Source organism: Undibacterium sp. GrIS 1.8, from assembly GCF_040544445.1.
Classification (GTDB): Bacteria; Pseudomonadota; Gammaproteobacteria; order Burkholderiales; family Burkholderiaceae_D; genus Undibacterium.
The window spans coordinates 1-57671 of sequence record NZ_JBEONQ010000020.1 but is presented as its reverse complement, the minus strand read 5'-3'; the positions used below and the strand labels follow the sequence as shown (position 1 = coordinate 57671).

Annotated in this window: 48 protein-coding genes and 4 tRNA genes (1 of these 52 running past the window's edge); 25 read left to right on the top strand and 27 right to left on the bottom strand. The window is 47.1% G+C overall.

Features of this window, described 5'->3' with window-relative positions; translation table 11 throughout:
• The 5 genes from AAKU64_RS11375 to AAKU64_RS11355 all read right to left on the bottom strand — a co-directional run.
• Positions 1-403: the 5' portion of a glutaminase gene (locus AAKU64_RS11375; RefSeq protein ID WP_354331810.1), read on the bottom strand. It extends 530 nt beyond the left edge of the window; the window shows 403 of its 933 coding nt (coding positions 1-403); the start codon lies at positions 401-403; the stop codon falls past the left edge of the window.
• A 237-nt stretch (positions 404-640) separates the two neighbouring features.
• Positions 641-1207 carry a dCTP deaminase gene (gene dcd, locus AAKU64_RS11370; protein WP_322119386.1) on the bottom strand — a complete coding sequence of 189 codons (567 nt, stop codon included), beginning with the start codon at positions 1205-1207 and terminating at the stop codon, positions 641-643.
• A gap of 130 nt (positions 1208-1337) precedes the next feature.
• Positions 1338-2357: an XdhC family protein gene (locus tag AAKU64_RS11365; protein WP_354331808.1), complete on the bottom strand. Its 1020-nt coding sequence runs from the start codon at positions 2355-2357 to the stop codon at positions 1338-1340.
• A gap of 164 nt (positions 2358-2521) precedes the next feature.
• The gene (locus AAKU64_RS11360) at positions 2522-4660 is read right to left on the bottom strand and encodes a xanthine dehydrogenase family protein molybdopterin-binding subunit (RefSeq protein ID WP_354362152.1); all 2139 of its coding nucleotides are present in this window, start codon (positions 4658-4660) and stop codon (positions 2522-2524) included.
• Between the two features lie 10 nt (positions 4661-4670).
• The gene (locus AAKU64_RS11355; RefSeq protein ID WP_354331804.1) at positions 4671-5138 is read right to left on the bottom strand and encodes a (2Fe-2S)-binding protein; all 468 of its coding nucleotides are present in this window, start codon (positions 5136-5138) and stop codon (positions 4671-4673) included.
• A gap of 539 nt (positions 5139-5677) precedes the next feature.
• Between AAKU64_RS11355 and AAKU64_RS11350 the strand changes: the two genes are divergently transcribed.
• On the top strand, positions 5678-7771 hold the full coding sequence (locus AAKU64_RS11350; RefSeq protein WP_354331802.1) for a sigma-54-dependent Fis family transcriptional regulator: 2094 nt from the start codon (positions 5678-5680) through the stop codon (positions 7769-7771).
• 39 nt (positions 7772-7810) lie between these two features.
• Here AAKU64_RS11350 and AAKU64_RS11345 read toward each other — a convergent pair whose 3' ends face one another.
• The gene (locus AAKU64_RS11345) at positions 7811-8674 is read right to left on the bottom strand and encodes a DUF1653 domain-containing protein (RefSeq protein ID WP_354331800.1); all 864 of its coding nucleotides are present in this window, start codon (positions 8672-8674) and stop codon (positions 7811-7813) included.
• A gap of 304 nt (positions 8675-8978) precedes the next feature.
• Between AAKU64_RS11345 and AAKU64_RS11340 the strand changes: the two genes are divergently transcribed.
• The 11 genes from AAKU64_RS11340 (at position 8979) to AAKU64_RS11290 (ending at position 19412) form a co-directional block, all read left to right on the top strand.
• On the top strand, positions 8979-10256 hold the full coding sequence (locus AAKU64_RS11340; protein WP_354331798.1) for an MFS transporter: 1278 nt from the start codon (positions 8979-8981) through the stop codon (positions 10254-10256).
• Positions 10257-10492: 236 nt separating this feature from the next.
• A complete protein-coding gene (locus AAKU64_RS11335; protein ID WP_354362151.1) occupies positions 10493-12748 on the top strand; it encodes an OPT family oligopeptide transporter in 2256 nt (751 codons plus the stop codon).
• 136 nt (positions 12749-12884) lie between these two features.
• Positions 12885-13166, top strand: a complete 282-nt coding sequence (locus AAKU64_RS11330) for a putative signal transducing protein (RefSeq protein WP_354331794.1) — start codon at positions 12885-12887, stop codon at positions 13164-13166.
• A gap of 122 nt (positions 13167-13288) precedes the next feature.
• Complete coding sequence (gene pcp / locus AAKU64_RS11325; RefSeq protein ID WP_354331871.1) at positions 13289-14020, top strand: pyroglutamyl-peptidase I; 732 nt, start codon at positions 13289-13291, stop codon at positions 14018-14020.
• A 280-nt stretch (positions 14021-14300) separates the two neighbouring features.
• Positions 14301-14579 (top strand): DnaJ domain-containing protein, encoded by a 279-nt coding sequence (locus tag AAKU64_RS11320; RefSeq protein WP_322119397.1) that lies wholly within the window; start codon positions 14301-14303, stop codon positions 14577-14579.
• A complete protein-coding gene (locus AAKU64_RS11315) occupies positions 14576-15157 on the top strand; it encodes a hypothetical protein (RefSeq protein WP_354331792.1) in 582 nt (193 codons plus the stop codon). Before AAKU64_RS11320 ends, AAKU64_RS11315 begins: the two co-directional genes overlap by 4 nt.
• A 5-nt stretch (positions 15158-15162) precedes the next feature.
• On the top strand, positions 15163-15930 hold the full coding sequence (locus AAKU64_RS11310) for a hypothetical protein (protein ID WP_354331790.1): 768 nt from the start codon (positions 15163-15165) through the stop codon (positions 15928-15930).
• 127 nt (positions 15931-16057) lie between these two features.
• Positions 16058-17269, top strand: coding sequence for a hypothetical protein (locus AAKU64_RS11305; RefSeq protein WP_354362150.1), 1212 nt, complete (start codon positions 16058-16060; stop codon positions 17267-17269).
• A gap of 397 nt (positions 17270-17666) precedes the next feature.
• On the top strand, positions 17667-18032 hold the full coding sequence (locus tag AAKU64_RS11300; protein ID WP_354331787.1) for a VOC family protein: 366 nt from the start codon (positions 17667-17669) through the stop codon (positions 18030-18032).
• Positions 18033-18105: 73 nt separating this feature from the next.
• Entirely contained in the window at positions 18106-18489 is a 384-nt protein-coding gene (gene gloA2, locus AAKU64_RS11295) for an SMU1112c/YaeR family gloxylase I-like metalloprotein (protein WP_354331785.1), read from the top strand.
• Positions 18490-18605: 116 nt separating this feature from the next.
• Positions 18606-19412 carry a hypothetical protein gene (locus AAKU64_RS11290; protein ID WP_354331783.1) on the top strand — a complete coding sequence of 269 codons (807 nt, stop codon included), beginning with the start codon at positions 18606-18608 and terminating at the stop codon, positions 19410-19412.
• A 90-nt stretch (positions 19413-19502) separates the two neighbouring features.
• Here AAKU64_RS11290 and AAKU64_RS11285 read toward each other — a convergent pair whose 3' ends face one another.
• From AAKU64_RS11285 to gltX, 5 genes are all read right to left on the bottom strand, one after another.
• The gene (locus tag AAKU64_RS11285) at positions 19503-21068 is read right to left on the bottom strand and encodes a thioredoxin family protein (protein WP_354331782.1); all 1566 of its coding nucleotides are present in this window, start codon (positions 21066-21068) and stop codon (positions 19503-19505) included.
• A 202-nt stretch (positions 21069-21270) separates the two neighbouring features.
• Positions 21271-21606, bottom strand: a complete 336-nt coding sequence (locus AAKU64_RS11280) for an energy transducer TonB (RefSeq protein ID WP_354331780.1) — start codon at positions 21604-21606, stop codon at positions 21271-21273.
• 370 nt (positions 21607-21976) lie between these two features.
• Positions 21977-22052 (bottom strand) — tRNA-Glu (locus AAKU64_RS11275).
• Positions 22053-22224: 172 nt separating this feature from the next.
• A tRNA-Ala gene (locus tag AAKU64_RS11270) sits at positions 22225-22300 on the bottom strand.
• An 83-nt stretch (positions 22301-22383) separates the two neighbouring features.
• A complete protein-coding gene (gene gltX, locus AAKU64_RS11265) occupies positions 22384-23808 on the bottom strand; it encodes a glutamate--tRNA ligase (RefSeq protein ID WP_354331779.1) in 1425 nt (474 codons plus the stop codon).
• A gap of 111 nt (positions 23809-23919) precedes the next feature.
• Between gltX and AAKU64_RS11260 the strand changes: the two genes are divergently transcribed.
• The 3 genes from AAKU64_RS11260 (at position 23920) to AAKU64_RS11250 (ending at position 25235) form a co-directional block, all read left to right on the top strand.
• Positions 23920-24825: a pseudouridine synthase gene (locus AAKU64_RS11260; protein WP_354331777.1), complete on the top strand. Its 906-nt coding sequence runs from the start codon at positions 23920-23922 to the stop codon at positions 24823-24825.
• 134 nt (positions 24826-24959) lie between these two features.
• A tRNA-Pro gene (locus tag AAKU64_RS11255) sits at positions 24960-25036 on the top strand.
• Between the two features lie 122 nt (positions 25037-25158).
• A tRNA-Pro gene (locus tag AAKU64_RS11250) sits at positions 25159-25235 on the top strand.
• A 97-nt stretch (positions 25236-25332) separates the two neighbouring features.
• Here AAKU64_RS11250 and ribD read toward each other — a convergent pair.
• Positions 25333-26469, bottom strand: coding sequence for a bifunctional diaminohydroxyphosphoribosylaminopyrimidine deaminase/5-amino-6-(5-phosphoribosylamino)uracil reductase RibD (gene ribD, locus AAKU64_RS11245; protein ID WP_354331775.1), 1137 nt, complete (start codon positions 26467-26469; stop codon positions 25333-25335).
• 22 nt (positions 26470-26491) lie between these two features.
• Positions 26492-27580, bottom strand: coding sequence for an iron-sulfur cluster carrier protein ApbC (apbC, locus tag AAKU64_RS11240; protein WP_354331773.1), 1089 nt, complete (start codon positions 27578-27580; stop codon positions 26492-26494).
• Positions 27581-27737: 157 nt separating this feature from the next.
• Between apbC and metG the strand changes: the two genes are divergently transcribed.
• The 3 genes from metG to AAKU64_RS11225 all read left to right on the top strand — a co-directional run bounded on the left by metG (position 27738) and on the right by AAKU64_RS11225 (position 33395).
• Entirely contained in the window at positions 27738-29846 is a 2109-nt protein-coding gene (gene metG, locus AAKU64_RS11235) for a methionine--tRNA ligase (RefSeq protein WP_354331771.1), read from the top strand.
• A gap of 683 nt (positions 29847-30529) precedes the next feature.
• On the top strand, positions 30530-32353 hold the full coding sequence (locus AAKU64_RS11230) for an aminopeptidase P family protein (RefSeq protein ID WP_354362149.1): 1824 nt from the start codon (positions 30530-30532) through the stop codon (positions 32351-32353).
• Positions 32354-32702: 349 nt separating this feature from the next.
• The gene (locus tag AAKU64_RS11225; protein ID WP_354331767.1) at positions 32703-33395 is read left to right on the top strand and encodes a PEP-CTERM sorting domain-containing protein; all 693 of its coding nucleotides are present in this window, start codon (positions 32703-32705) and stop codon (positions 33393-33395) included.
• Between the two features lie 162 nt (positions 33396-33557).
• On the opposite strand, the gene AAKU64_RS11220 is transcribed toward AAKU64_RS11225, so the two are convergent.
• Positions 33558-34721, bottom strand: a complete 1164-nt coding sequence (locus AAKU64_RS11220) for a GGDEF domain-containing protein (RefSeq protein ID WP_354331766.1) — start codon at positions 34719-34721, stop codon at positions 33558-33560.
• Between the two features lie 363 nt (positions 34722-35084).
• On the opposite strand from AAKU64_RS11220, the gene AAKU64_RS11215 reads away from it, so the two are divergent.
• Both AAKU64_RS11215 and AAKU64_RS11210 read left to right on the top strand, forming a co-directional pair.
• Positions 35085-35861, top strand: coding sequence for a PadR family transcriptional regulator (locus AAKU64_RS11215; protein ID WP_354331764.1), 777 nt, complete (start codon positions 35085-35087; stop codon positions 35859-35861).
• Position 35862: 1 nt separating this feature from the next.
• Positions 35863-36672 carry a siderophore-interacting protein gene (locus AAKU64_RS11210; protein WP_354331762.1) on the top strand — a complete coding sequence of 270 codons (810 nt, stop codon included), beginning with the start codon at positions 35863-35865 and terminating at the stop codon, positions 36670-36672.
• Between the two features lie 29 nt (positions 36673-36701).
• Here the strand turns inward: AAKU64_RS11210 and AAKU64_RS11205 are convergent, their stop codons facing one another.
• The 3 genes from AAKU64_RS11205 to AAKU64_RS11195 all read right to left on the bottom strand — a co-directional run bounded on the left by AAKU64_RS11205 (position 36702) and on the right by AAKU64_RS11195 (position 40218).
• Positions 36702-37118: a VOC family protein gene (locus AAKU64_RS11205; protein ID WP_354331761.1), complete on the bottom strand. Its 417-nt coding sequence runs from the start codon at positions 37116-37118 to the stop codon at positions 36702-36704.
• 308 nt (positions 37119-37426) lie between these two features.
• Complete coding sequence (locus tag AAKU64_RS11200) at positions 37427-39514, bottom strand: sensor histidine kinase (RefSeq protein WP_354331759.1); 2088 nt, start codon at positions 39512-39514, stop codon at positions 37427-37429.
• Positions 39514-40218: a response regulator transcription factor gene (locus tag AAKU64_RS11195; RefSeq protein ID WP_354331757.1), complete on the bottom strand. Its 705-nt coding sequence runs from the start codon at positions 40216-40218 to the stop codon at positions 39514-39516. The genes AAKU64_RS11200 and AAKU64_RS11195 overlap by 1 nt, the downstream gene beginning before the upstream one ends.
• A 79-nt stretch (positions 40219-40297) precedes the next feature.
• On the opposite strand from AAKU64_RS11195, the gene AAKU64_RS11190 reads away from it, so the two are divergent.
• The 3 genes from AAKU64_RS11190 to AAKU64_RS11180 all read left to right on the top strand — a co-directional run bounded on the left by AAKU64_RS11190 (position 40298) and on the right by AAKU64_RS11180 (position 43314).
• Entirely contained in the window at positions 40298-40447 is a 150-nt protein-coding gene (locus AAKU64_RS11190; RefSeq protein ID WP_354362148.1) for a hypothetical protein, read from the top strand.
• Positions 40448-40567: 120 nt separating this feature from the next.
• Positions 40568-41869 (top strand): prohibitin family protein, encoded by a 1302-nt coding sequence (locus AAKU64_RS11185; RefSeq protein ID WP_354331755.1) that lies wholly within the window; start codon positions 40568-40570, stop codon positions 41867-41869.
• Between the two features lie 2 nt (positions 41870-41871).
• Entirely contained in the window at positions 41872-43314 is a 1443-nt protein-coding gene (locus AAKU64_RS11180) for a hypothetical protein (protein WP_354331753.1), read from the top strand.
• Positions 43315-43376: 62 nt separating this feature from the next.
• Here the strand turns inward: AAKU64_RS11180 and phoR are convergent, their stop codons facing one another.
• The 7 genes from phoR to pstS form a co-directional block, all read right to left on the bottom strand.
• A complete protein-coding gene (gene phoR / locus AAKU64_RS11175; protein WP_354331751.1) occupies positions 43377-44696 on the bottom strand; it encodes a phosphate regulon sensor histidine kinase PhoR in 1320 nt (439 codons plus the stop codon).
• Between the two features lie 303 nt (positions 44697-44999).
• On the bottom strand, positions 45000-45689 hold the full coding sequence (gene phoB / locus AAKU64_RS11170) for a phosphate regulon transcriptional regulator PhoB (RefSeq protein WP_322118148.1): 690 nt from the start codon (positions 45687-45689) through the stop codon (positions 45000-45002).
• Positions 45690-45697: 8 nt separating this feature from the next.
• Entirely contained in the window at positions 45698-46408 is a 711-nt protein-coding gene (gene phoU, locus AAKU64_RS11165; RefSeq protein WP_322118147.1) for a phosphate signaling complex protein PhoU, read from the bottom strand.
• Between the two features lie 72 nt (positions 46409-46480).
• Complete coding sequence (pstB, locus tag AAKU64_RS11160; RefSeq protein WP_416200146.1) at positions 46481-47236, bottom strand: phosphate ABC transporter ATP-binding protein PstB; 756 nt, start codon at positions 47234-47236, stop codon at positions 46481-46483.
• A 126-nt stretch (positions 47237-47362) separates the two neighbouring features.
• Positions 47363-48268, bottom strand: coding sequence for a phosphate ABC transporter permease PstA (gene pstA / locus AAKU64_RS11155; protein ID WP_503012598.1), 906 nt, complete (start codon positions 48266-48268; stop codon positions 47363-47365).
• The gene (gene pstC, locus AAKU64_RS11150; protein WP_416200145.1) at positions 48265-49293 is read right to left on the bottom strand and encodes a phosphate ABC transporter permease subunit PstC; all 1029 of its coding nucleotides are present in this window, start codon (positions 49291-49293) and stop codon (positions 48265-48267) included. The genes pstA and pstC overlap by 4 nt, the downstream gene beginning before the upstream one ends.
• Before the next feature lie 264 nt (positions 49294-49557).
• On the bottom strand, positions 49558-50610 hold the full coding sequence (pstS, locus tag AAKU64_RS11145; protein WP_354331865.1) for a phosphate ABC transporter substrate-binding protein PstS: 1053 nt from the start codon (positions 50608-50610) through the stop codon (positions 49558-49560).
• 211 nt (positions 50611-50821) lie between these two features.
• Here pstS and ppk1 point away from each other — a divergent pair, with 211 nt between their 5' ends.
• Entirely contained in the window at positions 50822-53059 is a 2238-nt protein-coding gene (gene ppk1 / locus AAKU64_RS11140) for a polyphosphate kinase 1 (RefSeq protein ID WP_354331749.1), read from the top strand.
• A 1-nt stretch (position 53060) separates the two neighbouring features.
• The gene (locus AAKU64_RS11135) at positions 53061-53543 is read left to right on the top strand and encodes a SixA phosphatase family protein (RefSeq protein WP_322118145.1); all 483 of its coding nucleotides are present in this window, start codon (positions 53061-53063) and stop codon (positions 53541-53543) included.
• Between the two features lie 117 nt (positions 53544-53660).
• Here AAKU64_RS11135 and AAKU64_RS11130 read toward each other — a convergent pair whose 3' ends face one another.
• From AAKU64_RS11130 to AAKU64_RS11120, 3 genes are all read right to left on the bottom strand, one after another.
• On the bottom strand, positions 53661-55916 hold the full coding sequence (locus tag AAKU64_RS11130) for a RelA/SpoT family protein (protein WP_354331747.1): 2256 nt from the start codon (positions 55914-55916) through the stop codon (positions 53661-53663).
• Between the two features lie 19 nt (positions 55917-55935).
• A complete protein-coding gene (locus AAKU64_RS11125; RefSeq protein WP_354331745.1) occupies positions 55936-56286 on the bottom strand; it encodes a RidA family protein in 351 nt (116 codons plus the stop codon).
• A gap of 63 nt (positions 56287-56349) precedes the next feature.
• Positions 56350-57159, bottom strand: a complete 810-nt coding sequence (locus AAKU64_RS11120) for an alpha/beta fold hydrolase (RefSeq protein ID WP_354331743.1) — start codon at positions 57157-57159, stop codon at positions 56350-56352.
• Positions 57160-57671: the final 512 nt, after the last annotated feature.

Below are 57671 nucleotides of genomic sequence, written 5' to 3'. Positions count from 1 at the left end.
GTACAAATCGAGTCGATAAAATATCGTTAATTACCAGAGCACCCGCATTGATGAACGGATTACGTGGCTTACCTCGCTCATACTCCAGCTGCACCAAAGAATTGAACGGATTACCGGAAGGTTCGCGCCCGACCCGCGCCCAGATCGCATCCCCTTCACGCGAAAACGCCAGCGCCAAAGCAAATAATTTAGTTACACTCTGCAATGAGAATTTTTCTTGCGCAGCACCGATAGAAAACCTGCGCCCATCCAGACCATAAATCGCCATACCAAATTGATACGGAGATACTTGAGAAAGTTGCGGAATATAACTGGCAACCTTACCTTGCGAAAGCAAAGGCTGCACCTCAGCATAAATCGTTTCAAGAATAGACTGGTAGTCAAGTGAGTCAGGTATCAACATAATGCGCTCAAACGTAATCGGGCTAACAGCTTAGCACGCAGCATCCTGATATATTAGGCGACAGCCAACACAGCTGGGGCAGCAACATAGAGATCGGCCTTGGGACTGAGTTAAGAGCTAAGTGAAGGACTGAAAGAGAAGACGTATTAGGTGTATTAGGTACGACATTAGCGCGCCGATTCTGGCGCACTAATGTGTTTGATGAAGTGTATTTTGAATACGAGTACAGTAAAAGAATTAAGCCCTTGGCAAAGTAACGCCCTGCTGACCTTGGTATTTTCCGCCACGATCTTTGTACGATGTTTCGCAAATTTCATCGCTCTCAAAAAACAAGACCTGAGCACAACCCTCACCCGCATAAATCTTGGCTGGCAATGGCGTCGTGTTAGAGAATTCCAAAGTCACATAACCTTCCCACTCTGGCTCAAACGGCGTCACATTCACGATGATGCCGCAACGTGCATAGGTTGACTTACCAAGGCAGATCGTCAATACGCTACGCGGAATGCGGAAGTACTCCATGGTTCTGGCAAGTGCAAATGAATTGGGCGGAATGATGCAGACATCGCCTTTAAAGTCGACAAACGACTTCTCATCAAAATTCTTAGGATCGACGATTGTGCTGTTGATATTAGTAAAAATCTTAAACTCGTCAGCGCAACGAATATCGTAACCATAAGAAGAAGTACCGTAACTAACAATCTTCTCCTCACCACGCAAACGCACCTGCCCCGGCTCAAACGGCTCAATCATGGCATGCTCTTGCGCCATACGGCGTATCCATTTATCGGCTTTAATACTCATGTGTTTTCTACCCAGGTTGGTTTGATTTTGGATAGGATTTTACGCGAAATTGACACAAAAAAAACTACATATGCAGATTGCACACCGCTTTCAACACAATGAAGACATCAAAATAGAGATTTACAAGTTTTCATAAGCCACAACTTGGCTCTGTTTCCATTTGCGCCGCAGCATGCTTGGCATACTCAACCTGCACTTCTACCGGCAAATGAATATTGTTCTTCACCGCGGTCATTTCAGCCAAGATGGAAATCGCAATTTCTGCCGGGGTTTTACTACCGATGTATAGGCCAATCGGGCCATGCAGTTTGGCGAGTTGTGCATCGCTAACGTCGAATTCTTTGAGTCTTTCTCGCCGTTTGCTGTTGTTGGCGCGGGAGCCGATGGCACCGACATAGAAAGCATCGGATTTTAAAGCTTCCATCAGCGCTAAATCGTCCAGCTTGGGATCATGAGTTAAGGCGACTACTGCGCTGCGGCTATCTAATTGCATCTCCTGCACCAGATCATCTGGCATGGCGTGCACGACTTGTACGCCTTCTACTTGCCATCCTGCGCGGTATTCTTCTCTGGGGTCGCAAACGGTGACGTGGTAATCCATGCCGACCGCAATGCTGGCGAGGAAGCGGGACAGTTGCCCGGCACCGATAATCAGCAAACGCCAGCGTGGGCCATGTATCGTCGTAAGTGCTGTTTCTGAAATCTGTAAGCTCATCGCCGACTTCGCCAGATCGAGTCTGACCTCACCAGTATGCAAATCTAATCTGCGAGCCACCAACTCATGTTGCGCTAATCTTTGTAGTAATTCTGAAATCCGGCTGTGCGCGGATAAAGGTTCTAATGCCAGTTGTATCGTGCCGCCACAGGGCAAGCCAAAACGATGCGCCTCATCGGCGGTGATGCCGTAAGTGACGATCTCTGGCAAGGTACGTTGTATGCCTTCTTGCCTGACACGTTCAATCAAATCGTCTTCGATACAACCGCCAGAAACGGAGCCGACTACTTGTCCGTCATCACAAATCGCCAGCATGGCACCTTCTGGTCTGGGACTAGAACCCCAGGTTTTGATGACGGTAACCAACTCGCATTTGCGTCCGGCCTGTAGCCATAAGGCGCAGACTTTTAGCACTTCCAGATCAATACTGTCCATGGCAATCCAAAATGAGGGTGCAGTACTTATGCGGCTTCCAGGCCATTTTTGCCTTGGAAGCCGCATAACGTATGCAGGATGAAATCGCTGAAATAGTGGATGAGATACGACTAAGTGAATTATTCTACGCTGAATCCACTTAGTCGCCCTTTAGCGCACAATTGCTATGCGGCAGCGATTTTCTCTGGTGTCAAAGGCAAACTACGCAAGCGTTTGCCAGTAGCAGCGAATAAGGCATTCGCTACGGCAGGCCCGATCAATGCAGTTGCCGGTTCACCGATACCGCCTGGTTTTTCGGTGCTTTGTACTAAGGTCACATTGATCTTAGGCATTTCATACATGCGTAAGACAGGATAGTTATGGAAGTTGGTTTGCTGCACGCGTCCATTTTCTAAGGTGATGTCACCATACAAGGCGGCAGTCAGTCCGAAGGCAATGCTGGACTGGATTTGTGCCTCGACCGTATCGGGGTTGACCATGTGCCCGAGATCAGCGACTACCGTAACTTTGTGCACTTTGATTTCATGCGCTTTATTGACAGATATCTCGGCAATTTGCGCCATGTAAGTATCGTAACCCTCCATCAACGCAATACCTAGCTTATGGCCTGCGGGCAAGGGCTTGCCCCAGCCTGCTTTAGTTGCTGCCTGTTTTAAGATGTTGGCAAAACGGGGTTGCTTGTCCAGCAGCGACATACGGAAAGCATAGGGATCTTTACCTGCAGCTTTCGCCATTTCATCGACAAAACTCTCGTTCGGAAATGCATTCAGTGCATGGCTGACTGAGCGCCAGTAACCGACACGCAAACCCGCATCATGGATGTACAAGTCTTGCGTCATGTTTGGAATGTCATACGGCACGACTGAGGCTTCTGCCATAAACGGATCGAGCGTATCTTTTGGCAAGCCAAATGCACGTTGGGTCACAGACTGTGAGGTCAGTTCAAACGTCAGTGCAACCGGTTTACCTTTCGCATCCAGCCCTGCTGCCATCCGGTTGAGCGCCATAGGACGATAGAAATCGTGCGTCGTATCATCCTCACGCGTCCATAACAGTTTGACAGGCTTGCCAACTGCTTTAGAAATCTGCGCCGCCTGCACGATAAAATCTAACTCCAGGCGACGACCAAAACCACCGCCGAGGAAGGTCGTTTTAAGCGTGATGTCTTCTGGCTTGATCGCCAATGCGGCAGCGACGGCACCTTGCGCGCCTTGCTGGAACTGAGTAGGTCCGATCAACAAACATTTACCGTCTTTGAAGTCGGCCGTAAAGTTCATCGGCTCCAAGGTTGCATGCGCTAATAAAGGCGAGCTGTATTCTGCCTTCAGTGTTTTGGCTGCGCCTTTCATGGCGACATCAACATCACCACCGGTTTTTTTGATGCTGATTTTTTTACCAGTCGCGGCAGCAGCACGGATGCCAGCCATCATGTTGGCATTGTTCAATTTTGCAACACTACCTTCATCCCACTGAACAACTAAAGTCTCACGTGCTTTTTTCGCACGCCAGTAGCTGTTCGCTACCACGGCGACGCCATCGGGTATCTGCACCACATCAATCACGCCGGGCATGCTACGTGCTTTGGTCGCATCATAGCTCTTGACCGTACCACCAATCACCGGGCATTGCTCTAAGGATGCGTACACCATATCAGGCAAGACAACATCAATCCCGTACTGGATTTTGCCGTTCACTTTATTCGGTGTATCTAAGCGTTTAGTCGCTTTGCCGATGATCTTGAAATCTTTAGGATCACGCAACACGACATCTTTAGGAACCGGTAATTTGGATGCCGCCTCAGCCAGTTCGCCATAGCTGGCTTGCTTACCGTCAGGACCTTTGACCATACCATTGCTGGTGCTTAACTTGGCGGCATCAACACCCCATTTATTCGCTGCGGCAGATACCAGCATCATGCGGACCTGGGCCCCGCCTATACGCAATTTTTCCCATGCGTCGCGTACTGAGGTAGAGCCACCGGTGATTTGTGCACCGAGCAAACTATTGGTGTAAGCAGCGTTGGGAGGAGCGATTTCTACCTTGATATTTTTTAGCTCAACATCCAGCTCTTCTGCAATCAACATCGGCATGGAGGTGTACACGCCCTGCCCCATTTCAGAACGGGCGGAGATCAGGGTAATCGTATTGTCGTCAGCGATGTGCACCCATGCATTTGGAGTATATAAAGTACCCGCGGCCTGCGCGTCACTCACACCCACGACGCTTGGTAAGCTGATGCCAAGCATCAAGCCACCACCAGCTAAAGCGGAAGTTTTAAGGAAACTGCGTCTAGTAGTTGTCATGGCGCGCCCCTCAAGCTGTTTTACGCATTTCGGCAGCGGCAGACTTAATCGCAGCACGAATACGGTTATAGGTTCCACAGCGGCAGATGTTACCGCTCATGGCGTTGTCGATATCGGTATCGCTGGGGTTTTTATTCGAGGCCAGCAAAGCGGCGGCGCTCATCAGTTGACCCGATTGGCAGTAACCACATTGCGGTACGTCATGCGCGATCCAGGCTTTTTGTAATACGTGGGAATTGTCCGCAGAGAGTGATTCGATGGTCGCAATTTTTTTACCTTCGACCGACGATACCGGCGTCTGGCAAGAACGGACGGGCACGCCATCCAGATGCACAGTGCAAGCGCCGCAAAGCGCCATGCCACAGCCAAATTTCGTCCCGGTCAAACCAAGTTCATCACGGATTACCCATAGCAACGGGGTATCCACTTCCGAACTGGACGACACTGCTTTGCCATTTATATTGAAACCGATAGCCATCTTTATCTCCTGATTTTATTGTGACAATTTGGAACACCTTGGTACACACTAAGTGCTGCTGGATGATGTTAGGCAAAAGTTATGCCATTCAAGTAATGTTTTGGCGGTGCTTATAAAATGTGGCTGTATCCGTACAAGTTGATGGCAGCACTATTTTAGTAACAAATTATTTAGTCTTTACACATAAAAAATCAGATACTCCCCCCAATTTTTATAAAAAACGCCCTATAGACCAAATAATATATGGACAACTAAATATACTTACCCACAGTATAAATAAATATGAAATATTTTAAAAGTTTGCCAAAGTGTGCTGACCGACAGACCAGCAAGCGGATGCGAAAATAAATCAGTAGTGTTACATTAGGAAGCTTGTAAAAACCCCTTAATCGAGATGCAGCGCTAGGCGTAAACGTAGCAATACGTCGGTATTGCGAGGCTTTACAACAACGCGATGCGCTCGATTAAGGGGTTTTTAGAAGTTTCCATTACAACGATTAAAAAAGCATACAGACCCATCCTCTATACGGAGTCCAGAAATGCGCCAGATCATGGAGCGAGGCAACGACGGTGCGCAAGCGACACCGCTATCACCCAGCCAATCCAACAGATTTATCTCTGCCGGAACCCATCCCGAATTATTAGCCGCGTCGCATTTGCGTTCTGCCGCTTATGGTTTAGAGCGTAAAGCCGCACCTGACTTCAGCAGTTTGAGCAATAAAGAACTGGCGCTGCTGATGGAACAAAATCATGCTTTGCACACCTATGCGCTACCAGTGATGGAAACGCTATATGAGCAGATTATTGATACCCACAGCATGGTGTTGCTGACAGATGCCAACGGCCACATCTTGCATGCGTTTGGCGACAAAGATTTTTTGCAAAAAGCAGATCAGGTAGCGATACGCCCAGGAGTGATGTGGGCAGAGCATAGCAAAGGTACCAACGCAATCGGCACCGCATTGGCTGAGGCCGCGCCTACTTTAATCCACGGCAGCGATCATTATCTGCAAGCCAATCATTTTCTGACATGTTCTGCCGCGCCGATTTTTGACTACCAAGACAAAGTGTTAGGAGTACTTGACGTCACTGGCGACTACCGCAGCTTTCACAAACATACGATGGCATTAGTCCGTATGTCGGCTCAGATGATAGAGAACCAGTTGTTCTCCGCCACATTTGAAGACGCTATCACCCTGCACTTCCATGCACGACCTGAGTTTATCGGCACCTTGATGGAGGGTATCGCCTGCTTTACACCAGACGGACGTTTTTTATCGGCAAATCGTAGTGCCTTATTCCAGCTTGGATTGCCATTAGCGTCCTTGACTTCAAATGGAAGCGCGCATAGTTTTAGCTCGCTGTTTGGGGTCGCCTTGTCATCGCTGCTGGATCATTATCGCAACGCGACTGCACAATTTTTATCGCTCTCATTACCGGGCGGAGTGCGGGTATCAGCACGCGCGGAACTTAAGCTGAAAAATAGCTTCTCACAATACGCGCAAGGACAAGAACAAGAACGACAAGACTACCAAAAGGCTTCAGAAAACCATCATCCAGCAGCGAATTACAGTTCACAAAATAGCCCCTCAAATAGCTCAAAACTACAAGCCCTAAACACGGGCGATCCGCTGATCGCTAATTTAATCAATAAAATAAGCAAAGTCGCCGAGCACGATATCAGCTTGCTGATCACGGGCGAAACAGGTACGGGCAAAGAGCTGTTGGCTCAGGCAATACATCAAGATTCATCCCGACGACAAGCTGCATTCATCGCAGTTAATTGCGCCTCGATTCCAGAGACCTTAATTGAATCAGAATTATTTGGTTATGAAGATGGCGCATTCACCGGCGCACGAAAAAAAGGTAGCATCGGCAAAATCCAGCAAGCGCATGGCGGCACTTTATTTTTAGATGAAATCGGTGATATGCCCTTAAGTATGCAAGCTCGATTACTCCGGGTATTGCAAGAGCGCAGCGTGATGCCGCTAGGTGGAAATAAATCTATTCATGTCGATGTAAAACTGATCTGTGCAACCCACCGTAATCTGCGCGAGCTGATTGCCAAAGGTGAATTCCGCGAGGACCTGTACTACCGGCTGAATGGGCTGGTCTTAAAACTGCCCGCTTTGCGCGAACGTTCTGATATGGCGGTGCTAGCTCAAAAAATGCTGACCGAAGAAAATCGGTCGCGCCATAAAAACGGCAGACCCTACCAAATTTCTAGCGATGTCATGCAGTTATTTAAGCACCACCGCTGGCCCGGCAATTTACGCCAACTCAACAACCTTTTACGCACGGCGATGTTGATGGCTGGCGACAATCATCAAATTTGTCGTGAACATTTACCGGAGGATTTTTTAGAGGAAATCACGACGCTGACCGAGTATCAACCGACGCTAGATCAGCCCGTCACCCATGTAAGCCATGTCACAGCTGACATCAAGCAAGCAGTCTTTAACGATTTATCCTCGGGTCAGGCCATCCAATCAGTGCAGACCATCAGTGAGGGTAAGTTACAGGATTTAGAAATTCAGGCCATACAAACTGCGTTGCAAAATCATGGCGGTAATGTCTCTGCTGCTGCCCGTGCTTTGGGCGTGTCGCGCAATACGATTTACCGAAAGCGCTAAAGCAGAGGATAGTCTGATTTGTGCTTCGCTAGGATCTGACTAATCTTCAATCAAAGCGAAGCGCGGCGTCTTAATACCATCCACTTCTATGGTTTCAAAAAACACGTCTTTAGCACGAGTCCAGACGCTACCATTATGTGAGCGGTACACAATCACTGGTGTCAAATCCGACTCTTGCGTTGCCTCATACAATAATTCGTACACGCCACCTTTGTAATGGCGGTAGCGCTGTACTGGTTTGTCTTGTATTTTATCCAGCACAAGCATGCTGGATTTTGGCGCTGGTACTGCGGTCTGTTTTTTTAAAAAGGCACCGACTTTAGCCGCACTGAGTTTATTGATTTCTTGTAGCAAGCGGGGATCAACGCTGCGCATGTCGTACTGTTTACCCAAATGGGCAGCAATGCGCAACAGCAAAGCCGAGGCGACTTCGGCATCAGCTTCTGCTCTATGCGCCGCGCCAGCAAAGCGGATACCCAAAGATGATGCCAGACGACCGAGTGAATAACTATCCAATCCAGGGAAAACCCGGCGCGCTAATTTGACCGAACACACGACCCCATCGTAACTAGGCCATAGACCTAAACGATCACTTTCTGCCTGCAAAAATTTCTCATCAAAACTAGCGTTATGGGCGGCTAAAGTATCGTTACCAATAAACTCGACCAGCTCAGGAATCACCTCTGATGCCGGTGGTGCTTTGTTGACCATCGCCTGGGTAATGCCAGTCAGTTCAGTAATAAAAGAGGAGATGCGGACATTACAATTGATCAGCGATACATAACGATCCACCACCTGATCGCCAACGATCCGCAGCGCCGCAACTTCGGTCACGCGACCGCCTTGTTCCGGGCTCATGCCTGAGGTTTCAAAGTCAATCATGACGATAGGTTTTTCAAACATGTTTGTGTTCTCTAATCTTTGTAATCTGTGTAATATAAGTGAACCGAGCGTGAACTGAGTGTTAACTTAAGCGTGAACATCTTAGTGAACGAATACACGCACTAAGGCAGCTATTGTAAACGCTAGCAGAGGCGAAATATCAGTCAGCACATATCCGCTCTACAGCTTGGAATTAACTAATAACAATCTGAAATTGTCTAAAATATTTTTAAGCGTCATCCCTCTTTTTTGTCCGGCTTTTTTTAACCGAGAATTTCTATTGGAACAGCGACAATAGAAATTCTCGGTTTAATACTATAAAAATATGAAAAAGCGTCTGCTACAAAGATTCACCTTAGCTCCTACTGACTTACTACGCGATCTGGTGTATCGCCGCTTGTGGACGTCGATACTGATCAGCTCGCTTGGTGCACAAGTGACGATGCTGGCGCTGCCTTTGACGGCTGCGATTTTATTGCATGCCACGCCGACTCAAATGGGTATTTTGACTTTTATGGAAACCTTGCCATTTGTGTTTTTATCGCTGCCATCAGGGGTGTGGCTAGACAGAGTGCGCAAATTACCCGTGTACGTCGTCGGTGAAATCTTGGTAGCGATTGCGGTCGCCAGTGTCCCGCTGGTCTGGTGGTTAGGTTCCATCAATATGATGTGGTTGTATGTGGTCGGCTTTATTATTGGCGCAGTTAATACAACATCAGGTACTGCCGCGCAAATCGTTTTAACCCAGATCGTCCCCAGAGAACGGCTGGTAGAAGCGTTTGCAAAAAATGCACTGGCAAACTCTGGTGCAGAGATCGCGGGGCCAGCCGCTGCCGGTAGCTTGATTAATCTAATGGGGGCACCACTGGCACTGATGACCGATGCATTATTACTACTCAGTTCCGCCACCATTTTACGTGGGATTAAAGTCAATGAAGTCAGACCTGATATTGAGGGCGCGCATTTTTGGAATGACCTTAAAGCAGGTATTCAGTTTGTCTGGAATAAACCTTTATTAGTCTCCCTCGCAGCGACCGTCGGAGGCTGGCAGCTTTGCTACAACGCGGCGCTGGTCGTACAAATTTTATTTGCTACCCGCACTTTGGGCTTATCAGAACAAGCAGTTGGTCTCAGTTATATGGGCATGGGGATCGGTACTGTTATCGCCAGTATCTATGGTCATCGCATTAGCCGTAGCATAGGCCCCGGCCCTTGCATGGTGCTCGGTATCAGTATCTGTGGGTTTGGCTGGTCTTTGCTGGCAATAGCACCAATTGATTACTGGGGCGTAATTGCTTTCACGATCATGCTGGTGTGCTTCTCTATTGGTGGCGTGCTGATTTTTATTAATTTTTTGGCGTTGCGGCAAGCAGTTACTCCAGAACCGCTGCTCGGCAGAATGACGTCCACGATGCGCTGGCTGATTTTGCTACCTGCCGGCCCCGGTGCATTAATCGGCGGCTGGATGGGCGAGCACCTTGGCTTACGCTACTCACTCGGTTTTGCGGGCGTCGCCGCCCTGCTACTGGCCTTGGTGGCATGGCGCAATCCAGTCATCCGTGGCATCACAGTGTTGCCAAATTTAAACAAGCATGAAATTTGAGCGAAATTACCGGGATGTCGCCATATAATGCCCGATTAGCACTTCTGCCCCAATCGGGCTGGAATAGGTAAGTTCTAAAAATTCTCTGACAGAGACAGCGCAAGCCACAAAACTCGCTGCACATCTATCGGATTTTTGAATTTCCCAATAACCGAGCTAGGACACACAATGTCTTCCAGTTCATGTTGCGTAATTTTTTTGCGTAGTTTTTATTAGATTGACACCAAGGTAAAACAATGCCAAACGACACCTCTGTTCAACCCGCCTTTAAGCCCTACATTCCCGCATCAGCCCAACTTCCAGAAATGACCATCCGCGCCCTAATCATGGGTGTGGTACTGGGCATTATCTTTGGTGCGTCATCTTTGTATCTGGTGTTAAAAGTTGGCCTTACGGTCAGCGCTTCGATTCCAGTGTCGGTGATCGCGATTACCTTGTTCCGCGTATTCCAAAAAATGGGTGGCAAAGATTCCACTATTCTGGAAAACAATATCACCCAAACTGCTGGCTCTGCGGGTGAATCCATCGCCTTTGGTCTTGGCGTGACGATGCCAGCGATTTTGATTCTGGGCTTTGATCTGGAAATCTGGCGTGTCATGCTGGTTGGTGTATTGGGCGGATTGCTCGGTATTTTATTGATGATACCGATGCGTCGTACCTTGATTGTCGACCAGCATTTAGAACTGAAATACCCCGAAGGTACTGCCTGCGCAGAAGTATTAAAAGCTGCAGCTAATCAAAGCTCACGTGATGCGGCTGGCGAAGGCGACAATCCTAATGCGTTTGCTGAGGCCAGTAAACGCGCGAAAATTATTTTTGCTGGCTTTGGTGTTGGTCTGCTGTATAAAATCGTCAACGTCGCTCTCCGCGGCTGGAAAGATACGCCAGAAGTCGCGTTCGGCGCACCGTTAAAAGCAGGATCAATCGGCGCAGAAATTTCGCCGGAATTACTTGGTGTCGGCTATGTCATCGGCCCACGTATCGCATCAACGATGGCGGCTGGCGGCGTTATGTCTTATTTGTTGCTGATCCCGATGATCAAGTTCTTCGGTGATGCATTGACTGTGCCGGTCAGCCCGGGCACGACCTTGATTAGCGCAATGAGTCCTGGCGCTATCCGCAGTTCTTACATCTTGTATATCGGCGCAGGCGCGGTTGCTGCAGGTGGTTTAATCAGCTTGATGCGAGCCATGCCAACAATCTGGCGCAGCCTGTCCAAAGGTATTGCGGGAATGCGCAACACCACTAATGCAGTCAGATCAACTTTGCGTACTGAGCAAGATATTCCGATGAAATGGGTCGTCATTGGCTCGCTGGCGATTATTGCCATCATCACCGCGGCAACGCCTTTGCATATGAATATCCTCGGTGCGATTTTGATTTTGGTGTTTGGCTTTTTATTCGCGACGGTGTCATCCCGACTGACGGGTGAAATCGGCTCATCCTCCAACCCGATCTCCGGCATGACTGTGGCGACTTTGCTGTTTACCTGCCTGATCTTTTTATTGATGGGCTGGACTGGCGGACAATATTATGTGACGGCATTATCGGTCGGCGCGATTGTCTGTATCGCATCGAGTAATGCTGGCTCAACTTCACAAGATTTAAAAACCGGATATCTGGTCGGTGCAACACCACGCTTGCAGCAGTTTGCGATTTTGGCTGGAGCACTCACTTCTGCTTTGGTTTTGGGTCCGATCTTACTTAAACTCAATGAGAGCGCGACCACCTATGTACCAGCAGCACAGGTCGCACCTAATCTGGTCACCGATGTCAACAAACTGACGGATACAGCGCAACTCACCGGCACACAAGCTGAGGCAGATAAAGCAACTTATAAAGTCTGGCAAAAGAGCGATACCGTTGGCGGCCCTGCTGGCAAGTATCTGGTAGACAATGCTGGCAAGGTTGTCTATATGGTTGATCCAGGCATTAACGGCACTTACAAAGAATTACCGGATGGCACCAAGGTTGCTAAATTTGATGCGCCAAAAGCGGTATTGATGTCTTACATCATCAAAGGTATTTTGGATCAAAAATTACCTTGGACTCTGGTGATCTTCGGTGTGATGATTGCCGTGATTTTAGAAATGGCTGGCATCCCTTCATTGGCGTTTGCGGTTGGCGTGTATTTGCCTTTATCCTCCTCGGCACCTTTGTTTATCGGCGGGATGATTCGCTGGTTGGTAGATCGTCGCAATAACAAACTAGATCGCTACAAAACAATGACGGATGAAGAGAAGCAAGCTGCAGGCGATAGTAGTTCTGGCGTCTTATTGTCTTCAGGCTACATTGCTGGCGGTGCATTGGCCGGTATCTTCATCGCTTTCAGCGCTGGTATTCTGACCAATTTTGATAAGTCCATCGGTGACTGGGCAACGGCGCATAATCCTTTCTACGAGGGTATCAACTCAAACGCCTTGTCGATGATTCCTTATGTGCTAATCGTATTGCTGCTGTATTTTGTCGCTAGGGAAAAGAAAACTAGCTAAGCTTTTTTAATATGCCAGACGCTTAGGCGTAGATATCTAACTAAACAGCCTAACTAAGCAGCAATATAAAAATTAAAAAGAGCTTAAGCGCCAAAAGCGTTTAAGCTCTTTTTACTTCTACAGCCCCGGAGGCGACATGAATGAGGACAATCTCAGCAGAAATCTATTTACCGTTGCGACTTACTATATCCCGACCGACGCTTGCATAGTCCAGAGTTGTCTGGTGGCTGCGGGCATCCCCGCCGTGATCGCAGACGACAATCTGGTGCAGACCGACACCCTGCTGACTGCGGCATTAGGTGGCGTACGGATTCTGGTGCCAGAATCTTATTTGCAGCAATCACAAGAAGTCATCGCCGCCTTCAACCGTGGTGACTATCGGCTTGATGATAATGTCGATGTCGGTGAGCTTGAGTAAACGACTCTTAATATACTCGTATCTAGTATATTAAGAGTGTCCATATAATCATTGGACAATAAGGCATTTTTAATAAATAAAATGGGGAGTATATTCAATTGAGCCAATTGAGCCGATCTCACATTGATCACAATGATGACAATGATGACAATGATCACAATAGCGCGACTGTCGTCCTGATTACCGGCTTTGACGCCTTCGATCAGCAAAGCATCAATCCCTCATGGGAAGCAGTTAAGGCACTGGCCGATTGGCACTGCCAAGGAGCTAGCATCAAGACGCAATTGCTACCCTGCGTATTCGGTAAGGCGATCACGGTGTTAGAACAAGCCATTACCGCTTTAAAACCGGCGATCATCCTCTGCGTCGGTCAGGCCGGCGGGAGAAGCGGTATCTCGATTGAGCGCGTCGCCATCAACATCGACGATGCGCGGATTGCCGACAATGCAGGCGAGCAGCCGATCGATCATCCGGTCATCAGCGGCGCCCCAGCGGCCTATTTTTCTAACTTACCGATCAAAGCCATCGTGCATCAGCTTCGCGCTGCGGGTATTCCCGCCGCTGTCTCAAATACTGCGGGTACCTTTGTTTGTAACCATCTATTTTATGGCTTGATGCATCATCTGGCGACGCGTACGCTTGTTACCGAGGCACAAACCACTGAGCCAAAAACGATGCGAGGTGGCTTTATCCATATCCCTTACCTGCCCGAGCAGGTGGCACAAGCTGGTACACAACCAGCAGATGCACCCAGCATGGCACTAGCGACGATGGTGAGAGGATTACAGATCGCGATACAAACTAGCCTTAGCCTGGAAAAAGACATCATAGAAACTGGCGGACATCTAAACTAAATGACAACAAAGTCGCTATACAATCAATCCATAAATAAACCAAGCTGCCATAGCTGAAAACAATGAGCCAGCACAAGAATGGTATGATGCGGAGCAATGTCAAAACAAATCGGAACAAATCAAACTGGTTCAAAACCAGTCAGCGCAGACTACAACAGCAAGCTATCCATCAATCTATTTGAATTTTTCGCCTAGTGCCACAAGCTTAGTAGCAAAATCGCACTCACTTGTTTCAACCGAATATTCAACAATAGCAACATCTAACCCAACACGAGATTGTATGACAGACTACTATTTTGTTCTGGGGATCACGCCAAATGCGACTTTAGCGGAGGTAAAAAAAGCCTTCCGGCTGAAGGCGGCAGAGTTTCATCCAGATCGCAACAGCTCTGCCCTTGCGCCGCAAAAATTTCATGAATGCAAAGAGGCCTATGATGTCTTATCGGACGACGCAGCGCGTGCCGCTTACGACGAAAATCGTCGCCGCAATTTGCTAGACGATCCGCTGCAAACCGCCAGCGAGATTTGGAAGAATTATTTATCAGGAGTACTGCAGTGAAACTTTCCCAATATTTTCAAGACATCCAGTCTGTGTATGTGGCAGAACTGGAAGATTTAACCAGCGATTCTGAAGGCAAAGATGTTCTGCGCCATCGTCTCAAAGAGAAGCGTGATCAGGTGCCGTTTTTGTTGCCGATGATGAAGAGCAATCCAGAAATGGTCGCAGTCGCTTTCCATAATGCATTTAAATATCTGAATCCCTTAAAAGTTGAGTCACTGATTTCTAAACCGATCAGTCAATTACCGCACTGGAAAGATCTGTCCAAAGACGTGCGCTTAGAGCCCTGGGCGGAATCCCTCAGCAAAACAGTGCTCGGACATGCAGACGGTGACCAATTCATGGTGATTGCCGCCGCACTGGAATATCTGAATAAGAGCAAAGACTCTCGCGCAGTCAGCCCGTCTAACGCTTCTGACGAAGAGCTGGATGAAGATGCTGAACATCAAGACGGCGGCGTCCATGATGTCCATGGCGTACGCAATGATATGGATGACGGCGACAGCGAAGATGGTTACGATTTAGAAGAGGCTGGCGCAGACTTTTTGGCCGAACAAGGTTTTGATCGCAAGGATTAATGAAGATGGATGATAAAAAAACGTACTACCCCGCGCTGATACAAGCGCAAAGCCTGATCAAAGTCGGCGACATCGTCGGTGCAGAATCTGCTTTGGCAACACTGGCAGAAACTGAAGGCGACAAAGCACTGGTAGCTGCGCTGGATGATTTTCCTGCTAAAGATTTGCTGGCGATTATCCGCGAATATGATGCGTCGAAAGAGTCGCTGGTCAACTTGCTGGTCACACCAGAACAGTTCGCACAAGCAGTAGTGCTGGAGCGTCGTTATGGCGATCAAACCCATGAGCAATTGCGCAGCATGGTCAACTCCGTCATCTTCCGCGAAGGTGGCGATCCGGCGGAGTTCTTGTATGAAATTGCTGAAGTCGACGGCGGCTACGACGCGCTAGTAGATTATCTGTACGACAGAGCAGAAATGGTCGAACATTTTTACCGCTATGCGACCTTTGATTTATTCCACTACGGCGACGATTCTAAAGTTCAGGCACTCGATGATGACCTGATGCATATCAGCCGCGACGACGAGCCACGCGGCTCTTCATCTGACATGGCTAATCTGGTCGATCATGACTGGATGGAAGTCACGTATTTATTACGTTATCAGTTGCCAGAAATTTTCCGCGAAGTGATGATGAAGTTACGCGCCCGCTACAAAGCCAGTCTGCAATTAGCCGCAGATGAATTGGCCGAGAGCGAGGAAGAAGATGAGCTCGATAAGCCGAACAATGATGACGGCGATGATAAAGATGATGACGAGGAGTCCGCCCTGTAAAGCGACTCAATCCTAGGGTCTGTTATCCATTAATCGAGAATGCGATTTAAGGGTTAACAGTTGAAACAATGAACAGCTAACAGACCCTAGCTCTTACCTATCTCAATTAAAGAATTTGACTCGCCCTATGTCCGACAACAGCTTTCAGCTTGCCACGCTAGATAACCGTCCTTACTTTGAAAGTGCCTTACGCTTTGGCGTAAAAAACGGTCTCATCAGCGCCGCTAAAATTAGCGCCATAGAGACCGAGGCACCCAAAGGCATGGTGCAGATGGCAGAGGTATTTGGTAGCAAATATCTGCGTCCGGAAATCGACATGGCGCAAAAACGTATCGTCAATCTGGTCAGTTTATATCTGAAACAAAGCACACAAGGTGACCTGACTTTAGCCGCCAAGATGATTAGCGACAATACGTTTCTAACGCTATCACGCGGTGGCTCCGGTTTGCTTAAAGCACTATTCGTCATGCCAGAATATGCGCTATTGGGTCGTGAGGAAAAAGGGCGGGTAGAAGATTTTTTAGAAGTCTGGTCACGTAAAGACAATGACGTCGATTATCTCAATACCTTGGAACAGCGCAAAACCAATGCGACAGAAATCGCTGCGGCATTCTGGTTCGGAGAACAATTGGGTTTGTCACGCGCTGCGCTCCAAGAGCATGATGCCGATGCCACATCCGTCGTACGTACGGCGATGTTATTACGCATGCTGGGTAAAAAGGAAGAAAGCTTAGTCAATCAGGTTGAGTTTGCAAAACTCATCGACGCTGTGCGTAAAAAAGGCAAAATCAGCAAACGTACTAAAGATATATTTGAACCCATTCCCACCGAATACCAGGCCATTGCGGATCGTATTCAACAAGAAATCAGCGACCATGATTTACCTAAAATTCTAAGCGCTAGTCTGGCGCTTGATGCCGTCGTATTCGAGCTAAAAGATCGCTATTTCATCCGTGACTATGAGCTAGAAGACACCTCAGAGTACGATGCGCTGGTATCCAAAGAATGGACCAAACTGACCAAAGGCAAAACAGATGTGTACGCCCTGCTCACGGTATTTTTCTGCCTGTCTGCAGGCGCTGCGCCTAAGACTGTACTGACCGAAGCTAATGCAAAAACACTGGTCAAAAAAATCCGCAAGGATGGTTTTCATCCAGAGCTGGCAATCGAGTTCATCAAAACCGCCGCCCCCCATGAAAAGCAAGACAGTCTGCTAGAAGAATGGAATGATTTTGTGCAAGAAGCCGATGCGTATTTGTTGGACGATTGGGACAGTAGTTTTAGCGGAGCTTTACGGTTTTTAGATACGCATTGCGATATCGAGAAATCGAAGAAGTGAGTGAGCTAAATCTACTTAGGTATGGACTATCGAGTTGAATACATTTTCCATATAAAATGGGTTTCGATATTGAATAAAGTAAGAAATCGAACGTGATGAAACGAAAATCCACCGATGACAAAATTGGTTTTATATTAGTTTTTTTATTCTTATTAGTTATCGGCTGGACTGTCGGAGTTTCAAGTATTTTTTATCTTATTTACTTATTAATTTATGGGGCAATCGTCCTGTTCCTTTGGAATCTAGAATCACGTTTGGGGCGAACAATTGCAATCGTATTAATGCCAGCAATATTGTTCGCATCTCGACGAAAAAAATCTAAATAGTTTATTGAACCTTAATCTCTAAAAAAATTTCTAAGCATTAAAAATTCATCACCGGTTTATTCAGGATATCCATGAATCCTCAACTCAACGCCATCATGATTTACGCAAAAGATATTCAAAAAACTGCTGATTTCTATCAACAGTTTTTTGGTTTTAGTTCAAAACCTGAGTCAGAGGGATTGGTAGAGTTAGTTAGTCCAGACGGATCAACAATGATCTTGATACACCAGGCTGCAAAAAGTTTGAAATTGGGGCAAGCTGGAGTGAAACTCGTTTTTTCTGTGCTGGATATTGAGGCTTTTAAAGCGCAAAGCTTAGAACGCGGACTTGCCTTTAGCAGCACGCATCAAGCCAATGGCTATCAGTTCGCTAATGCAAAAGATCCAGACAATAACTCGGTATCGATATCGAGTCGGGCATATCGTTCTATTGCATAAATATGCTGTTTGATTTTGACGACGTTCAGTATTTGCTTTCTGCATGCACATCCCAAAAAACGAGTTCTCGCCAATGCTAAACCGTATTCATCACGCTGCAATCATTTGTTCTGACTACGAGGTCTCTAAGCGCTTCTATAGTGAGTATCTGGGGCTGGAGATTATTGCCGAACATTTTCGTGCTGAACGTGACTCGTACAAACTGGATTTACAATTGCCTGATGGCTCGCAGATTGAGTTGTTCTCATTCCCTGGTGCACCGCCTCGTCCGTCGTATCCTGAAGCACAGGGGCTGCGCCATCTGGCATTTGAAGTAAGAGATATTGATCACTGCAAGCGCCACCTGAAATCACTAGGCATCGCAGTCGAAGCAATTCGTACTGATGAGTATACGGGCAAGCGTTTTGTTTTCTTTGCTGATCCAGATGGATTGCCTTTGGAGTTATATGAGGTCTAAATTCTTCACTCAGCTTACCAAGAGTCTGACTTTTCTGATGGCTTGTGGCTATAAACGCCAAGAGTGCCGATAATTATCTCAGTGCATCTTAGAAGACAAATCTAAGGATCATCAACATGAATAAATTTGGAAATCTCGTTGCGTCAACATTCATGTTTATCTTTGGACTCGCCAGTCTCTGGGTGGCAATCAAAGCATTACTCAAGGGATCAATTAGCATGGCGAGTGGAAGCAAGGATGTCTTGTTTTCGACTAATCCTATCGGATTTTTATTCGTCGTCGCATTTTGGATTACCTTCGGTTTATTTCTGATCTGGGTATCAAGCCGTAAAGAGGTCGATCCTTTTCAGCCAGATGACAGCAGCGATGCAAACGGTAAGCGAGCGGACTATCTACCCGAGCCTCTGCTGCTATATAAGTCACACGCTTGGGCGATCGGCATTATTTTTCTAATGACGCTATTCATGTTACCCCTAGGATATTTCTCTCTGGCGTTGTCCCAAAGCTTGGGTGCAGGCTTTGGCTTGCTCTTAATGTTGCCTTGGTTAGCCTGGTATTTAACAACTATCTGGCGCTGCATAAGAGACATTCGATGGCAAGGTCCGGCCTTAAAAATAGACCATGTGGGAATCACAATCTATACAGAGAACGGGCACCTGATTAAGTGGCACGATCTTGTTGGCATACGTTTAACCGCCTCAAGCAGCAATACTTATCTGGTCGTTCAATATAGAAATCTGGACACAGCCCGTCACCATATCGCGCCATATAGCTTGTGCAGGTCGATCATGAGTCGCATTTTTTATCGTGGCTTTGAGGCTGGGATAAAATTAACTTCTCTCAAATTCAAACGCGGTAAGGTCATGCTGACAGCTCAGGCATTTCTTCAGCAGGCATATAGTCACAATGTTCACCGAGCATAGAATACCCACAAATAAAAAATCACCCTTGACTGCAACAGTGCAGGGGTGATTCCAGTACTTACCAGTTAAGAGCTGATGTCCAAACAATGTTTAAGACTTGGCACTAACTAAGATGGATTGACAAACTGCACGTTGAGGATCGTTAGGAGGCAATTTACCGCATATGCCGTCTAGCTGCCCCCGTACTTTTTGGAATGATGCCTGATGTTTGCCGTCCTTATTCCAATCGATTAATTTTTTCCCCATACGATCTAACGAGGCGCGATTGCGCTCATAAAAAGCATTTTCAGTTGCGCCGATTTCTGACAGCACGCTTTGGGTCGCCTTTTCGATACGGGCATCCTCAGTTGGTGCCAGCTCGATCAAACTATTCACATAACTGGCGCCCCATTGCAAGCGAGTAGCGGGGCCTTTTGCAGCGTTGTAGGCTTGCTCATACCAATTGACAGCAGCAGCCTTATCACCTCGCTTCTTTGCATTGGACGCTAAGCTAGACATGAAATAGTATGGTGAATGAGAACGCTTGAGTTCAGCCTTTAACAAATTGTCGGATTCATCCATCATCCCGGCTGCCCCATAGGTATGAGCCGCCGCATTGACGACCGACTGACGCTCATACGCATCAGTAGTCGCTTGTTCGATTTGGGTTACCCGTTTTTGTATATCCTTCAGAAACGCAGCATCCGGCTTGGCATTGTCTAGTGTTGCCAGGGTAGCTAAACCATTGACCGCGCCCAGTCTGTCGGTCTTAGACAAACTCACATCGTCTGCTAGTTTGATCAAGGCTGTATTCAATGCAGTAACCAGCTTGGTACGCGACTCTGATTTTGCGGCAGTCAAAAACTCGACCAACTCACCGGGCACGCTAGTTACCAGATCCATATTATCTCGAGCAATTTTTTGATCGCCTAGTGCTTTAATCAGTTTATCCAACGCTTTGGTGGAATCGATACTTGAAGTCAAGGTAGCAGGCTTTGCACTCGCAGTAATCGCCAGTGCCTTGAAGTAGAAGCGCGTGGCATTTGCAGGAAGTGGACTCAACTCAGACAGACGTAACAAAGTTTTGACGACATCCTTGGTATTTACTAATTTTTGTTCAGGATCATCCCAAGAATAATCTGCCAGTAAGCTCCAATCTTCCGGGCTAATTTTTTTGCTACCGCCAAGTGCGAGTTTTAAACTATCTTGTACTGACAAACTACTGTTCATTGCGGACGTCAATACTTGCAAGTAGCGATCAGAATCAACCTCACCAGGTAAACGAGTAATTTCAGTACCATCTGGTTTAAATAAAATCATCGTAGGATAACCACGCACTTTAAAACCCGCCGCTAATTTTTGCGCGCTTGGCGTATCACCATCCAAATACACCGGGATAAAATGACGTGAACGGTCAATAAAATCTTGGCGATTAAAAATAGTAGCTTTGACCTGATTACAAGGCGGGCACCAAACTGCGCCCCAGTAAAGAAATAAAGGCTTTTTAGCTAGTTTGGCTTGAGTAAAAGCGGCGTCGACATCGTTGTCCTTACGCCAGTCAATACCGGAGTGGTCAGCAGTTGCGCTTGGTACAGCAGAAGCAGATTTATCTGTAGCCGCGATTAATGGCGAAGCCACAAGAAATAAGCTGGCAATAAGAGCAGATTGAATTTTCATGAGTAATCGAGGTAATGGGCGAGACTAAAATTATGGAGTTTTAGTGTAGCAAATATATCAGATGCTATGTTCTGAACTAAAAGCCACTTCTAGAAGATTTCCAAGATTACTTGTGAAGATAATATATAAAACGACCATGCTGGGATGGTCGTTTTAGTGTGCTACCAATGAAATAGCTAGTTGCTATCAGCCAATCATCAAATTAACTCAGGCTCCAGACGTATTCAATTTTTGTCCAAGCTTGCTGAGGTTTGCCGTCCTTAATACTAGGTTTGAATTTGCAGGATGTATAAGTTTTGATCGCTGCTTTATCCAAGGTTTTAGAGCCACTGGATTGGTCAATTTTTGAATCAATCACAGCGCCGTCTGGGCCAACAAGAACGGAAAATACAACAGTACCGGATTCCTCATTCATTAATGATGCTTTTGGATATGCGGGTTTATCGCAGCTTTGTTTTTCCAATACTGGAGCCACGTCACCAGCAAAAGCAAAAGAGGTCATAGCGACCAGGACAGCAGCGACAAAAGTTTTTTTCATGATTTATACCAAAAGAATAGAAATAAAGTGATTGAGAACTGCGTTAACTACTGAATACGAAGTCCAATATTTTAAATCATTTGTTTCCATGTGGCAATCTTATTCATGACCGCTATTTGGATGAAGGCTATCATCAGTTTTAGTAAATCAGAATCTTATGGAATAGGAGAACGCTGGCTCATCTGCTTTATACAATATGCAAAAGCAATTCCGTCGCAAAAAATTTGATACAAATAAAGTCATGATGCAATCTCCAAAATGCTAACCAGAAAACCTTTTTGAGATTCAGCATGAATAATAATAAGGAAATTAAAAAACAAAAAAGCCTTGATTTCTCAAGGCTTTTTTTGCACTCTTAATAAGAGTAATTTGGCGTCCCCAAGGGGATTCGAACCCCTGTACTCACCGTGAAAGGGTGATGTCCTAGGCCTCTAGACGATGGGGACAATGATCTGTCCGTTACTGACCTTTTACTTCTGAACTGCACTACTTTTTCTTGCTCTAAACTTGTTTTTTCAATTTTCTGCAATCAAGTAAGAGCAAAATTATATACTGTTTTTACTGATATCTGCAAGCAATTTTTTCTACTTATTTCACATCGCTTGCTTATCTAATTACTGGTGGAGGTGAGCGGAATCGAACCGCTGACCTCTTGCATGCCATGCAAGCGCTCTACCAACTGAGCTACACCCCCAGAACAGAAACGAGATTATAGGGGCTGAGCCATTCTATGTAAAGCCCCGTTTTATTTCCCGCTTCTATTTACCTGCCTCAATTTCACTTAGAGATAGAGTTCAGCCTTTGAAGCACGACGTCGCGGCCGAATAGTTCAACCACAGCATCAATTGATGGTGTTTGTAGCTGACCTGTTAATAACAAACGCAAAGGCATAGCGAGTTGCGGCATTTTTAACGAGTACTGCGCCAAAGTTTCTTTCATCATCGACGACAAAGCTGGTTTGCTCCACTCCACAGTCTTGCACGCTGCAGCATAGTGTGCCAAGGCTGGCAACACTCCTTCCGTAATGTGCTGCTTGCACAACTCTGCATCCGGGTTAAGCTGGCGATAGAACAACATCGCAGCTTGCGCCAACTCATTAGTGGTATTGGCTCGCTCTTTCATCAAAGCGACGACCGCAGACAACTCTGGCGCATTCTCAAATTGTGCGCCGTCATTTTGCATCTGCGCACGCACCAACTCAGCTAGACGCGCATTATCAGCAGCTTTGATGTAATGATTATTAATCCAGGCGAGTTTTTCCGGATTGAACTGCGCTGGCGAACTAGAAAGATGATTTAAATCGAACCAGCTACACATCTGCTCCATAGAAAAAACTTCATCATCGCCATGACTCCAACCAAGACGCGCAAGATAATTCAACATCGCCTCTGGCAAATAACCTTTATCCAGATAGTCCATTACACTGACTGCATCGCGACGCTTGGACAATTTTTGGCCATCCGTACCGAGGATCATCGGCACATGACCGTAATGCGGCAAACTAGCTCCTAGCGCGTTCAGAATATTGATCTGGCGTGGCGTGTTATTGACATGATCATCACCGCGAATTACGTGAGTAATTTGCATGTCCCAATCATCGACTGCAACACAAAAATTATATGTAGGCGTACCATCTGGACGGGCAATCACTAAATCATCTAATTCACGATTACCGATCGTAATTTGACCTTTAACAACGTCAAGCCAGCTCACTTCACCATCTAAAGGATTTTTAAAACGTATGACAGGCTTACGGCCTGCTGGCACTGGTGGCAAATGTTTACCTGGCTCTGGACGCCAAGTGCCGTCATAGCGTGGTTTATCGCCGTTGGCGCGTTGCAGCTCACGCATAGCCTCGACTTCTTCGGGTGAAGAATAGCAATAATAGGCAGTGCCATCCGCTAGCATTTTGGCTAACACTTCGCTATATCTGTCCATCCTTTTCATCTGATAAAAAGGACCTTCGTCATGTTGCAGACCTAGCCAATTCATTCCATCTAAAATAGCTTGCACCGCTTCTGGCGTAGAGCGCTCAAGATCTGTATCTTCGATACGCAATACAAAAGTACCGCCAAAGTGGCGTGCAAATGCCCAGCTAAATAAGGCTGTGCGGGCACCGCCGACATGTAAATAGCCAGTGGGACTAGGTGCGAAACGGGTACGGACGGGCTTGCTCAGATCGACAGATGCAGAAGTGCTCATTAGATGGTGCGTTTGTCGGGCATAATAAAATGCGCTACAAAACGATAGAAGTTAAAACCAACATTTTACCGCCTTCGCAGCAGGGGCACCGGGTAAAAATATAAATCCAGCATGCAAATCCCAAATCGCATACCAACGCCTCCTCTGGCCACACGTGATGGCGTATCACCAAGCTATCTATGGTTACCAGAGGGGCGATGGGATAATTTATTAGATTTTTTATTGACACAATTTCCGGATGTAAGCGAACAGCAGTGGCATGCGCGTATCGCGAAACATGAGGTTGTTGATGCTCAAGGCACAATTCTGGCGGCAAATAGTGCAGTCAAACGTGGCATGTGTATTTTTTATTACCGCGAAATTGATGATGAGGTGGCTATCCCTTTTCAAGAACAGATCCTTTACCAAGACGAACATTTGCTGGTAGTAGATAAACCACATTTTTTGCCCGTGATACCGGGAGGTCGTTTTTTGCATGAAACCCTGTTAGTTCGCTTAAAAAAGAATAGCGGCAACAATCAACTGACACCCATTCACAGACTAGACAGAGAAACCGCAGGTGTGATTTTATTTTCACAAAAAACAGAAACGCGGGGCGCCTATCAATCTTTATTTCAGCAGCGCAAAGTTAATAAAACCTATCACGCCTTAGCACCACATTTATCTCAGCAAGAATTTCCGCTGACTTATCGCAGCAAAATGATTGACGCCGAAAAATTCTTTGTAATGAAAGAAGCTCCTGGCGAACCTAACGCTGAAACTCAAATAACCGTCATAGAGCGCCGCGGTGAAAATGATTTATATGAATTGCATCCCAGCACGGGGAAAAGACACCAATTGCGAGTACATTTAGCAAGCCTCGGCGCGCCGATTATCAATGATACTTTCTACCCAATCGCCCTTCCATGTAAGGGTGATGACTTTTCTGCCCCGCTACAATTATTGGCAAAATCGATCAGTTTTACCGATCCGCTCAGCGGTGACTACAGACAATTTACAAGCACAAAAACTCTATAAGTTGAATGCGCATATGATCAGCAATATATATGGACTCAAGCCCGCTATGTCGATTACAAACCACCTGCAATGGCGAAGTCAGCAATGACAAAGGCCTTGACAGCGTAGTCGTGACGAGATACTATCTTGGTCTTCGGAGTGTGGCGCAGTCCGGTAGCGCACCTGGTTTGGGACCAGGGGGTCCAAGGTTCGAATCCTTGTACTCCGACCAAATATTAAAAGACCGTTAGGTTTAATTATCTTTCGGTCTTTTTCAATTTATAAGATTAAAGTTTAAAAATTTAGCGTTTGTCCAAGTAGCGAATTTAGCATTTGAACACGCAAAGCAAGTTTCGGAGTGTGGCGCAGTCCGGTAGCGCACCTGGTTTGGGACCAGGGGGTCCAAGGTTCGAATCCTTGTACTCCGACCAGTTTAAAAGGATCATCAAGTTTGCTTGGTGATCCTTTTTTTATATCTGAAGCGTAAAATCAAGATTAAAGTAAGCGTAACTAAGACGTCAGTACGCTTTAAAACCGCGCTAAAATTCGCAAACTTTCTCCGACCTGACTAATCTCATGGAACCGGACCTGCCTGGCATCTGCCACCAGCTTTAGCTCAGGGAGATCAAACAAACCAGCTCCATCTCCCAATAATTTGGGCGCTAAATAAATCAGTAATTCATCCACACAATCTTGTGCAATCAGGGCACCATTTAACTTAGCGCCCGCCTCTACATGAAGCTCATTAATTTGCCTGCGTCCTAATTCTAATAGCAAGGCGTTTAAATCGACTTGATGGTGATCATTCGGCAAACATACGACTTCAGCACCTTGTGCAATCAAGACTTGCTGACGATTTTGCTGATGACCTTGCTTAAGTTCAATCGCTTCTCCACAAACAATTACGGACTTGCCATCTTGCAGTAACTTGGCATTGGCAGGAGTACGTAATTTGGAATCGACCACAACTTTTAGAGGTTGCCGCGGTGTTTCTATCGCACGGACATTCATTTGCGGATCATCCGCAAGCACGGTGCCGATACCAGTCAAAATCGCATCGGCACGCGCACGCCAACGATGACCGTCATCACGCGCATCTGATGCAGTGATCCATTTACTCTCGCCGTTTGCCAGCGCAGTTCTGCCGTCCAGGCTTGCGGCTACTTTCATTCGCACCCAAGGTTTACCGGTTTCCATACGCTTAAAAAAACCAATATTCATTTCGCGTGTACGTTCACCCAGCAAACCGGATTCCACGACTATGCCTGCATCGCGCAACATCGTAATACCTTTGCCTGCGACTTGTGGATTGGGGTCTTGGACTGCTGCTACGACCCGAGAAATACCCGCATCAATCAAGGCATTGGCGCATGGCGGTGTGCGCCCAAAATGACTACATGGCTCCAATGTCACGTAGGCGGTAGCGCCTTGCGTGTCATGGCCCGTCGCAATCGCATCACGCAAAGCCTGCACTTCCGCATGCGCTTGTCCGACTGGCTGAGTATAGCCACGCCCAATCACCATGCCATCTTTAACGATAACGCAGCCCACTTTAGGATTAGGCGATGTGGCAATCGTCGCTTGCGCCGCAAGTTCCAGCGCCATTTGCATGAAGCGGATGTCTTGTGGCTCACCTGCTTGATCATTCAAATAGGATTCAGTCATGCGGACTCAGCGGTGTAGAGTTTTAGGTATTTTGGATAGAAATCGTCGGAAATTTGCTCGTCATGTCCTTAGCTTTTTCAGCGACTTTAATTGCCACTTTACGCGCGATTTCTTTGTAGATCAGGGCAATTTTTCCTTCAGGATCAGCGACCACGGTTGGCTTACCAGAATCAGCTTGCTCACGGATCGCCATCGTTAGCGGCAAGCCGCCAAGAAAATCAACGCCATATTCAGCACACATTTTGGCACCACCACCTTCACCAAAAATCGACTCCGCATGACCACAGTTTGAGCAAATATGGGTACTCATATTTTCCACAATTCCCAGAATTGGAATACCGACTTTCTCAAACATTTTCAGGCCTTTGCGGGCATCTAATAAAGCGATGTCTTGTGGCGTCGTGACAATAACAGCACCGGTGACCGGGACTTTTTGCGAAAGCGTCAACTGAATATCGCCTGTACCAGGCGGCATATCAATAATCAAATAATCCAGATCACGCCAATTAGTTTGGGACAATAACTGCGTCAAGGCCTGTGTCACCATAGGCCCACGCCAAACCATAGGCTCGTCTGGATTGATCATGAAACCGATACTAGAAACTTGCAAACCATAGTTCTCCATAGGCTCCATAGTTTGCCCATCAGCGCTCGATGGCTGACCAGAAATCCCCATCATCATGGGCTGCGAAGGACCATAGATATCCGCATCTAAGATACCGACAGCAGCGCCTTCGGCAGCCAGTGCTAGGGCCAGATTTGCCGCAGTCGTTGATTTACCGACACCACCTTTGCCCGAGGCAACCGCAATAATATTCTTCACATTAGGCATTAATTTAATGCCACGCTGTACCGCATGAGCAACGATTTTGCTGTACACATTAACACTCACTTTACCAACACCGGCCAAATTGCTGACAGCCGTTTGTACACTAAGACGTATCAGCTCGATCTGGCTTTTTGCCGGATAACCCAACTCAACATCCAAGCTCACATCGTTGCCATCGAGTTTAATATTTTTAGCCGACTTTGACGTGATCAGATCTATGTTTGTATTAGGATCAATGACCAAAGTCAGCGCTGTTTTAACATCTTCTACTGTAATGCTCATGCAATTCTCCGTAAATTTTTTGCCAGTCTAGCGTAAAACTCCCGTATGACTGATAAAACCCTTAAAAGACTAGACCTTTTTCGCTGTTAGAATAACGGTCTTCGTCGTTTTTAGTTGAAGCCGCCCCTTAATTTTCCATTCGCAAAGTATCACTACCATGACACGCAAGCTGTTCGTTACTACCGCCCTGCCCTACGCTAATGCACCGTTCCACCTCGGCCACATCATGGAATACATCCAGGCTGATATTTGGGTACGTCATCAGCGAATGTCGGGTAACGAAGTGCATTTCGTCGGTGCCGACGATGCGCATGGTGCGCCGATCATGATTGCCGCGGAAAAAGCAGGCATCACGCCGCAAGAATTTGTCGCGAATATCGCGGCCGGGCGTAAACAATATCTGGATGGTTTCCATATTACTTTTGATAACTGGCACTCTACCGATGGCCCGGAAAATCACGCGCTGTCGCAAGACATTTATCGCAAACTAAAAGCAGCTGGCTTTATCACCAGCAAAACGATAGAGCAGTTTTTTGATCCTGTTAAAAATATGTTTTTGCCCGATCGCTACATTAAAGGCGAATGCCCGAAATGCGGCGCGAAGGATCAATATGGTGATTCTTGCGAAGTTTGTAGCGCGGTGTACTCACCGACGGAAGTAAAAAATCCGTACTCAGTACTGACCGGCGCTACGCCCGTGATGAAATCGTCTGAGCATTTTTTCTTTAAATTATCAGATGAAAAATGCGTAGAGTTCTTGCGCGGCTGGGCACTCAAAGATAATCGCCTGCAATCCGAAGTCGCCAACAAATGCAAAGAATGGCTAGAAGGTGAAGGTGGTTTGGGTGACTGGGACATCAGCCGCGACGCGCCCTACTTTGGCATTGAAATCCCCGATCAACCGGGTAAATATTTTTATGTCTGGCTGGATGCGCCTGTCGGCTATCTGGCATCCTTAAAAAACTATTTTGGCAAAATCGGTCGTGATTACGATGCCTTTATGGCTGATCCGACGACGGAGCAGATCCATTTTATCGGCAAAGATATTACTTACTTCCACACCTTGTTCTGGCCTGCCATGCTGAAATTTTCTGGCTACAAAACACCAGATAATGTGTATGCGCATGGCTTTGTCACGGTCTCTGGCGAAAAAATGTCAAAGTCGCGCGGCACTGGTATTTCTCCATTGCGTTATCTTGATATCGGTATGAATCCTGAGTGGCTACGCTATTACTTCGCAGCCAAATTGAATGCCAAAGTCGAAGATCTGGATATGAATCCTGAAGACTTCGTCGCTCGTGTGAACGCTGATCTGATTGGTAAATACGTCAATATCGCCAGCCGTGCGGCGGGTTTTATCACTAAGCGGTTTGACGGTGCAATCGTGACCGACTGGGCGACGGCGGATGATACATTTATCAGCAATCTACGTAAAGTGTCGCCGGATATTCAGGCTTACTATGAAGCGCGTGATTACGGTAAAGCCTTGCGTGCCATCATGGATCAAGCTGACATCATCAACGCTTATGTCGACGCGAATAAACCTTGGGAACTCGCCAAAAAACCAGAGAACGATGCCAAATTACAGGAAGTTTGCAGTCGCTTGCTAGAAGCCTTCCGCATTCTGACCATCTTCTTGAAGCCAGTGTTACCGCAGCTCGCTGCACAGGTCGAGGCACAATTGCAAATAGCTCCTTTGCAATGGGCGGATGTTGCAACACCGCTACCACATCTGCATAAAGTGCTGCCGTACACGCATCTGATGCAACGTGTGGATATTAAAATTTTCGATCAATTGTTCGACGCACCTACTGAAGTTGTCGCTGCTGTATCAACACCAGCAGTAGCAACTTCAGCAGCAAACTCAGCAGCGCCAACCGCACCAGCAGAATCGTCCGCTACCAGCGGGATCGAAGCATTAGCACCAGAAATTAAGATAGACGACTTTTCAAAAATTGATTTGCGGATTGCCAAAATCGTCAACTGCGAGCACGTCGACGGATCAGACAAATTACTGCGCCTGACTCTGGATGTTGGCGAAGGTCGCCTGCGTAACGTGTTTTCCGGTATTAAATCCGCCTACCAACCAGAACAACTGATCGGTAAGTTCACCGTGATGGTTGCTAATCTGGCGCCACGCAAGATGAAGTTTGGTATTTCTGAAGGCATGGTATTGGCTGCGTCTGCCGAGGATGAAAAAGCTAATCCAGGTTTGTATATTCTGGAGGCCTGGCCTGGCGCGCAACCGGGTATGCGGGTACGCTAATCCGCGACGGGTTGGCGAATCTAGTTTGCAAATCAAGTTTGTCAAAAAATACGCTGAGTGACTAAAGCAGATAGGAAGAAGCAATAGCTCACTCAGCGTTTTAAATCTCTCATATCAACATAATACTCCCCACAGGTATATTCTAATCGTCCAAATAAAACCTGGACAATCGATGTATTTTGCAAATTTTTATGGGGAGTATATGAAATCTGATCAATATCTCTCTCAATTATGTAAATGATTGTTCCGGCAATCAAATAGGTTAAAAGAATAGGTTGAAAGATCTGGCACGTGCGGAATAAGAGAAAGCAGTGCTATCTATAAAATACGTCATTCCTGCACGCTCTTGGCAGGAATCCAGCGGCGTTAGTTAATTAAGCAAAGACACTGGGCCCCTGCCTTCGAGGGAGCGACGAGGTATCAGACAAATGAGGCAAATTGAATTGCCATTTTCAATTGCCAGGTTAACCAGCGAATAGTTACGCCACCTCTCAGCTTCAATCAAACGTCCTAAAAACTTCCCATCAAAATTAGCGCAAAACATCAAACTAGCGCGGCATTGTTACGCTGGGCTCAGAAAAAATCCCGCAGAGATTTCTCAATAGATTACCCATGAGATATACTTCCAGCCACCTCTTTGCAGTACTTGATTGAACCGATCAACTCACCACGGTCAGATATCCATGAATAGCCCACTTAGCCCCGCCGCAGTTACCTCCCCTATCCCTGCACGTCTGGTCCAATTGCGCGCAGCAATGAAAACTGCGGGTTTAGATGCCTACATTATTCCCTCTGCTGATCCGCATTTATCTGAATATTTGCCACAGCGCTGGCAAGGCCGCGAGCAATATTCTGGCTTCACCGGGTCGGTCGGCACTCTGATCGTGACGGCAGATTTTGCCGGATTGTGGGTTGACAGCCGTTATTGGAGTCAGGCAGAGCAAGAACTAGCCCCTACTGGCATACAGATGATGAAAATCAATTCTGCTGCTGCCACACTGCACCTTGATTGGCTCGCCAGCACCATGCAAGCAGGACAAACCGTTGGCGTAGACGGCGCCGTGCTTGGACTAGCCATGGCTCGCATGCTTGAGCAGGCGCTACAAGCTAGCGGCAGCAAATTGGACACTAGCAAAGACTTATTACAAACTATCTGGTCTGGTCGCCCTGATCTGCCGCAAGCCGCTATCTATGAACATCTGGCACCGTTTGCGGTGGTCAGTCGTCAAGACAAACTAGCCCTTGTGCGTGAGCAAATGCGTATCAAAGCGGCGGACTGGCATTTTGTTTCTACCGTAGATGATCTGGCTTGGATCTTCAATCTGCGCGGTGCCGATGTCAGCTATAACCCGGTATTTGTCGGGCACGCACTGATCAGTCAAGACAGTGCTGCCTTGTTTGTCTCTCATGGCAAAATACCTGCTGCATTGGTAGACGTATTAGCAAAAGACGGTGTGTTTATTGCCGACTACGCGCAAGCTGCCAGCGCCTTGGCTGCGTTGCCAGCAAATAGCAGTTTGCTGATAGACCCGCGCCGCATCACCTACTCTTTCCGCCAGGCGGTACCAGCTTCGGTCAAAGTAATTGAGGCAATCAACCCATCGGTATTTGCAAAATCCCGCAAGACTCCGCAAGAAGCGCAATTTGTGCGTGAAGCGATGGAGCAAGATGGCGCCGCTTTATGTGAATTTTTTAGCTGGCTGGAAGCATCGCTTGGCAAAGAAGTCATCACAGAAATGACCATTGACGAAAAAATTACTGCGGCCCGCGCACGCCAGCCTAACTTCGTCTCTGCCAGTTTTGCTACGATTGCTGGCTTTAACGGTAATGGCGCGATGCCCCACTACCGCGCACTACCAGAATCGCATGCGGTCATCGAAAGCAATGGCTTGCTGCTGATCGATTCCGGTGGCCAATACCTCAACGGCACCACCGACATCACCCGCGTGATGCCAATTGGCGTGGTATCAGCAGAACAAAAACGCGACTTCACCTTGGTTTTAAAAGGCATGATCAATTTGTCGCGTGCGCAGTTCCCGCGTAGCACGCTGTCACCGATGTTAGATGCTCTGGCACGCGCACCGATCTGGGCCGAGGGCATTAACTACGGTCACGGCACCGGCCACGGCGTAGGCTACTTTCTAAATGTACATGAAGGTCCGCAATCTATCTCGGGCGCTATTCCAGAGGCGCATAACGCGATGGAAGCAGGCATGATTACTTCCAACGAGCCAGGTATTTATCGCCCGGGTAAATGGGGTGTACGGATAGAAAATCTGATGCTCAATATCGTGGGTCATCAAGGCGAGTTTGGCGACTATCTCAAGTTTGAGACCCTGACGCTCTGCCCCATCGACACCCGCTGCATCGATATGACAATAATCCGTGAGGACGAATTGGCATGGCTCAATGGATACCACGCGACCGTCTTAGAGCGCTTGTCACCGCGCGTCAGCGGCGCAGCAAAAGCATGGCTGGAAGAAAGAACGAAAGCGGTCAGTAAATAATTCTACTTTGCAGCAAGAAATTGTATTGAACAGATAAAAGCGCCGCTGACAAAAATCATGCGGCGTTTTGTTTTTTGGGTGCGGATCGCAGAATCTCTGTCAACTCATTGCAACTCCGGCAACGAGAACTCGTCACTGTGGAATTTAGGTAGTTAAAAATCATGCAAATAAAAAAATACTATTTAATAACAACAACTTAGAAAGTATTAACAAAATTATTATTAACTTTGTCGATCATTTTTACACATCAGCAATTTAACTTTTGTAAGTCCTTGATTTTACATGGTGGAATAAATTTTGCTTAACAGCAATTGAAATATTACTTCAACCCCTTCTTGACAAGACCATCATGAAAATCAAAACACTCATCTCAGCAGCTGTATTGAGCACAATTGGCTTCAGTGCAACGCAAGCGAATGCAAGCATCATTGACAGTAGCTTTGAATCTGGCCTGACGGGTTGGACGACATTAATGACAACCAGCACAACAAACACCACAGCAACAGATGGAACATTTTCTGCGTTCATCCAGGCAGTGAGCGGTGGCGCATCCAATGCAAGCACATTGGAAAGCTTTACAGGCACAACTGATGCAGCATTGCAGTCAATCAAATCTGGCTACAAAAATTTTACCAATGGTTCTGCAATCAAACAAACCTTCACTGCGGACGCTGGTAGCCTCATCAGCTTTGATGTCAGAACTCTGACAAATGAAGGCACCCCTTCACCTTGGGATTTCACCTTCTTTGTATTGGATGGCGTTGCATTCAGCTTGGGCGATACTAATACCAGCACGTTCAGCAGCGGTGTTGCTGGTTATTCGAACGCAACAGCCTGGAGCAATGTTTCTAAAACTCTGCTGACATCTGGCACACATACTCTGAGTTTTGGTGCGGTACAAGCCGGTGACAACTCAGTATCTACCGCACTCTTAGTCGACAATATTAAATTGAGCGGTGACGTGCCTGAACCAGGCAGCCTGGCTTTGCTGGGATTGGGATTGATCGGTCTGGCCGCATTGCGTCGCGCGAAATCTGCTTAAGTCTGAGTTAAAGTCTCAATTAAAGTCTCAATTAAAGTCTGAGTTAAAGTATCAATTAAAGTATTAGTTCAGACTTTAAAAATCACTTCAGTCCATCATCTTTGTTGGACTTGATAGATCAGAAAAATAAAAGGACGGTTCAGAAATGGACTGTCTTTTTTTTTAGCTAATCGCCAGTTTGACCTTATTACGGCCCGCATTTTTCGCATCGTAGCAAGCACTGTCAATCCGGCTAAATGTCGCGGATGGATTGATATCCTGATCCCAATTCACCGTACCTACACCAATACTGACTGTCATCTCGATCTGAATATTTTCAAATTGGCAGGGAGTATTTAATACTATCGTTCTCAATTGTTCTGCCATCACATAAGCATCTTCTGCGTTGGTAGCGGGCAAAATAATCACAAACTCCTCACCGCCTATACGCGCAATGATATCGCTACCTCTTCGTATGTGTTGCTGTAATAGTCCAGAAAAATGCTGTAAGCAAGCGTCACCGCCAAGGTGGCCATAGCGATCATTGACATGTTTAAAATGATCCAGATCGAGCATCAGCAATGCCAGTGTCTCTTTTTGTCGTACCGCCAAATGCCAGGCTTGTTGCCATGCCTGGTCATAACTCCGTCGATTGGATAAACCAGTCAGCATGTCCGTCAGTGAGAGTCGATCTATTTCAGCACGGCTGCGGATTAAATCCACTTCCGTTGCAATCTGCTGAGCATATTCGTTAGCAGACCGGCGCAGATTTGCGATTAAATATAAAACGTAAAACGAGAGCGTCAGGCCAGTGGAGCTAAGTTCGAGTGACGGTAGAAAAAATACTAGGGCTGCAGGCAAGATCAGCGCTAGCAAACTCCATCGAGCCTGGCGTGGGTGCATGGCAAAAGCCTGACTTGCTGCAGTACTAAATGCAACGGTCGCAATCGTCGCTACCATAATCGCGCTGTCGGGACGCACTCTCAAATAACCGATCACGGCGGGTACCAGCCCCCAAACCACCGAGCCTATCTGTATTAACAACCAATGTTGGCTGATCCACTGCTTGTATTTCTCTTTGTCGGTACCTGCTACAGGAGGCAGATGCTTGTACCGCATCACCCATAAAATGAGAAAAGTGCATATTAGCAAGGCACTCAGCCAAGGCCAGCGCAAATGATAGCCAGTGATGCCCATCAGTAAAAAACAAGCGATCAGGTAAAACACTGGGCCAATTAATGCACGCCTGTAAAGGTCGTTACAAATACGATCATTTTTGTAACTTTCTAGCTCAGAGCTTTGCTTGTTTAAAGCTGATTCAATCTTGGAAGCAGGGGTCTCGATCATGCTGTATCAATGTCCTATCATATTCGTGAAAAATCCATGAAAGCCAATGATTTTCCTGCTATGAACTACCTAAATGAGTTTCCCATCATACACACTCGGCTTTGGTAAAACTATGCATTCATGGCTGATCAACTAATTTTGAAATAATCAGCAGAACAGCAAATTGACTTTGCTGATAAGTCCCCATCCCACGATTAAGCGTCTACAGCGGTTTAGCTCCTGGCTACGCCTCAGGCTTAGATTTCTGTATTTTTTTATTTTTGATTAAAGAAGAAAATTTCTGATTTTTTCAAAAATCTGTCCTTGACTTAATCAGTTAACGATATATCATATAGTTTTAAATTAAAGATATATCTATAAATCATGAAAAATCATCATCATACTCATTCAGAACACAATCATCACCAACATCATGGCTCCTACGAACATCACGGGCATCATAGACATGGCCCAAGACATTTTGCTCATGAGCATCACCACCCACAATATTTTGCCGGCCTAGGCGATGACGCTTTTGACGACGATGCAGGCGGTGGGCATGGTCGCTTACGTGGTGGCGGAGGCGGAGGCGGCGGACGTGGGCGCGGTGAACGCGCAGAACGCGTCTTCGGTCGTGGAGATTTGCCTTTAATCGTCCTGGCATTGATCGAAATCAGCCCGCGTCACGGCTATGAAATTATCAAGGCAATTGAAGAACGTTGCGGCGGTGCCTACGCCCCAAGCCCGGGCGCGATCTACCCGACCTTAACCTTGTTGGAAGAACAGGATCAAGTCAATTCGCAAATTAATGTGTCGGTCAATTCAGCAGATAGCACAAGTACCAGTAGCGGCGTTCCAGCGACCGGTAACAAACGTCTGTACACGATTACGGCGATTGGACGCGATTATCTTGATGCCAATCGGGCACAAGTGAATGGCGTATTGGCACGCCTGGACATGTTTGCCAAAGTCCAGGCTAAACAGTCATTACCAGAGCGAGTACATCAGGCCATGCATACCCTAAAGCATGCATTAATGCTGCGACGTGGTAGCTGGAACGCGGCCGAAGCTGACCGCGTTGCAATCTTGCTGGAACAAACGGCGAACAGCATTATTTCTGACTCAAATTCAGAAGCGGACTTAAAAATGAAAGAACAATAATATGACTCAAACACCACATCAAATTCTAAAAATACGGCACGACCTCAAACTGCGTTTATTGACGGTGTTACGTACCGAAAAACTATCGCCACACATGCTCAGAATCACGCTGACTGGCGAGGCGCTGGATGGTTTTACAACTGCGGCGCATGACGATCACATGAAATTGTTTTTCCCTGCCGTTGGAAGTGATCAACCCGCTCTGCCGCAATTACCTGGGGCTGGGCAAAATGCCAACAATAGCAATGCGAACGTGATCGGCAGACACTACACGCCGCGTCGCTTTGATGCTGCGAGTAAAGAGCTGGATATTGATTTTTTCTTACACGATGACGGCCCCGCATCAAACTGGGCAGCGCAAGCCAAACCCGGACAAACCGTAGGTGTCGGCGGCCCACGTGGTTCACGTGTGGTACCGGCTGATTTTGACTGGTATTTATTGATGGGCGACGAAACTGCCTTACCCGCTATTGCCCGCCGGTTAGAAGAATTACCACCGGATGCGCAAGCAATCGTGTTGATCGAAGTTGCAGACCTGAGCGAAAAAATCACTTTAACGCAAGGCGCGCAGATAGAAATTCATTGGCTACAAAGCGACGTAACTGGACAAAGCAATCAACTCTTAGCCACTTTAAAAACTCTTAACTTGCCGGTAGGTGAAGGCTATGCATGGATCGCCACCGAGTTAGGTAATGTACAGGCCTTGCGTCAGTATCTTTTACAAGAAACCCGTTTAGAAAAAGCGCATATACACGCAGCCAGCTATTGGAAACGTGGTGCTAGCGAACATCATCAGACACATGATGAATAAGGTTAGTTGAATCCAGAATTGAGTCCAGATTACGCCAGCTCAGAAAAATTCAGCTCGATACCGACGCCAGCAGGATCAATCAAAAACAGTTGTGTTTGTTTGGTCTCTGGTACGGTTTTAACTGTGTAAGAAACGCCAAACAATTCTAGCTGTGCTTTGCTCTGCGACAAATCCTGACAAGCGAAGGCGACATGATTCAGATACCCGGTGGTGGTGCCAAGAGTCGTCCCTACTGCCGCCATCGCGTCACTATCGTTATGAATAAACTCCGTCAACTCAGACAAATGGATCATGCAGCTATCGCCTGCATATAACCAATAACCATGCGATTGAAACGCTGGCCGGAAACCCGTTTGCAAACCCAGAACGCTGCAATAAAAATCGCGGACGCGCTCCAGCAATGCAGATGGTGCTTTGATGTTGATATGGTTAAGTGCATTAATCATGATTTTTGTTGTCCGTGAAATGAGAGTATTAACCGGGAATTTCCATTAGGATTTAGGATGAGGACAGCGCATTGGGTGCGCCTAATGGAAAAGCTCTGTTTAATATACTCCCCATTATTTTTATAAAATATGCTCTATTGTCTAGACTTTATTTGGACAATTAAAATATACACTATCCCAGTATATTAATTAATCTAAGACCAAAACAGACGATTACTCTTGAGCGCCTGGTAGATAAGCTAGCTTGGCAGGACACTGGATTCCAGCCTTCGCTGGAATGACGCCCCTAAGCAAATTCACTAAGCCCATCAATCCGCTCGCTGCAAACTCAGCACAAAGCTTACGCCTTCCGCGGTGTTTTGGGCGCTGATCGTTCCACCCATTTTTGCCATATAGGTTTTTGCGACGAACAAACCTTGACCACGATTGCCATTGGCAGCGGAATCTTGCTGATCTGAGACGCCGTATTCAAAAATCTTATCCAGCATATCGTCTGCAATATGTTGGCCGACATTGTGGATCGTGATCGTAGCTGCGGTTTCGCTGATCAGTAAGTTGAGGGTAATCGCGCTGCCAGGCAGGCGATACCGGTCAGCATTTCGCAGTACATGGGTCACCACATCTTCTAGTGAGTAATCATCTGCTCTGACCATAACTGCCTGATCTCCGCCAATAAACTCTACTTGCTGTATGCCGACGCAAGGCGCGTTACCCGCAACGTTATGCAGAAAAGCGCTGATGTCGATACTGGTCACTTGCAATTCAGTCGATTGAAAAGCCTCACTCGGCGAGGCGTTGCCATACAGGACGCGTATCGCTTGTTGCATACGATGGATATAGCGGCTGCTCTGGTCATCTGCTGCGCCGTGTAAAGCCATCAGTGATTGCAAAGGGGACATAATCTCGTGCCCGACTGCATGCCACATTTGCTTCTCTTGTTCTGCACGAATGCCTTCACGCTCAACATCTTCTTTGACCCGCCGCAACAAGTCGTGCAAACAACTTGCCAGCACGCCTAATTCATCATCACCACGCAAATCACCGAGCTCAAATTGCTGCAAACCGCCAGCACCTTTAACCGTTTTTGAAAGGGACGCAGCGCGTTTAGTCAGCACCGTAATTTTGCGGATAATACTGATCTCCATCACCAACCAGGTGAGAAAAAGTGCCAGCAACATCGCACCGACAAACCAAGACACCCGCGTCGCCACTACCGCCAGACTTTTGCTAACACTGCGCAGATCGCCCTTGAGTACAACCTCATAGGTATCGAGTGCAGTGGTGATCTGGTCGCTGCTCTCTAAAGGTGTGTCGTAGTCATCTACTGGCAAACGACGGATCAGTCGAGTCAACAAATTCCATGACTCATTCTCTTGCTCGACCTGGGCATTCAGATTCACCAGCTCTTTGCCACCGGTCAGCTTGCGTATGCGCACGGTCTCACCAGGTAGTAATTGAGTTTGTAAATCTCTTAGAGAAAACGGCGGCGTTGGCGTGCCATTCTCACTATCAAACAAAATTTCGCCTATCGAGCCGGGAGCAATATCAGGCGCAAGAACGGCGATTTTGACCTTCACCTGATCTAAATCCTCAGGCGGCCAGACCGGACGTTTTTTCTCAAACAAGGCGTCTTGCCAGACAGCGATCGGCAGACGCAATGAATAGAAGGAGGTCTTGCTGCAAGTACTGTCCTGATCATCTAGTTCAGCCTGATTGCAATTCGCATTTTGCCAAATCCAACCACGAAATTCTTTGACCGGGCGCGCGTTGGGCTTGTCTGCTTCGCTCGCCCAGAATCCAGTTAACCTTCCACTTAATCCACGTTGGCCAATCGATTTTTTGCCAGCATCCGGCATTTTTTCAAACGGAGCAATCCATTGGTAAGTTTGTCCACGCAGGCTGACGCTAACGCGCATTCTGTGTGCCTGGGCAAGGCTCTCATCACCGCGCTGATGCGAGACCAGATCAGCGCTATTAAAACTACCTGCAACATAAATATAGCCGCCAGCCCAGGGATTATTCCCTATGCCTAAACAGAGCGATCCTGTCGTGCCGTATTGCACCAGACAACCGGACATCGCTACTGCTTGCTGCACCTTATTTTGATCATCAAAATCCAGCGCAGAAAATGGTAATAGCAAAGGATGCAAACTGTCGCTACCCTTTTCTGCGGGTGGATTAAGTAGCGCCAATTGTCCCGCCGGATGGCGCAAGGTGGATAAAATCTGCTCACGTGTTTTAGCAAAACTATGCTGATAATTTTTATAACTGAGCTGCTTTTCTTGCTGCAAAACTGAAACTGCTAAAGCCACAGTAGCAATTGCTAGCAGTAAAAATGCCGTACGAAATAATAACCGTAGTCGAAACGGTGCTAGTGCAGAAAAAAGCGATCTCATCACTTAGCGTCCACCCAACGGAAACCGCGCATAGGCACGTTTTCTATACCTTCAAAATCAGGATCAATCTCGCGGAAGGCATCGCGGATGGTACTGACATGTTTACGGATATTGTCACGGTTACGTCCACTTTTAACGACTTCATATAAATCGTCGTAAGACACGACTTGGCCGCGACTGGCAAATAAAGCGACCAAAATCCGCTGTGCCGTCAGTGGCAAATTAATCCGCTGACCACGCCAGATCGGACTGCGCTGGCGCAAAGGATCCATCGCTAACTCATCTATCACTTCGACTTGTTTGCCATTGTCTTTATGTTGCTTACGCTCTTTGACGGCACGCAAAATCTCCAGAAAAGTGTCGATAAAATCAGCTTCTTCAAAGGTCGCTTTTTGTAAATAATCCCAGGCGTCTAAGGCTTTCATAATGCTGCGATAAATCGTGGCGGGCATGGCTGACACCACCAGGACGGGCGTCGCCTGACTTTTGTTAATCACATTGATGATGGCAACGCCGGCATGGCGTTCGCGCCCTAACTCAATGTCGAGTACAACCAAATCATAGGTCTCACGTGCTAGCGCAGCTTCTGCATCGTCACGACTAAACCATTGATCTACCTGAATGCCGGGCTTGGCGGATTCTATCCAGGATTTAAGTTGGTTACTGGTTGGGAGATCGTCCTCGATGACGGCTACTTTTACCATGTTCTGCCTCTCTTGCTGTCTGCTAACGCATGTTGTTAGTCGATCATATTCAACCAAAATTCAACCAAAATTCAATCACATGAGTATCCACGCTTTCAGCACAAAAGTCATACCTCTGGCTGTGAGTTTTTACTCACACGGTCTTCCGTCGATTCCGCTGAAGGAGCAAGCGCTCTGGTGCGATGAAGATACTGGCACGGCTGCCTCGTTGATTCTTCCGCGCAGCTAGTCGCATGATGTGTCTCAGGGAACAGCAGCAAATAAACGCGGCGCCCACAGCAAGCTCAGTACCTATTCAGCACTCATTTAGTACCAATTTAGTACACAACGCCACTCACAGGAGAATGCCATGTCTGACCGTATCAAAACTATCGTGCAAGCTATCCGTTCCGCATTATCCAAGGGCGCATCCGGCGTGTTCCATACATCCGGCGGGATTGCGAATGGTGCAGGCAATGTCATCACAAGCGGTGTCAAAACTCATGGCGGCAAAATCATCAAACGTTTGTTGATTCTGGCAACGATAGGCGCTACTGGTTACGTCGTCGTCAAGCATCCGCCTGCACAAACCATAGAACGTGGTGAAGTCGGTATACGGATCAACCAATTCACCGGCGTATCAGAAGAATTGCGGGCTGGTACTGCCATGGTCATCCCTGGCATTCATGAATTACGTCGCTACTCCTTACTCGATCAAATCTATCGTCCTGTGAAAAGTGCTAAGGCCAATGGTGAAGCGCCATTTCAGTCGGTAGAAGGCTTGTCACTTGGTGTTGACCTGACTGTGCGATATGTCCTGGACCCAGCCAAATTAACTAGTATGAGCAAAAATCTACCGCGCGACATCAATGGTGAAATTGTTGAACCCGCCGTACAAGGCGTGATCTACAAAGCCTTTACCCGTTATACCGTGCGTGAAATTTTCTCTAGCAAACGTCAAGAAATCCAGCAATTAATCGAGGCCGAACTCAAGCCTAAACTGGCGACAGATGGCATCGTCCTCCGAAGCGTGATGATAGGCAAAGTTGATTTACCAGAAGACTACAAAGCAGGCATGGAAAAGCTGCTGGCAGAAGAGTTAGAGAGTGAAAAAATGCGCTACACCCTAGAACTAAAAAGTAAGCAGGTGCAGCAAACATCCTTAGAAGCCGATGCAGAAAAAATCCGTCGTGAAAAAAATGCAGAGGCAGCTGCCAGCGAGCAAATCATTGCAGCCAAAGCGCAAGAAGAAGCGATGAAGCATGTACTGCCATTTAAGCAAAAACAAATCGAACAAAGGCAGTTAGAGGCCGAAGCGGAAAAAATCTCTCGCATCAAAACCTCTGAAGGGACAGCGCAAGCCCGTATTATCGAAGCCTCCGGCGAAGCAGATTCACGCCGCAAACTGGCGGATGCAGAAGCCTATCGTCAGGATCTGGTCGGCAAAGTCGCCAGCGCACAATTAGAAAGAGATGGCGCGTTGCTGACGAAACATCCATTACTGATACAAAAAACCATGGCGGATAAATTGTCCGACAAAATTTCCGTCATCATCGCGCCACCGCCTGCAGATGGTGGCTTTATCGGATCGGCTTTATTGGGAATTGGTAAAAATCAGCAAGCGCACTTACAGACGACAACACCGACCAACACGACAGAAGAAAGCCAATAATCATGTTAGCTACTGCCATCACTTTAATCGCCATTGTGACCCAGGATCAGGCGCAGTTGCGCGCCTCGCCGAAAGATAGCGGACAACAGCAAGCCGTATTATGGCAAGGCGATAGTTTGGAAATCCGTGGTGAAAAACTCGATTACTTGCAAGTCTATGATCACCGCCGCGAACGCGCAGGTTATATCAAAGCCAGTCAGGTCAGAATGGTATCGATGAAGCCAGACGACGCACCAGAATTATTATCCGTGGTCCGGTTCTTACGTGATACGCCGGGTGCAGAGGCATTGGGTATTGCCTATACCGCAGCATTTTTAAAAGCAGCACCAGCACAGGCAATCAATGTAGAAGCTTTTGATGCGTTGGGTGGAATGGCAGAGCGTCTGGCGCGACGTGCATCGAACAAAGCGCTTGGTGCAACAATAAAACCAAATGAGGCCCAAATTTCTGCCCACTTAGAGGTCGCCGCTTATTACGGCGTTAATCTCAAAGGTTTAGAACGTGATGGTCGTATCCAGCTTTGCTATGACGGCGAAGCCTTCCGCCGCGTGCTGGCAATGAGCGCAAATCAAACGCAAAAAGCCACTGCAGCGCTGGCGCTGACACGTGCTGATTGCATCGATCCGGTGATGCGTCCAACCGAGCGCAATAGTCTTGATCTGTGGCGCGCCGACGTGCTAGATCGTGTTGATATCAGCGAGTTGCCGGAGTACCTGAAAAATCGTATTCATATGCGCCGTGCCGGTGTCTGGTCCAGCATCGCTTTTCAACATCAACGTAAAGGCGATAACAGCCAACCGGCAGCGACCCGTGCATTGACAGAATTAGCCGCAGTGAACAAAAGCGAAATGAGTGACGACGATCTGAATAGTTATGCCGATGCAGGCGTGCGTACAGGCAGTATGCGTTGGGCGGCGGAGCCGACACCGGTAGCGGTACCGACCAGCACTCCGACAGATGGAAAAAGCCTGCATATCGTCACAACTGCAGGCCAACCCGGCGAGACTTGTATTGCCTTGGTCGATGCAAAGCATGACGTAAAAGCACCGCTGGTACAGCGCTGTACTTATAGTCTGGTATGGACCGCATCAGCACGGCCGAACGCACAAGCGACTGCGCTGACTTTGGCGGTGCAACCGATGGATTCCTGGCGCGAAATGTGGCTATTCCATCAGAGCGGCAAGGACTGGGTGATTGATGTGCTGCCACCAGCCAATAGCGACCCCGATCTGGGTTATGCAGAATTTGCCGGCTGGGTACCTGGCACGACAAAAATGCTGGTCGCACGTGAAGCCAGAATCGATGGTCGCTACAAACGCAGTTTTGAATTAATCAGTATGGAGTCTTTACAAACAGAAAAATCGGCAGATAAGCCAAGCTCTTTAAGTCTGTTTTATCGCTGGCAAGATCCGGTATGGAAAAAGCAGACGATTAGTTTGCGGTGATGGAATGAGTTTTAAGAGTTCACGATCCCTGCAAAACAAGGATCGTGATTTCATCAAATCAATTACTGGAACAAGCCATCCTCATGCGCCACACTTGCCGATGCCGGAAATTGTACGCAGAACTTGCTACCGACATTCGGCGTAGATTCGATCACCAGATGGCCTTTATGGCGCAGCAATACATGCTTCACAATGGCTAAGCCAAGACCGGTGCCCTGTGTCTCGCGGGAACGGCTTTTATCAACGCGATAAAAACGCTCGGTTAATCGAGAGATATGATCGTTACTAATGCCGATACCATTATCTTGTACGATAAATTTCTGACCCTGACCATTGGTTTGATTTTTCCAAATCAGTTTGATTTCACCATTTTCTGGCGTATAGCGAATAGCATTAGTGACTAAGTTGGTTAGCGCGCTACGGATTTCATCATTGCTGCCTAATAAATCCGAGCCGTTAAATTCCAGACTAATATGATGCCGTCCGGCAGATAAGGCATGTGCTTCTTTTAAAATTTGCTCTAGCATGGCGCGCATGTCAATGCGCTCCGGGCGCATAGGATAATCGATCGATTCCAGACGGGTTAAGGTCAACATATCCTCAACCAGACGCTGCATACGTTCGCCCTGCTCTGCCATCAATTTAAGATGCGACATGCGGATGCTGGAATCCAGATCCGGCTGCATGGAGGCAATCTCCAGAAAACCGTTAATCACGGTCAGCGGTGTACGCAATTCATGCGAGGCGTTGGCGATAAAATCGCGCCGCATCATGTCTATACGTTCGGACTCTGTCACATCATGCGTGACCAGAATTTGACGTCGATTTTCAAACGGGATAATGTGGACGATCAGCTTGCGCTCGCGGAAAGACAAAGTAAGTGGCGAGTCATAGCGCCCTAAAATGATGTAGTCCATAAACTCGGGGCTGCGTACCAGATTGGTAATTCGCATGCCTTTATCTTGACGTAGACTCAGACCAAGATGGCTCTCCGCCGCGGGGTTGCACCATTCCAAAAATAGTACGTCGTCCATGATGACCACACCATCGGGCAACAAAGTCATGGCCTGGCGAAAGCGCGCCAGCCACTCTGCCAGTTCGGCCTGGTTTTTTTCATCGCCACGGCGCAGGCGATACAAACGAGAGAACACGTCAGTCCATGCGCCCCAGCCATCGGGTAGCCGAACCGTATTCGGATTGTCCAGCCAATCGGAGAGTCGCAGTAAATAGAATAACTGGATACAAATCAAACCCATCATTCCAGCCAGGCCGAGTAGCAAACCAGGCACCGCACCCCAACAAAACCAGCCTACCGCAGCGGTTAACAAAACGACGATCATACGCACTATGGCGGAAATCCAGAATACGAGATGAGGATGCATTAAATGGTCTAAATAATTTGCGAAATAAGATGCTAAACGAGATGCAAAACAGTATGCAAAACGAGATGCCGAGTCAGCTAGTAAATCAGCTACTAAAAATCAAGAACTGCGCTGACGAAGCGGCGTTAGTCAGATAATAACGTCTATGATAAATAATATACTCCATACCTGTATATATAAGCTGTCCATATAAATTCTGGACAATACGGCATTTTTAAAAAAATTTATGGGGAGTATATGGATTATATATAGTTTATTGTCAGCATATCGATATTACTGATTCTAAGCAAACTACAGCTCTGACTATTTTTCTGACAGCATATAACCGACGCTACGTACCGTTTTAATCAAGGACTCGGCCTCTTTCAATACTTTACGCAAACGCAGTACATGCACATCGACAGTACGCTCTTCAATCACGACATGGTCGCCCCAGACTTTGTCGAGTAATTGGCTACGGGAAAAAACGCGCTCTGGATGCGCCATAAAAAACTTGAGCAGCTTGTATTCCGCATGCCCGATATCGACTTTTTGCTCATCAATTTTGACAGTGCAACTCACTGGATCGAGTATCACCGGGCCCGCAGCTAATGCGCTTTGTGCATGTTCTGGGCTCTTGCGGCGCAACAAGGCTTTGATACGGGCGGTCAGCTCGCGGGGAGAAAACGGTTTCGTGACGTAGTCATCTGCACCATGATCCAGGCCAGCAATTTTGTCTTCTTCCATGCTTTTGGCAGTCAACATGATGACAGGCATCTCATTGAAGTTGCGGTCAGCACGAATTTTAGACAACAGCCGCAAACCGCTCTGGTCAGGCAGCATCCAATCCAACAAAATCAACTGTGGTGTTCTGCGTTGAATAAATTCCCATGCTTCTGCGGTGTTATTCACAGCAAATGTGTTCCAGCCAGCAGCACGGAGTGTAAAAGTAACCAGCTCGACAATTGCTGGTTCGTCTTCCACAATGAGGATTGTTGTCTTATCAGCAGCCATAATTTAGATTAGTTATTTTGCTCTTGTTTGGTCGCTACATAGTCAGAATGGCGGATGTCTTTGCCTTCGATAATATAGATCACGTGCTCAGCGATATTTTTAGAATGATCACCAATACGTTCAATCGCTTTGGCAACCCAGAGGGCGTCAAGCGAAGATGAAATCGTGCTTGGATCTTCCATCATAAAAGTAATCAGATTACGCATGATGGAACGGAAATCATTATCCACAATCGCATCTTGGGCAATCAGGCGCACTGCCTGCTCGCCATCCAGACGGGCAAAGCAATCTAGTGCCTGATGCAACATTTCACCTACGCCACTGGCCAACACACGCACGGTTTCGTAACCACTGAAGATGGCAACGGATTTACGATTGGCCGCAGCATCTCTGGCAATCCGTGCGATCTTGGTCGATTCATCGCCAATCCGTTCCAGATCGGTGATTACTTTGCCAGTCGCCATGACGGTACGCAGATCGTTCGCAGCAGGCTGGCGCTTGACGATGAGGTGGCTGCACATATCATCCAGCAATACCTCAAGGCGATTCACTTCTAGATCAGATTTGATTACCAGTTCTGCCTGATCTGCATTACCAGTGCGGAAGCACGACATCGCATCATGGAAATGGTTTTCAACCAAACCGCCCATCATCAAGACCTTGGAACGTATCGTTTCCAGATCATTGTCGTATTGTTTTGAAGAATGTTCACCTATCACGGTCTACTCCTAAATGTGCAATTTCTTACTTAGTTTTTAACTTAGTTTTTTACTTTATATCCACGCGCGCAGTTAGCCGAAACGACCCGTGATGTAATCCTGTGTTTCTTTTTTGACCGGATTCATAAAGATCTGATCGGTCTCACTAAATTCCACCAGTTCGCCCAAATACATATACGCGGTGTAATCAGAGCAACGCGCTGCTTGCTGCATGTTGTGCGTCACAATCGCGATGGTGTAATCCTGCTTTAACTCATGAATCAATTCTTCAATCTTGACGGTAGAGATCGGGTCCAGCGCCGAGGTTGGTTCGTCCAACAACAAGACTTCTGGCTTCACTGATACGCCGCGCGCGATGCACAAACGTTGTTGCTGACCACCAGATAAACTCAGACCGCTTTTATTCAGTTTGTCTTTAACTTCGGTCCACAATGCTGCTTTTTTCAATGCCCATTCAACCCGTTCATCCATCTCACCTTTGGACAAATTTTCATACAAGCGAACACCGAATGCGATGTTGTCATACACCGACATCGGGAACGGTGTCGGCTTCTGAAACACCATACCAACTTTGGCGCGCAAAAGATTGATGTCTTGATCGGCATCTAAAATATTCTTACCGTTGTACATAATCTTGCCCTCGGCACGCTGGCCTGGATACAGATCATACATACGATTTAAAGTCCGCAATAATGTCGATTTTCCGCAACCAGAAGGACCGATAAATGCAGTCACTTTTTTGTCATGGATATTCAAATTAATATCACGCAAGCTACGTGTCGCACCGTAGAAAAAATTCAATCCAGAAATTTCTATCGACATTTTCATGTCTGCGCTGGCAGTCGCACTCGAAGATGAATTTAAACCAGCATTCATCGATGGATTAATAGCTACGTTGATTCCATTATTCATATTTGTACTCATTGGCGTTGTCATCATGCTGGTTCCAAGAAATTAATTTTGTACTTTTTGATTAAACATCGTGCGAGACAGGATATTCAATCCCAATACGCTAAATGTAATCAGCAAAGCGCCGCCCCATGCAAGGTCACGCCAGTTGTCGTAAGGACTCATAGCGAACTGGTAAATCACTACAGGCAAGTTGGCCATCGGCTTATTCATATTGCCGTTAAAGAATTGGTTATTCAATGCAGTGAATAACAAAGGTGCGGTCTCACCAGAGATACGGGCAACCGCTAACAAAATACCAGTAACGACACCCGCTTTAACAGCGCGCAAACGGATTAGCAAAGCGACTTTCCAGCGCGGTGCGCCGAGTGCAAAAGCAGCTTCGCGCAAACTGGTTGGCACTAATCCGAGCATATTATCTGTGGTACGCACAACCACCGGTATGGCAATCAAGGAGATCGCTAAACTACCGGCCCATCCAGAAAAATGTTTAACATTAAATACATAGATGGCATACACAAACAAACCAATGACTATGGAAGGTGCTGACAACATAATGTCCGTCACAAAGCGTGTGATGCTGCCAAACCAGCTTTTATCACCGTATTCTGCGAGGTAGATACCGGCCAAAATTCCAATCGGCGTACTGATCAGAGTAGCGAAACCGACCATCATAAAACTACCCACAATCGCGTTCATCAAACCGCCGCCATCGCTACCTGGCGCTGGCGTTGTTTCTGTGAACATATCTAAGCTAATCGCTGAGAAACCTTTGATCAGCAAAGTGAACAAAATCCACATCAGGAAAAACACGCCTAATGCCATTGCCAGAGAAGACAAGGTAATACCGATTCTATGCATCAGCAAACGACGTTTGTAGACAGGATTATTTGCTGAAGAATTTAAAGCGTTGCTGGCGAGGGTCATAGGACTGGTTGAATTCGTGCTCATTTTGCACCTTCTTTTCTGGTCAAACCAAGCAACATTAATTTAGCTGCGGCCAAAACAATAAATGTGATGACAAACAAAATCAGGCCAAGCAAGAACAACGATGATGTATGCAACACGGTCTCGGCTTCGGCAAATTCATTCGCTAAGGTAGAGGCAATACTGTTACCCGGAGCGAACAAAGACCAAGATAATTTGTGCGCATTACCGATCACAAAAGTAATCGCCATAGTCTCGCCCAAAGCCCGACCTAAGCCCAGCATCACACCGCCGACTACACCGATTTTTGTATAAGGCAAAACGATTTTTCTAACGACTTCCCATTTAGTACAGCCAAGACCGTAGGCCGACTCTTTTAAGACTGGCGGGACAACTTCAAACACATCACGCATGACAGACGCGATAAAAGGAATAATCATGATCGCTAAGATCACACCGGCAGACAAAATACCGATACCTATCATAGGGCCAGAAAACATCACTCCAATCACAGGCAATTTACCTAGCGTTGCGTGTAACGCTGGTTGTATGTAATCCGAAAACAGCGGTGCGAATACAAACAAACCCCACATACCGTAAATAATACTTGGCACACCGGCCAATAATTCTATTGAAGTACCAAGCGGGCGTTTAAGCCAGGCGGGACAAATCTCAGTTAAAAACAAAGCGATACCAAAACTCACCGGGAAGGCGATCAGCAAGGCGATAATCGAGGTTGCCAGGGTACCGACAATGGCGATCAAACCACCGTATTTATCATTGACCGGGTCCCACTCTATCGTCGTCACGAAGGCAAAACCAAATTCTTGCATCGCTGGCCAAGCGCGAATGATGAGTGAAATAATGATGCCTACAAGCACCACCAAAACAAACAAAGCGAAGCCGAATGTCAGTTTATGAAATAAAAAATCCTGCCACTGCTGACGGCGCATCACCGCTGCCATATTCACCTCAGCATGATTTGCTGGTGCGCTTGGCTGCGTTGTATGTTGCTGCGGATTGCTTGATGTAGATGAGGAGGCTGACATAGCGATCGGAGGTTGTTGTGTCTGCATGGAAGGAGATTTCCATATTGGTTTACTAGCAGCTTAATAAGTGATCGGCATGAACATCGTTGTCTGGTCCGTTAACTTACCAGTTCACTTACGCGTTGACTTACCTGTTCATGACCACTTAAACAAAGGCACTGAAATCAAACAGTGCCTGTAAAACTCTTGATTAACATCGTCGGAACTTCGAAGTTTTACAAGGTAACTTCGTCGCTCCGATGCTGTAGATTCAAACTAAATTAATTACCAGATTGCTTTACCAGAAGCGTCTTTGATTTTAGATTTCCAGCTATCTTCAATTAACTTAACAACTGGTGCTGGCAAAGATACATATTCCAACTCAGTCGCCATCGCGCCACCGTTTTTGAATGCCCAGTCAAAGAATTTCAACACTTCTTTACCCTTGTCAGCTTCTACTTGGGATTTGTACATAATGATGAAAGATGCGCCAGTGATAGGCCATGTAACTTTGCCTGGCTGGTTAGTCAACACCAAATACATACCTGGTGCTTTTGCCCAGTCTGCACCAGCGGCAGCCGCTTTGAAGTTTTCATCATCAGGCTGTGCGAACTGACCATCTGCATTTTTCAACAAGGTATAGGTCATTTTGTTACGTTTTACGTAAGCGTACTCAACATAACCGATGGAATTTTTGATACGTTGTACGTTAGCTGCAACGCCTTCGTTACCTTTACCGCCCAAACCAACTGGCCATTTGACTGCAGTGCTTGCGCCAACGACTGTTTTGAATTCTGCATTGACTTTAGACAGATAGTCAGACCACAAGAATGTTGTACCGGAACCGTCAGAACGGTGTACAACATTGATGTCTTCTGCTGGCAATTTGATACCTGGATTCAATGCAACGATCTCTGGTGCATTCCATTTTGTGATCTTGCCTATGTAGATACCGGCGAGTACGTCACCAGTCATCTTCATCTTACCTGGCTCAACACCATCCAGATTAACGACAGGCACTACACCGCCAATGATCGCCGGGAATTGTGTCAGGCCATCGGCTTCCAGCTCTTCTAACTTCAAAGGCATGTCTGATGCGCCGAAATCGACTGTTTTTGCTTTAATTTGTTTGATACCACCGCCAGAACCGATAGACTGATAGTTCAAGCCATTGCCGGTTGCTTTTTTATAGGCTTCTGCCCATTTAGCGTAGATTGGATAAGGGAAGGTGGCACCAGCGCCAGTCATATCTGCGGCATAGGCGGCAGATAAAGAAACAGTTGCACCGACTGCTGCCAGCGTAACAACTAAAGATTTGACGATACGATTGAGTTGCATATTCACCTCTGAGTTAAATAACATGATGCTATCCATTTAGTACGAAGCGAACTCTACAATCCAATTGTGACAAGATTATGACTTCATTTAATATGATGTAATAATAGATGAAACGATATGAAAATTTGTATTTTTCTGTCATAAACTTGTCATATTGCTTCTTTACAATCTATTCACCTATCTATGACGGTCTCTATGACACGCGAGCAAAATGCAAGATCAAAAATTACCCGACCCATCAGCGGAAAAAGTGGTGACTGTCAGTGAAGAAGACTTGCATGAAACGCCACACGCTGATACAAAAACACCACCGAAACCACCGGCAAAACCAATTGTGACAGGCCACAATACGCAAACTCCCCAGGCACCAACGGAGTTGCCGCGCTCGGCAATCTTCCTTGACCGAGAGATGTCACAGATCGCGTTTAACTGGCGAGTACTGGCGCAGGCGGAAGATAAAACGATCCCTTTGATGGAGAGACTGCGCTACTTATGTATCGTCGGTAGCAACTTGGATGAATTTTTTGAAGTCAGGGTCGCCAGCCTGTTAGCGCAAAATACGATTGATGGCGAGTTGGCACAGCATGCGACTTTTGTTGCGATGATGGAGCGCATTAATACCGAATGCCATCAACTGGCAAAACGCCAATACGAAGTATTAAATCAAGAAATCCTGCCGCAATTGGCACGCAAGCGTATCCATTTATTGCGTCATACCGATAGAAATGAAGCGCAACGCGCCTGGGTGAAAAGCTATTTTGACCGCGAAGTCAAACCGCTGCTCACACCGATCGGCCTTGATCCGGCACATCCATTTCCACAGGTTGTTAATAAAAGTCTTAATTTTATCGTCTCACTGGCAGGCAAAGATGCTTTCGGTCGGGATACTGCGATTGCGATTGTAAAAGCACCACGGGTACTGCCGCGTGTAATTAAATTGCCAGATGAGTTGTCGGACAAAGGCTTATCGTTCTGCCTGTTATCCTCAGTTATTCATGCGCATATTGGCGATTTATTCAATGGTCGTGAGGTATTGGCGTATTCACAATTCCGCGTCACGCGCGATAGCGATTTGTGGGTTGATGAGGAAGAAGTTAAAAATCTGCGCCAGGCTTTACAAGGCGAATTACAAAGTCGTCAGTTTGGTGTTGCAGTTCGCTTAGAAGTTGCAAAAAACTGCCCTAATGATTTAGCCCAGTTTTTACTATCTCAATTTGCATTAGATCAAGATCGCTTATATCCGGTAGATGGTCCGGTGAATATGGTGCGCTTGTCAGAGTTAGTCGATCACGTCAAGCAACCTAGCCTGCGCTTCCCGCCCTTCTCGGCCAAGATTAATTCAAAATATACCCATAACGATATTTTTACTTTACTTGGTAAGCAAGATATTTTGCTGCACCACCCTTTCCAACCGTTTCAGACAGTCATTGATTTCATCCGGTCAGCCTCACTCGACCCAAGTGTCGTCGCAATTAAACAGACAATTTATCGTACCGGCATGAATTCAGATTTGATGGAGTCGCTGATCACTGCGGCACGTCATGGCAAAGAAGTGACTGTCATCGTAGAACTAATGGCGCGCTTTGATGAAGAAGCCAATATCAACTGGGCGGACCGACTGCAAAGAGCTGGTGCGCAAGTTGTGTATGGTGTGGTTGGATTAAAGACGCATGCCAAGCTGGCACTGGTGATACGGCGTGAAGAAGGAGGCGTCTTGCGCCATTATGCGCACATGGGTACAGGTAATTATCATCCGTCAACTACCAAGTTTTACACCGATTTTGGTTTGCTCACTGCACACCCGGAACTGGCGGCTGAGGTGAATGAAGTCTTCATTCATTTAACCGGATTAAATAAACCCAAGAAGCTGGAATACCTTTGGCTAGCGCCATTTGCCCTCCAACCACAAATCATCAAAGCCATCCGTAACGAAGCCAAAATCGCGCGCTCGGGTCGGCCTGGTCGTATCATCGCAAAAATGAATGCCTTGCTGGATGAATCCGTCATCCGCGCTTTGTATGCTGCCTCTGCCGATGGCGTAAAAATTGATCTGATCATTCGCGGTGCCTGCGCCCTGCGACCTGGCGTACCGGGATTATCGGAAAACATCAAGGTGCGCTCTATCATCGGACGTTTTTTGGAACACAGCCGCATTTATTATTTCCGCAATGATCTGGCACATGATGTCCATCTGGCCAGTGCTGATTGGATGAGTCGTAATTTATTCCGCCGGATTGAAGTGGCCTTCCCGATTTTGGATAAATCCCTGAAAAAACGGGTGATCACAGAAGGCCTTGACCCCTATTTAAAAGATAACGTCAATGCCTGGACGCTGGATAGTGAGGGCGAATACCACCGCAAAAAAGCCCGCACAAAACAGGCCGCTATCTGCGCACAACAGAGCCTGATGCAACGCCTAGGCTCTTTGTCTGAAACAGAGGGCGAATAAAATGGACTTGATCTTGTGGCGCCATGCAGAAGCAGAAATAGCAACGCCAGAGATGCCCGACAGCTTTCGTAAGCTCACAGGCAAAGGCATTAAACAAGCTAATAAAATGGCCTATTGGCTAGATAGTAATTTACCTGAGACCTGTCGCATCCTGGTTAGCCCAACGGTAAGAACCAGAGAGACCATGGCAGCACTCGACCGCAAGTTTAAAGTGCTGCATGAGATAGGCCCAGATGCAGATGCAGACGCCTTGCTACAAGCGGCCAACTGGCCGAATAGCCGCGAACCTGTGCTGATCATTGGACACCAGCCAACCCTGGGGCAAGTCGCTGCACGTCTGATCGCACCAATGCAACAAGAGTGCGCAGTGCGCAAAGGTAATGTCTGGTGGATTAGCCAAAAGCAGAGAAACAAAGAGGAAGGCGACGACGATTTGCAAACCTATCTGAAAGCGATTATGTCGCCGGACTTGGTTATAAAATAAAAGTAATAGCAAAAAGGGAGCTTATAAAACAGAGCTTCTAAAACAAGACGTCCAATAAAAGTGCGGCTCCTGGCACGAAATCATGCCAGGAGCCGCACTTTCATTGGACGTTCTAGTTTAATTCCTTCGTACCTCTAATACTCCGCTCACTTCCCGTATCACCATCAAGGCTTTTTGCAGTTGCGCTGTGCCGGTGATTTCTGCAGTAAACGACATCCGCGCCTGCGACTTCGCGCTTTGTGTGTTGACACCGATCACATTGATTTTTTCTCGGGAGAATACTTCTGAGATATCGCGTAACAATCCTTGTCTGTCTTGTGCCAGCACAAAAATATCAACCGGATAAACCGTTTCTTTACCGTGCTCGCCCCAGGTGGTTTGCAATACACGTTCAGGCGCTTTAGTCCGCATTTCCGCAAAATTTTTGCAGTTAAGACGGTGAATAGAAACCCCTTTGCCACGTGTGACGAAACCAATAATGCCATCTGGTGGCGCAGGTTTACAACAGCGTGCTAGCTGCGTCATCAGACCTTCGGTACCGACAACCAGTACGCCGGACTTAGCACCTTGGGTCACGCTGGACGCGCGGCTTTTATTGGTAATATCAATTTCGTCCGGGTCGACGACCTCGACGGTTTCGCGCAAACTATTTTCTATCTGGCGCAGACTGAACTCATCTTTACCGACCGACAAAAATAATTCTTCTACATTGGCAAACCCCAGCTTGCGCGCCAATTCATCCAGATTGACGGCGGTTTTACCTTCGCGCTGCAAGGTTTTTTCAACAAGCGATCGACCATTCGAAAGCGTTTCTTGCTGATCAATCACATTAAACCAAGCGCGAATTTTGCTGCGGGTACGGGTGCTCGCTGAATATTCTATGTTGAGCCAATCGCGCGACGGTCCGGTCTGGGACGAGCCTACTTTGAGCGTAATGATCTCTACCGTCTGACCATTTTTTAGCGGCGTATTTAGTGGCACCATGACGTTATCGACGCGCGCACCACGACAACGATGTCCGACATCGGTATGCAAATGGTAAGCAAAATCGACCGGGGTAGAGCCACTCGGCAATTCAATCACACGCGCTTGCGGCGTCAGGACATAAATACGATCATCCAGCGTCGCTGCTTTGATTTTTTCTACCCATTCACGCTGTAATTCTTCCTGACCAACCACCACATCGGCGACCTCGGATTTCCATGCTAATAGTTGTCTGAGCCAAGCAATTTTTTCATCGTATTCTTGTGCAGAAAAATTGGACCCACCAGATTCTTTATAGCGCCAGTGCGCTGCTACGCCATACTCAGCAAACTGATGCATGGCGCGGGTGCGTATTTGCACTTCCAGCGGACGGCCATCTTCCACCACCACGACGGTATGCAATGATTGATAGCCATTTTGTTTTGGGCGAGAAATATAATCGTCAAACTCATTAGGCAGCGGAGTCCACGCGTTATGGACCAAGCCCAAAACGGTGTAGCAATCTTTAACATCATCAACCACCACACGGAAAGCACGCACGTCGTATAGCTCATCAAAATTGACGTCCTTGCCCTTCATCTTTTTAAAAATACTGTAGATGTGTTTAGGTCGTCCAGAGACCTCTGCTTTGATGTCAGCTGCTTTTAATTCTGCATTCAGACGACTAATCGCAGAGACCACAAAACTCTCGCGCTCCAGCCTTTTTTCTTCCAGCATTTTGGCGATACGTTTGTATTGCGCAGGCTCCATAAAACGGAAGGATAAATCTTCTAACTCCCATTTCAATTGCCAGACACCCAGCCGGTTTGCCAGCGGCGCATACAAATCCATGGTCTCGCTAGCGTATTGCTGTGATACGGCATCGTCACGTTTACAATCAGCGAAATAACGCAAGGTCGTCACGCGCGACGCCAAGCGAACAAGGACTACACGCATATCGGTTGCCATCGCTAGCACCATCTTGCGCAAGGTTTCCATTTGGGTCGCGGTTTTTTCTGCGGAGTCCTTGCCGCGACCAACATCATGTTGGGTCAAGGCCGCCTCGCGCAGGCGCATCAGACGGCGAATACCAGAGACCAGATCGCCAATTTCTTTACCAAACCGAGTTTCAATTTGTGCGGCGGCAGCGGGACTTAGTTCCGGCAATTCAAACAATAAACCAGCAATCCGGGTATCCACATCGGTACGCAACATCACCAATGTAGAAACGACGCCCTGCACAAATTGCAGCGCATTTTGACCTGTGACCACATTACGATTTACGTATAAAGGAGTGACGAATTCAAGTGCTGCCATGACGCGGGCAGATTCGCTCTCCGACAATCCTTCTAACAATTGCGACTGCAATTGAGATTCTGACGGCGCTGCTAATGCTGATGTCGATACCATAATGTCTATTTGTTTTTACTTATTTTTGTGCCGCAGTAACGACTACTTCAATCAACCAATCCGGATTTGCCAACGCGGCTTGTACAGTCGCCCTTGGCGGTGCATTACCCTCAGCAACCCATGCGTCCCATGCCTGATTCATGCCGCTAATTTGAGTAATATCGGATAAAAAAATCTGACACATCAGAATGTGCGATTTGTCGCTTCCGGCCTCCGCTAGCAGGCGGTCAACATGCCCCAATACTTCCGTAGTTTGGCCGATAATATCTTGGCTGGTATCTTCGGGAATCTGACCGGCTAAATAAATCGTTTTATTAAAAATAGCAGTTTCGGACAAGCGTTGCCCGACATGAAAACGTTGTAAGCTCATTGCAATCCTGCTGATTGATCACTCATTATAGAAACCTCTATGACTGTCCGATGAGGCATAGTTTTATGCCAGAAAAAACGCTCTGGCAATCGCGATTTGTTCCGGCTGCACAAATGTAGGAGCATGACCAACGCCCGGGATTTCTACCACGGCGGCACGCGGGCCACGCTGTGTCATTTCTTGTGCGGTCTGCTCGCTGAGCAAATCTGACTCAGAACCTCTGACGACCAAGGTCTGGCACTTTATCGCATCATAGGCCGCCCACAACATGCCCTGCCCTGCCAAAGCGATTTCCGGTGTCGTGGCTTTAATTGGCGCTGCCAAACCCAAATCATAATGACGTATCCATTGACCGTCTTGATTTTGCTTCAAGACATCAGTCGCCAGCTTATGCCATTGCGCATCGCTATGCGGGCCGAAGGAAATGGAAACCTGCTTAATGTAAGCGGCAGCTTCCTCAAAAGTATTGAAACGTACATCCTGGCCTATGTAGTCTCCAATGCGCACCAGTGCCGCGGGATTGAGTACTGGACCAACGTCGTTCAAGATCAGTTTTCTGATAGGACTCTCCGGCATGGCTGCTAAACCCATGCCAATCAATCCCCCCATCGAGGTGCCAAACCAATCTACCGTTTCAACATCCAACCTTGCAACCAGGGTCACCATATCGCTGACATATTGAGGCACTTGATAAAACTGGGGGTTGCGCAACCAATCCGACTGACCCCGCCCGACAACGTCAGGGCAAACGACGCGATAAGTATCCGACATCACTTCCGCCAAGGCATCGAAATCGTCCGCTACCCGGCTGAGGCCATGCACACAAACCAGCACGCGGGGATTGAGAGGATCGCCCCATTGTTTATAGGACATGCGATGTAATCCTGCAGGGGAAACACATTGAACGGATTTGCGTAGTGCAATCATGGGCGAGCCTTATCTGATTGATCGTTGGGATGAAGCAATTTGATATTTTACGATGCTTGAACTGCGGCTACTGTTCGTTTTCGTACTTATTTTAAACAAATGTCTAATATGGCTTAGGACGAAAACGATTACTCGCACTGGCATTACAATTAATTTATATACTGGATATAAGTATATTTAAGTTGTCCATACATTTAATGGTTTACAACCGATATTTTAAAAAAATAGTGGGGAGTATATTCATTAAGCGTAATATGCTGATAAAAAATAGTGCTACGATCAAACCACTTCTGTACGACTAAGCACGTTTGGGCGATGCTGGCGAAATGTCTGGCACCTCCCAAAAAGCGATTTTGCTTTCATTTGAGCTTCTTGCAAAATACCCAAACCAGTAAAGTCGAGCATGGGTGTGGCCACTGTTGCGATTGGTTTTCTTGTTTGAAGCGGCACATGTGACA

Excerpts from the sequence above, each read along its gene's own strand:
- dcd (WP_322119386.1), bottom strand. The coding sequence starts at position 1,207 with ATGAGTATTAAAGCCGATAAATGGATACGCCGTATGGCGCAAGAGCAT.
- AAKU64_RS11365 (WP_354331808.1), bottom strand. The coding sequence starts at position 2,357 with ATGGACAGTATTGATCTGGAAGTGCTAAAAGTCTGCGCCTTATGGCTA.
- AAKU64_RS11360 (WP_354362152.1), bottom strand. The coding sequence starts at position 4,660 with ATGACAACTACTAGACGCAGTTTCCTTAAAACTTCCGCTTTAGCTGGT.
- AAKU64_RS11355 (WP_354331804.1), bottom strand. The coding sequence starts at position 5,138 with ATGGCTATCGGTTTCAATATAAATGGCAAAGCAGTGTCGTCCAGTTCG.
- AAKU64_RS11350 (WP_354331802.1), top strand. The coding sequence starts at position 5,678 with ATGCGCCAGATCATGGAGCGAGGCAACGACGGTGCGCAAGCGACACCG.
- AAKU64_RS11345 (WP_354331800.1), bottom strand. The coding sequence starts at position 8,674 with ATGTTTGAAAAACCTATCGTCATGATTGACTTTGAAACCTCAGGCATG.
- AAKU64_RS11340 (WP_354331798.1), top strand. The coding sequence starts at position 8,979 with ATGAAAAAGCGTCTGCTACAAAGATTCACCTTAGCTCCTACTGACTTA.
- AAKU64_RS11335 (WP_354362151.1), top strand. The coding sequence starts at position 10,493 with ATGCCAAACGACACCTCTGTTCAACCCGCCTTTAAGCCCTACATTCCC.
- AAKU64_RS11330 (WP_354331794.1), top strand. The coding sequence starts at position 12,885 with ATGAATGAGGACAATCTCAGCAGAAATCTATTTACCGTTGCGACTTAC.
- AAKU64_RS11320 (WP_322119397.1), top strand. The coding sequence starts at position 14,301 with ATGACAGACTACTATTTTGTTCTGGGGATCACGCCAAATGCGACTTTA.
- AAKU64_RS11310 (WP_354331790.1), top strand. The coding sequence starts at position 15,163 with ATGGATGATAAAAAAACGTACTACCCCGCGCTGATACAAGCGCAAAGC.
- AAKU64_RS11305 (WP_354362150.1), top strand. The coding sequence starts at position 16,058 with ATGTCCGACAACAGCTTTCAGCTTGCCACGCTAGATAACCGTCCTTAC.
- AAKU64_RS11300 (WP_354331787.1), top strand. The coding sequence starts at position 17,667 with ATGAATCCTCAACTCAACGCCATCATGATTTACGCAAAAGATATTCAA.
- gloA2 (WP_354331785.1), top strand. The coding sequence starts at position 18,106 with ATGCTAAACCGTATTCATCACGCTGCAATCATTTGTTCTGACTACGAG.
- AAKU64_RS11290 (WP_354331783.1), top strand. The coding sequence starts at position 18,606 with ATGAATAAATTTGGAAATCTCGTTGCGTCAACATTCATGTTTATCTTT.
- AAKU64_RS11285 (WP_354331782.1), bottom strand. The coding sequence starts at position 21,068 with ATGAAAATTCAATCTGCTCTTATTGCCAGCTTATTTCTTGTGGCTTCG.
- AAKU64_RS11280 (WP_354331780.1), bottom strand. The coding sequence starts at position 21,606 with ATGAAAAAAACTTTTGTCGCTGCTGTCCTGGTCGCTATGACCTCTTTT.
- gltX (WP_354331779.1), bottom strand. The coding sequence starts at position 23,808 with ATGAGCACTTCTGCATCTGTCGATCTGAGCAAGCCCGTCCGTACCCGT.
- AAKU64_RS11260 (WP_354331777.1), top strand. The coding sequence starts at position 23,920 with ATGCAAATCCCAAATCGCATACCAACGCCTCCTCTGGCCACACGTGAT.
- ribD (WP_354331775.1), bottom strand. The coding sequence starts at position 26,469 with ATGACTGAATCCTATTTGAATGATCAAGCAGGTGAGCCACAAGACATC.
- apbC (WP_354331773.1), bottom strand. The coding sequence starts at position 27,580 with ATGAGCATTACAGTAGAAGATGTTAAAACAGCGCTGACTTTGGTCATT.
- metG (WP_354331771.1), top strand. The coding sequence starts at position 27,738 with ATGACACGCAAGCTGTTCGTTACTACCGCCCTGCCCTACGCTAATGCA.
- AAKU64_RS11230 (WP_354362149.1), top strand. The coding sequence starts at position 30,530 with ATGAATAGCCCACTTAGCCCCGCCGCAGTTACCTCCCCTATCCCTGCA.
- AAKU64_RS11225 (WP_354331767.1), top strand. The coding sequence starts at position 32,703 with ATGAAAATCAAAACACTCATCTCAGCAGCTGTATTGAGCACAATTGGC.
- AAKU64_RS11220 (WP_354331766.1), bottom strand. The coding sequence starts at position 34,721 with ATGATCGAGACCCCTGCTTCCAAGATTGAATCAGCTTTAAACAAGCAA.
- AAKU64_RS11215 (WP_354331764.1), top strand. The coding sequence starts at position 35,085 with ATGAAAAATCATCATCATACTCATTCAGAACACAATCATCACCAACAT.
- AAKU64_RS11210 (WP_354331762.1), top strand. The coding sequence starts at position 35,863 with ATGACTCAAACACCACATCAAATTCTAAAAATACGGCACGACCTCAAA.
- AAKU64_RS11205 (WP_354331761.1), bottom strand. The coding sequence starts at position 37,118 with ATGATTAATGCACTTAACCATATCAACATCAAAGCACCATCTGCATTG.
- AAKU64_RS11200 (WP_354331759.1), bottom strand. The coding sequence starts at position 39,514 with ATGAGATCGCTTTTTTCTGCACTAGCACCGTTTCGACTACGGTTATTA.
- AAKU64_RS11195 (WP_354331757.1), bottom strand. The coding sequence starts at position 40,218 with ATGGTAAAAGTAGCCGTCATCGAGGACGATCTCCCAACCAGTAACCAA.
- AAKU64_RS11190 (WP_354362148.1), top strand. The coding sequence starts at position 40,298 with ATGAGTATCCACGCTTTCAGCACAAAAGTCATACCTCTGGCTGTGAGT.
- AAKU64_RS11185 (WP_354331755.1), top strand. The coding sequence starts at position 40,568 with ATGTCTGACCGTATCAAAACTATCGTGCAAGCTATCCGTTCCGCATTA.
- AAKU64_RS11180 (WP_354331753.1), top strand. The coding sequence starts at position 41,872 with ATGTTAGCTACTGCCATCACTTTAATCGCCATTGTGACCCAGGATCAG.
- phoR (WP_354331751.1), bottom strand. The coding sequence starts at position 44,696 with ATGCATCCTCATCTCGTATTCTGGATTTCCGCCATAGTGCGTATGATC.
- phoB (WP_322118148.1), bottom strand. The coding sequence starts at position 45,689 with ATGGCTGCTGATAAGACAACAATCCTCATTGTGGAAGACGAACCAGCA.
- pstB (WP_416200146.1), bottom strand. The coding sequence starts at position 47,236 with ATGAAAATGTCGATAGAAATTTCTGGATTGAATTTTTTCTACGGTGCG.
- pstA (WP_503012598.1), bottom strand. The coding sequence starts at position 48,268 with ATGAGCACGAATTCAACCAGTCCTATGACCCTCGCCAGCAACGCTTTA.
- pstC (WP_416200145.1), bottom strand. The coding sequence starts at position 49,293 with ATGTCAGCCTCCTCATCTACATCAAGCAATCCGCAGCAACATACAACG.
- pstS (WP_354331865.1), bottom strand. The coding sequence starts at position 50,610 with ATGCAACTCAATCGTATCGTCAAATCTTTAGTTGTTACGCTGGCAGCA.
- ppk1 (WP_354331749.1), top strand. The coding sequence starts at position 50,822 with ATGCAAGATCAAAAATTACCCGACCCATCAGCGGAAAAAGTGGTGACT.
- AAKU64_RS11135 (WP_322118145.1), top strand. The coding sequence starts at position 53,061 with ATGGACTTGATCTTGTGGCGCCATGCAGAAGCAGAAATAGCAACGCCA.
- AAKU64_RS11130 (WP_354331747.1), bottom strand. The coding sequence starts at position 55,916 with ATGGTATCGACATCAGCATTAGCAGCGCCGTCAGAATCTCAATTGCAG.
- AAKU64_RS11125 (WP_354331745.1), bottom strand. The coding sequence starts at position 56,286 with ATGAGCTTACAACGTTTTCATGTCGGGCAACGCTTGTCCGAAACTGCT.
- AAKU64_RS11120 (WP_354331743.1), bottom strand. The coding sequence starts at position 57,159 with ATGTCCTATAAACAATGGGGCGATCCTCTCAATCCCCGCGTGCTGGTT.